At 70.3% G+C, this 57671-nt stretch carries 44 protein-coding genes and 2 pseudogenes; 19 read left to right on the top strand and 27 right to left on the bottom strand.

Annotation, left to right across the window (positions count from 1 at the left end):
* Window positions 1-60 precede the first annotated feature (60 nt).
* From ACZ7GZ_RS20190 to ACZ7GZ_RS20135, 12 genes are all read right to left on the bottom strand, one after another.
* A complete protein-coding gene (locus tag ACZ7GZ_RS20190) occupies window positions 61-1071 on the bottom strand; it encodes an isopenicillin N synthase family dioxygenase (protein WP_471025901.1) in 1011 nt (336 codons plus the stop codon).
* 72 nt (window positions 1072-1143) lie between these two features.
* A complete protein-coding gene (locus ACZ7GZ_RS20185) occupies window positions 1144-2421 on the bottom strand; it encodes an MFS transporter (RefSeq protein ID WP_471025898.1) in 1278 nt (425 codons plus the stop codon).
* 1 nt (window position 2422) lies between these two features.
* Window positions 2423-3703: an ATP-grasp domain-containing protein gene (locus ACZ7GZ_RS20180; protein WP_471025895.1), complete on the bottom strand. Its 1281-nt coding sequence runs from the start codon at window positions 3701-3703 to the stop codon at window positions 2423-2425.
* A 73-nt stretch (window positions 3704-3776) separates the two neighbouring features.
* Window positions 3777-4610, bottom strand: coding sequence for a 2,3,4,5-tetrahydropyridine-2,6-dicarboxylate N-succinyltransferase (locus ACZ7GZ_RS20175; protein WP_471025893.1), 834 nt, complete (start codon window positions 4608-4610; stop codon window positions 3777-3779).
* 68 nt (window positions 4611-4678) lie between these two features.
* Window positions 4679-5773 carry an aminotransferase class I/II-fold pyridoxal phosphate-dependent enzyme gene (locus ACZ7GZ_RS20170; protein WP_471025891.1) on the bottom strand — a complete coding sequence of 365 codons (1095 nt, stop codon included), beginning with the start codon at window positions 5771-5773 and terminating at the stop codon, window positions 4679-4681.
* A 35-nt stretch (window positions 5774-5808) separates the two neighbouring features.
* A complete protein-coding gene (gene lysA, locus ACZ7GZ_RS20165) occupies window positions 5809-7101 on the bottom strand; it encodes a diaminopimelate decarboxylase (protein ID WP_471025889.1) in 1293 nt (430 codons plus the stop codon).
* 23 nt (window positions 7102-7124) lie between these two features.
* Window positions 7125-7808, bottom strand: coding sequence for a class I SAM-dependent methyltransferase (locus ACZ7GZ_RS20160; protein WP_471025887.1), 684 nt, complete (start codon window positions 7806-7808; stop codon window positions 7125-7127).
* 69 nt (window positions 7809-7877) lie between these two features.
* Complete coding sequence (folE, locus tag ACZ7GZ_RS20155; protein ID WP_471025884.1) at window positions 7878-8483, bottom strand: GTP cyclohydrolase I; 606 nt, start codon at window positions 8481-8483, stop codon at window positions 7878-7880.
* A gap of 14 nt (window positions 8484-8497) precedes the next feature.
* Window positions 8498-9253 (bottom strand): 7-carboxy-7-deazaguanine synthase QueE, encoded by a 756-nt coding sequence (locus ACZ7GZ_RS20150; protein WP_471025882.1) that lies wholly within the window; start codon window positions 9251-9253, stop codon window positions 8498-8500.
* A complete protein-coding gene (locus ACZ7GZ_RS20145; RefSeq protein ID WP_471025879.1) occupies window positions 9250-9615 on the bottom strand; it encodes a 6-pyruvoyl trahydropterin synthase family protein in 366 nt (121 codons plus the stop codon). The genes ACZ7GZ_RS20150 and ACZ7GZ_RS20145 overlap by 4 nt, the downstream gene beginning before the upstream one ends.
* Window positions 9616-9619: 4 nt before the next feature.
* Window positions 9620-10288, bottom strand: coding sequence for a 7-cyano-7-deazaguanine synthase QueC (gene queC, locus ACZ7GZ_RS20140; protein WP_471025877.1), 669 nt, complete (start codon window positions 10286-10288; stop codon window positions 9620-9622).
* Between the two features lie 735 nt (window positions 10289-11023).
* The gene (locus ACZ7GZ_RS20135; protein WP_471025874.1) at window positions 11024-12295 is read right to left on the bottom strand and encodes a hypothetical protein; all 1272 of its coding nucleotides are present in this window, start codon (window positions 12293-12295) and stop codon (window positions 11024-11026) included.
* Window positions 12296-12737: 442 nt separating this feature from the next.
* Between ACZ7GZ_RS20135 and ACZ7GZ_RS20130 the strand changes: the two genes are divergently transcribed.
* Window positions 12738-13076 (top strand): hypothetical protein, encoded by a 339-nt coding sequence (locus ACZ7GZ_RS20130; protein WP_471025871.1) that lies wholly within the window; start codon window positions 12738-12740, stop codon window positions 13074-13076.
* Window positions 13077-13121: 45 nt separating this feature from the next.
* Window positions 13122-13496 carry a DUF2255 family protein gene (locus tag ACZ7GZ_RS20125; protein ID WP_471025870.1) on the top strand — a complete coding sequence of 125 codons (375 nt, stop codon included), beginning with the start codon at window positions 13122-13124 and terminating at the stop codon, window positions 13494-13496.
* Here ACZ7GZ_RS20125 and ACZ7GZ_RS20120 read toward each other — a convergent pair.
* A complete protein-coding gene (locus ACZ7GZ_RS20120) occupies window positions 13458-16121 on the bottom strand; it encodes an ATP-binding protein (protein WP_471025869.1) in 2664 nt (887 codons plus the stop codon). The two genes, ACZ7GZ_RS20125 and ACZ7GZ_RS20120, sit on opposite strands and share 39 nt — an antisense overlap.
* 137 nt (window positions 16122-16258) lie before the next feature.
* On the opposite strand from ACZ7GZ_RS20120, the gene ACZ7GZ_RS20115 reads away from it, so the two are divergent.
* The 3 genes from ACZ7GZ_RS20115 to ACZ7GZ_RS20105 all read left to right on the top strand — a co-directional run bounded on the left by ACZ7GZ_RS20115 (window position 16259) and on the right by ACZ7GZ_RS20105 (window position 19653).
* Entirely contained in the window at window positions 16259-17539 is a 1281-nt protein-coding gene (locus ACZ7GZ_RS20115) for an MFS transporter (protein ID WP_471025867.1), read from the top strand.
* Window positions 17536-18879, top strand: a complete 1344-nt coding sequence (locus ACZ7GZ_RS20110; RefSeq protein WP_471025866.1) for a carotenoid oxygenase family protein — start codon at window positions 17536-17538, stop codon at window positions 18877-18879. The genes ACZ7GZ_RS20115 and ACZ7GZ_RS20110 overlap by 4 nt, the downstream gene beginning before the upstream one ends.
* A 336-nt stretch (window positions 18880-19215) precedes the next feature.
* A complete protein-coding gene (locus tag ACZ7GZ_RS20105; RefSeq protein WP_471025863.1) occupies window positions 19216-19653 on the top strand; it encodes an ester cyclase in 438 nt (145 codons plus the stop codon).
* A 101-nt stretch (window positions 19654-19754) separates the two neighbouring features.
* Here ACZ7GZ_RS20105 and ACZ7GZ_RS20100 read toward each other — a convergent pair whose 3' ends face one another.
* On the bottom strand, window positions 19755-20420 hold the full coding sequence (locus ACZ7GZ_RS20100) for a hypothetical protein (protein WP_471025862.1): 666 nt from the start codon (window positions 20418-20420) through the stop codon (window positions 19755-19757).
* Between the two features lie 207 nt (window positions 20421-20627).
* On the opposite strand from ACZ7GZ_RS20100, the gene ACZ7GZ_RS20095 reads away from it, so the two are divergent.
* On the top strand, window positions 20628-21905 hold the full coding sequence (locus tag ACZ7GZ_RS20095; protein WP_471025860.1) for a hypothetical protein: 1278 nt from the start codon (window positions 20628-20630) through the stop codon (window positions 21903-21905).
* A 239-nt stretch (window positions 21906-22144) separates the two neighbouring features.
* Here ACZ7GZ_RS20095 and ACZ7GZ_RS20090 read toward each other — a convergent pair whose 3' ends face one another.
* Window positions 22145-22891, bottom strand: a complete 747-nt coding sequence (locus ACZ7GZ_RS20090) for a Type-2Aa cytolytic delta-endotoxin (RefSeq protein WP_471025858.1) — start codon at window positions 22889-22891, stop codon at window positions 22145-22147.
* Window positions 22892-23590: 699 nt separating this feature from the next.
* Between ACZ7GZ_RS20090 and ACZ7GZ_RS20085 the strand changes: the two genes are divergently transcribed.
* Together ACZ7GZ_RS20085 and ACZ7GZ_RS20080 are read left to right on the top strand one after the other, a co-directional pair.
* Window positions 23591-23734: a hypothetical protein gene (locus ACZ7GZ_RS20085; protein WP_471025856.1), complete on the top strand. Its 144-nt coding sequence runs from the start codon at window positions 23591-23593 to the stop codon at window positions 23732-23734.
* Window positions 23731-24276 carry a hypothetical protein gene (locus ACZ7GZ_RS20080; protein ID WP_471025853.1) on the top strand — a complete coding sequence of 182 codons (546 nt, stop codon included), beginning with the start codon at window positions 23731-23733 and terminating at the stop codon, window positions 24274-24276. Before ACZ7GZ_RS20085 ends, ACZ7GZ_RS20080 begins: the two co-directional genes overlap by 4 nt.
* 899 nt (window positions 24277-25175) lie before the next feature.
* Here ACZ7GZ_RS20080 and ACZ7GZ_RS20075 read toward each other — a convergent pair.
* A complete protein-coding gene (locus ACZ7GZ_RS20075) occupies window positions 25176-26390 on the bottom strand; it encodes a cytochrome P450 (protein ID WP_471025851.1) in 1215 nt (404 codons plus the stop codon).
* Window positions 26391-27244: 854 nt separating this feature from the next.
* Here ACZ7GZ_RS20075 and ACZ7GZ_RS20070 point away from each other — a divergent pair.
* Both ACZ7GZ_RS20070 and ACZ7GZ_RS20065 read left to right on the top strand, forming a co-directional pair.
* On the top strand, window positions 27245-28105 hold the full coding sequence (locus tag ACZ7GZ_RS20070; protein ID WP_471025848.1) for an SAM-dependent methyltransferase: 861 nt from the start codon (window positions 27245-27247) through the stop codon (window positions 28103-28105).
* 304 nt (window positions 28106-28409) lie between these two features.
* A pseudogene (locus ACZ7GZ_RS20065) lies at window positions 28410-28829 on the top strand (Rossmann-fold NAD(P)-binding domain-containing protein); the annotation flags it as partial.
* Here ACZ7GZ_RS20065 and ACZ7GZ_RS20060 read toward each other — a convergent pair.
* From ACZ7GZ_RS20060 to ACZ7GZ_RS20015, 10 genes and pseudogenes are all read right to left on the bottom strand, one after another.
* A complete protein-coding gene (locus ACZ7GZ_RS20060; protein WP_471025845.1) occupies window positions 28800-30020 on the bottom strand; it encodes a carboxylate-amine ligase in 1221 nt (406 codons plus the stop codon). The pseudogene ACZ7GZ_RS20065 and the gene ACZ7GZ_RS20060 sit on opposite strands and share 30 nt — an antisense overlap.
* Before the next feature lie 147 nt (window positions 30021-30167).
* A pseudogene (locus tag ACZ7GZ_RS20055) lies at window positions 30168-32010 on the bottom strand (carbamoyltransferase family protein).
* A 102-nt stretch (window positions 32011-32112) separates the two neighbouring features.
* Complete coding sequence (locus ACZ7GZ_RS20050; protein ID WP_471025842.1) at window positions 32113-34830, bottom strand: molybdopterin-dependent oxidoreductase; 2718 nt, start codon at window positions 34828-34830, stop codon at window positions 32113-32115.
* Window positions 34827-35654 carry an FAD binding domain-containing protein gene (locus tag ACZ7GZ_RS20045; protein WP_471025839.1) on the bottom strand — a complete coding sequence of 276 codons (828 nt, stop codon included), beginning with the start codon at window positions 35652-35654 and terminating at the stop codon, window positions 34827-34829. Before ACZ7GZ_RS20045 ends, ACZ7GZ_RS20050 begins: the two co-directional genes overlap by 4 nt.
* 792 nt (window positions 35655-36446) lie before the next feature.
* Complete coding sequence (locus ACZ7GZ_RS20040) at window positions 36447-36836, bottom strand: VOC family protein (protein ID WP_471025837.1); 390 nt, start codon at window positions 36834-36836, stop codon at window positions 36447-36449.
* A 32-nt stretch (window positions 36837-36868) separates the two neighbouring features.
* Complete coding sequence (locus ACZ7GZ_RS20035) at window positions 36869-37636, bottom strand: lanthionine synthetase LanC family protein (RefSeq protein ID WP_471025834.1); 768 nt, start codon at window positions 37634-37636, stop codon at window positions 36869-36871.
* Window positions 37637-37995: 359 nt separating this feature from the next.
* Entirely contained in the window at window positions 37996-38643 is a 648-nt protein-coding gene (locus ACZ7GZ_RS20030) for a hypothetical protein (RefSeq protein ID WP_471025832.1), read from the bottom strand.
* Window positions 38640-38954, bottom strand: coding sequence for a hypothetical protein (locus tag ACZ7GZ_RS20025; protein WP_471025830.1), 315 nt, complete (start codon window positions 38952-38954; stop codon window positions 38640-38642). The genes ACZ7GZ_RS20030 and ACZ7GZ_RS20025 overlap by 4 nt, the downstream gene beginning before the upstream one ends.
* Window positions 38951-42406, bottom strand: coding sequence for a CHAT domain-containing protein (locus ACZ7GZ_RS20020; protein WP_471025827.1), 3456 nt, complete (start codon window positions 42404-42406; stop codon window positions 38951-38953). Before ACZ7GZ_RS20020 ends, ACZ7GZ_RS20025 begins: the two co-directional genes overlap by 4 nt.
* Window positions 42407-42872: 466 nt before the next feature.
* Complete coding sequence (locus ACZ7GZ_RS20015; RefSeq protein ID WP_471025826.1) at window positions 42873-43232, bottom strand: transposase; 360 nt, start codon at window positions 43230-43232, stop codon at window positions 42873-42875.
* Between the two features lie 707 nt (window positions 43233-43939).
* On the opposite strand from ACZ7GZ_RS20015, the gene ACZ7GZ_RS20010 reads away from it, so the two are divergent.
* The 6 genes from ACZ7GZ_RS20010 (at window position 43940) to ACZ7GZ_RS19985 (ending at window position 50917) form a co-directional block, all read left to right on the top strand.
* Window positions 43940-45178: a hypothetical protein gene (locus tag ACZ7GZ_RS20010; protein ID WP_471025824.1), complete on the top strand. Its 1239-nt coding sequence runs from the start codon at window positions 43940-43942 to the stop codon at window positions 45176-45178.
* On the top strand, window positions 45165-47282 hold the full coding sequence (locus tag ACZ7GZ_RS20005) for a tetratricopeptide repeat protein (RefSeq protein WP_471025821.1): 2118 nt from the start codon (window positions 45165-45167) through the stop codon (window positions 47280-47282). Before ACZ7GZ_RS20010 ends, ACZ7GZ_RS20005 begins: the two co-directional genes overlap by 14 nt.
* Window positions 47279-47842, top strand: coding sequence for a flavin reductase family protein (locus ACZ7GZ_RS20000; protein WP_471025820.1), 564 nt, complete (start codon window positions 47279-47281; stop codon window positions 47840-47842). The genes ACZ7GZ_RS20005 and ACZ7GZ_RS20000 overlap by 4 nt, the downstream gene beginning before the upstream one ends.
* A gap of 288 nt (window positions 47843-48130) precedes the next feature.
* Window positions 48131-48898, top strand: coding sequence for an N-acyl homoserine lactonase family protein (locus ACZ7GZ_RS19995; RefSeq protein WP_471025818.1), 768 nt, complete (start codon window positions 48131-48133; stop codon window positions 48896-48898).
* Window positions 48899-49340: 442 nt separating this feature from the next.
* A complete protein-coding gene (locus tag ACZ7GZ_RS19990; RefSeq protein ID WP_471025815.1) occupies window positions 49341-50357 on the top strand; it encodes a zinc-dependent alcohol dehydrogenase family protein in 1017 nt (338 codons plus the stop codon).
* 149 nt (window positions 50358-50506) lie between these two features.
* On the top strand, window positions 50507-50917 hold the full coding sequence (locus tag ACZ7GZ_RS19985) for a (R)-mandelonitrile lyase (RefSeq protein ID WP_471025812.1): 411 nt from the start codon (window positions 50507-50509) through the stop codon (window positions 50915-50917).
* Between the two features lie 198 nt (window positions 50918-51115).
* Here ACZ7GZ_RS19985 and ACZ7GZ_RS19980 read toward each other — a convergent pair whose 3' ends face one another.
* Window positions 51116-52402: a PAS domain-containing protein gene (locus tag ACZ7GZ_RS19980; RefSeq protein WP_471025810.1), complete on the bottom strand. Its 1287-nt coding sequence runs from the start codon at window positions 52400-52402 to the stop codon at window positions 51116-51118.
* A 327-nt stretch (window positions 52403-52729) separates the two neighbouring features.
* Between ACZ7GZ_RS19980 and ACZ7GZ_RS19975 the strand changes: the two genes are divergently transcribed.
* The 3 genes from ACZ7GZ_RS19975 to ACZ7GZ_RS19965 are packed head-to-tail and all read left to right on the top strand — an operon-like array spanning window position 52730 to window position 57497.
* The gene (locus ACZ7GZ_RS19975) at window positions 52730-54103 is read left to right on the top strand and encodes an ATP-grasp domain-containing protein (RefSeq protein WP_471025808.1); all 1374 of its coding nucleotides are present in this window, start codon (window positions 52730-52732) and stop codon (window positions 54101-54103) included.
* Window positions 54100-56112 carry a PEP/pyruvate-binding domain-containing protein gene (locus ACZ7GZ_RS19970; protein WP_471025806.1) on the top strand — a complete coding sequence of 671 codons (2013 nt, stop codon included), beginning with the start codon at window positions 54100-54102 and terminating at the stop codon, window positions 56110-56112. The genes ACZ7GZ_RS19975 and ACZ7GZ_RS19970 overlap by 4 nt, the downstream gene beginning before the upstream one ends.
* Before the next feature lie 8 nt (window positions 56113-56120).
* Entirely contained in the window at window positions 56121-57497 is a 1377-nt protein-coding gene (locus ACZ7GZ_RS19965) for an MFS transporter (RefSeq protein ID WP_471025804.1), read from the top strand.
* The last annotated feature ends 174 nt before the right edge of the window (window positions 57498-57671 follow it).

The raw sequence follows: 57671 nt of genomic DNA, 5'->3' as shown, positions 1-57671 counted from the left end.
AGCGAGAAGTGTGTGCTGCTGGAACGTCCCGGCGCCGACCGGCCGGGGCGGTGGCTCCTGTTACCGGGCCGGGTCGCCCAGCAGTTCGGGGTGCTGCTCGGCGATCACGTCGGGAAAGGCCCGGAGCATGCCGCGCATGACGTTGTTGCCGTAGCTGTCGGACAGTGGGCTGTCCGGGTCCTGTACGACTCCGCCGGCCTCCCGGACCTCGCGCGTCGGCAGCGGCAGCATGGTCGCGTCCAGCCGGGGGTTGAAGAAGAACGGCGCCGAGTAACGGCGGACCCCGGGAGGCGGGCTGACCACACGGTGGGTGGTGGCCCGCAGGTATCCGCGGGTCGCGACCTCCAGCAGCTCCCCCAGGTTCACCACGAATGCCCCGGGAACCGGTGGCACGTCGAGGAATTCACCCTCGTTCACCGACACCTGCAGGCCGCCGAAGTCGTCCTGCAGGAGCAGGGTGAGCAGGCCGTAGTCCTTGTGCGTGCCGATGCCCTGGTCGTCCTGGGGCCGGCCGTCGGGGCGGCCCGGGTAGTGCAGCAGCTTGAAGTGGACCTGGGGATCGCACTTCACCACCGGGTCGAGGAAGTCCTCCGGCGCATCGAGGGCGGCAAGGATCAGTCGCAGCAGCCGGTGAGAGACGGTGGTGAGCTCGCTCATCCACCGGTTGATCGCCGGCTTCAGCTCCGGCATGCTCGCGGGCCACATGTTGGGGCCGGCCAGCCACAGGTACGGCGGGTCGTCGGGGCCGGGCACCGTGGCCTCGCGCTCGGGTCCGACGTCGAGCTGGCTGCGGCGGTCGGGCGCGCCCTTGGTGAGCTCGCGGCCCACCTCGGAGTAGCCGCGGAAGTGCGGGGACTTGAGAATGCTCAGCTCGGCGAGCTCGCTCTCCGGAAGCGAGAAGAAGGACCGGGCCAGGTCCAGGAGCTCGTCGGCGCCCTCGACTCCGTGGCCGACGAGCTGGAAGAAGCCGATGTCATGGACGGCCGCGCGCAGTTCTTCGAGGAAGGCGGCGCGGGCGGCCGGCCCGCGGTCGGCGTCTCGGAGATCGAGCACGGGAAAGGTTGTGGACATGTGTCTTCCCAACTGTTGTGACCTGTCGGTCCGAGTGATGCGTTGATGTGGATCCGCGGAGGTGACGCGGGTCTATCGACGAGCCGCGGTGCCGAATACGGACGCTCTGGGAAAGACCAGCGCCGCCGTCCCGGCCGCGGGTGCGGTGACGAGCAGGAAGAAAGAACTGTCGTGTCCGGCGGCCAGCGCGGCACTCGACGATGCCCCGACGGCGAACCCGACCTGGGTGATGCTGGTCATCCACCCCTGGGTCTCGTTCTCGCAGCCGGCCGGGGTGAGCGTGCCCACCGTGGTGAAGAGCGCGGTGAAGGTGGAGCCGATCGTGGCACCGGTCAGCGGACAGACGACCAGCACGAGGGCCGGCGGCGCGTGCATGGTGAGCGCGAGCACGCATCCCCCGACGACGAAGCCGGCCAGCAGGACGGCGGGTTGTACCCGGCGCCGGATCCCGGGCGTGGCAGCCGCCAGGCCCAGGGCTCCCACCATGCTGCCGACCGAGAGTCCTGCCAGGTACAGACCGCTGAACCCGATGGCGTCGTGTTCTTGTGCGTAGATGGGGAGCACCACTTCGGTCGCGGCCAGCGCCGCGCAGAACAGGACGTGAGAGGTGAAGACCCGCCGCAGCGTCACGGGGCGCAGTGGCCTCAGCCAGTCCCTGGCCGGGTTCCCTGCCGGTTGGAGGCCCGGCCGGCGCAGGCTGACCAGCAGCAGCACCGCGACGGCCATCAGCGGGCCGCTGAGGACCAGCGGCAGCATCGGCGACAGGGCCGTACTGAGCCAGGCGGCCAGGACGGGGCCGGTGATGAGTGTGAGGTCCATCAGCGCGGACTCCAGCGCGTTGGCCGGCCCCTGGTGCCGCTCCTCCACCGCCCCGCGCCAGTATGTCCGCAGCATGATGCTGACCGGGGGGAAGCACATGCCCATGACGGCGGCGGACGCGACGACCGTCGCGAACGGCAGCCTGACCGACACGGACACCAGCAGTCCTGCCAGGCCGCCTAGGTAGCAGACCAGGCAGGTGAGCAGGACCAGCTTCGCCGGGTAGCGGTCCGCGAGCCTGCCCCGCAGCGGGCTGGTCAGCGCGTTCGCGAGCAGCATCGTACTGATCGTCAGTCCGGCTGCGCCAATGGAGTACACGGGCGGCACCAACAGCAGGACGCTGATGGAGAACATGTTGATCGGGAACTTCGACAGCAACGAGGCAGCCGCAAGCCGCCGGGCCCCGGGCGCGGTCATGAGCGCGTGGTAGCCACCCAGCAGACCGGACGGGACAGGGGCGGCCGGGAGCGCGGCTTCCTCGGCCGCCGCGGCACCCCCGGCATCTGCGTGGCCTGCGGTGTCCTGCGGCATGTCAGGGCATCTCATTCTCACGGGCCGCCGTCACCGGAAGGTTCGCAGGAGGGTCAGGGACGATCTCCAGCGAGACGAGGGACCGGATCAAGGCCATGGTGCGGACGACTTCCTCTTCGTCCGCCCCGGACACGGTGGCGCCGAAGGGGATGTCGTCCTGTTGGCGGGTGACCGGGATGTGATCGCCGGGCTGGTACCCCACCAGGATGTCGCCGATGCCCGGATGCCCCTTCAGGGCGTCGATGCCGTGAATCGCCACCAGCGTGCCGGGCGCCCTTTCGTTGCGGATCGCCATGGCGCCGTACCGGGCCCGGAACTCCAGGGGTTCGTCCATGATCGCGGGGCGGTCGCCCAGATAGCAGGTGATGGCGTCCCGGTAGGCCCGTACTTTGCTGTACTGGGCCCACATGTGCACGGCGGGGCCGCCCGGAAGCCGTGAGCCGATCTCCATCAGGTACACGCCCTCCGGCGTGCACTTGACCTCGGTGTGACTGGGGCCGTGGACGATACCGAAGGCGTCGAGCACCTGCCGGACGTACGTCTCGACCCGCCGGTGGTCCGGATGGCTGTCGTCGATCTGCACGTTGTCCCAGATCGGGAAGTCGTAGTCCCGTCCGTCCGGCTGCCGGTACTCCCACATGTCGATGATGCGGTGCTCGCCGTGGCTGCTGAAGAAGTTGACCGAGAATTCCCGTCCGCGGACGTACTGTTCGACCAACCACTCGGTGATCGGCTGCCGGTACATGTCGTGCGTCTCCAGGACCGTCAGCGCGTCCAGCGCGGCGGCGTCCGAGAGTACGGTCACTCCCTGGGAACAGGACCCCATGGTCGGTTTGCTGATGACCGGAAAGCCGATGTCATGGCCGGCGGCTTTGATCTCCTCGAGCGTGTGCACAAGGCGGAACTCGGGTATGGACAGGCCCGCCTCCCGGGCCCGCACCCGCATCGCCGCCTTGTTGCGCCTGGCCCAGGCGAGAGAGGGGTCGTTGCCCGGCAGACCGAGGAGACGGGCGATCTGGTCGGCCCGGTGGATGCTCGCCTCCATCGCGGGGACGACGGCCCTGACGTCGATGCCCAGTTCGGTGACCTCGCGCACCACTTCGTGCGGATCCGCGAGGAGGAGTGAGAAGTCGTCGTCCTCGTCGTGGCCCGGGATGTCGGTGCTGAAGCCGAGGGTGTAGACGGAGGCGACAGCGAATCCCAGGTCGCGGGCGGCGGCTTTGTAGCCGGCGCCGTTGCGCACCGGATCCACCAGCAGGACTGCGGGTAGGTCTTTCCTCATGGCGATGCCTCCTGGAACGGAACACTGTGAGCAGTAGGGGGCGGCGGGCCCGGGGACGCCGCCGAAGCCGGGGTCAGGCGGCGCTGCCGTGCCGGCGGAAGAGGTCGTCGAGCAGCAGCTTGTCGTGGCGCTCGCCCTCCTGGAGATGCTTGATCACCAACAGGCAGGGGGCGCCGAACTGGCCGCCGGGCAGCTGACGGGTGTAGGTCGACCCCACGCACACCGACCAGGCGGGTGCTCGCCCGCGGGACAGTTCCTGCCCGGTCTCGGCGTCGAAGACCCGGGTGCTTGCCGTCAGCAGCACGCCTGCGCCGAGCTTCGCCCCCTCGCCGACGCGGGCGCCCTCGACGATCACGGAGCGGGAGCCGATGAACGCCTCGTCCTCCACCACGACCGGCACGGCACCGACCGGTTCCAGTACGCCGCCGATGCCGACGCCGCCTGCGAGATGGACGTTGCTCCCGATCTGCGCGCAAGAGCCCACGGTCGCCCAGGTGTCGACCAGCGTTCCCGGGCCGACGTAGGCCCCCACGTTGACGTAGCTGGGCATGAGCACGGAGCCCGGGGCGAGGTGGCTGCCGTACCGGGCTATCGCACCCGGCACGATCCGGACCCCGGGAAAGTCCTGCTTCAGGGGCAGGCGATCGACGTACCGGAACGGCCCCGCCTCGGACTGCTCCAGGGGCAGTACCCGGAACGCCAGCAGGATCGCCCTCCGGGCCCGCTCGTCCACCACGACCTCTCCCGTGGCCTTGCAGACGGCGGCGACCCGGGCGATGCCTCGGTCCAACTGCTCCATCGCCTCGGAAACGTGTCGCCGGGCCTCGTCATCGGTGGGAGAGAGGCCTGCGCGACGCTCCCAGAGTTCGTCGATCGTCCCGGAGATCGGGCTTGGGGTGAGGTCCACGGCGTGCTGCGTCCAATCATCGGGGCCGTACGGGTCTCGTAGGGTTCACATGGGGCTTGGCCCGCTATTCAGTTCGCGGCGGCCCGCGTGCTGAGGAGAAGTCGGTCGAGCAGCGCGAGCCGCGGTGCGAGGACGGCGCGGTCGTGCACGGCGGCGATCCTGACATGGCCTGCACCGGCCGGACCGTACGTCGCTCCCGGCGCCAGCACGATTCCGGCGCGGGCGGCGGCGGCACGGGCGAATGCCGTTCCGTCGCCGCTCGGTACGCGCGCCCAGACGAACAGTCCGCCTTCGGGTGCCGTGCAGGGGAGGCCGTTCGCGTTCAGCTCGGCGACCAGCTCGGCCACCCGCCCCGCGTTGCGTCTGCGCTGCGCGAGCGCGTGGTGATCGTCGGCGAAGAGCCGGGTTCCCGTCGCCTGCGAGGAATCCGACGCCATCAGTCCGGCAGCCCGCCGACGAGGGACCAGCTGGGCCACCAGTCGGGGGTCGCCGGCGTAGAAGCCCAGTCGCAGGCCTGGTCCGTTGGACCGCTTGGAGACGCTGTGTACGGCCAGCACGCCGTCCAGGCCGTGGGCCAGCACCGTGCGTGGCTCGTCGCACCAGGTCGCTTCCGCATAGGCTTCGTCCGATACCACGAGCACGCCGTGGGCCCGTCCCCAGGCGACGACGGGTGCCAGCGGCTCCACCACTCCGGTGGGATTGGCCGGACTGTTGATCCACAGGAACAGCGCTCGGGCCACCACCTTCGGGGGCAGCAGATCCAGCCGCATCCGGAACTCCGCGTCGACGGGGACGCGGTGGGGGCGCAGCCCGGCAAGGCGGATGCCCAGTTCGTAGGGCGGATAGCCGAGGGAAGGGAACAGCACCGTGTCCCGGCGAGAGCCCTCGCGTGTGGCAGCCGACGCCTCGCGCAGGAAGAGCGGCAGTGTCGAGATGAACTCCTTCGAGCCCGCGCAGGCAGCCACGGCGTCGACCGGCACCGTCACCCCGTACCTGCGCAGCAGATACCCCGCCGCCGCGGCCCGCAGTTCCTCGGTGCCCCTGCTGGGGGGATAGGCCGCGGGCCCGGCGGCGACCGCGCCGGTCTCGGTGACCGGTGCCGGATCGGCCGGCACGCCGAGCGACAGGTCCAGCGGCCGGTGGCCGCTCTCCGCAGCGAGCACCAGCAGGTCCTCGCGGCTCCGTCCTCCTCGGAGCGTCACGACACGCCGGCCGGGAGTTCTCCGGGTGCCATGCGCAGCGGCGGAAAGTCGAGCGTGGCGAAGTAGTCCCGCTCCTCCTCCGCCCGCCGGATCCGCTCGACACTGCCGTTCGAGCACAGCAACAGCTCCTGCGGGCGCAGCCGCCCGTTGTACGTGGAGCCCATGGACAGAGCGTGCGCGCCGGTGTCGTGGATCACTACCAAGTCGCCCTCGGAGAGGGCGGGCAGCTCCCGTCGTCTGGCGAACTTGTCGTTGTTCTCGCACAACGAGCCGACCACGTCCACGATCTCGAGGGGACGGTCGGCTCCCTCGGGCACCGTGATGTGGTGGTACGCGCCGTACATGGCAGGACGCATCAAGGCGCTCATGCCGGCGTCCACACCGACGTACTCGCGTGCCTTGCTCATCCGGTTCACCACCCGGGTGACCAGGACACCGTGCGGACCGGTGACGAAGCGGCCACTCTCGAACAGGATGCGGGGGCGTCGCACGCCGTGCTCCCGTTCCCAGCCCTGCAGCCGTTCCGTGAGGGAGCGGCCCAGTCCCGCAAGGTCGAAGCGCTGCTGGTCCGGCTCGTAGGGGATGCCCAGCCCGCCGCCGAGGTTGATGAACTCGACGGTGATTCCGAGCTCGGCACGCAGCCGCTCCGCCTGTTCCAGCAGCAGGTCGACCGTCCGCAGGAAGGGCTCCGTGGACATGAAGCCCGAGCCGAGCATCATGTGCAGGCCGAAGGAGGTCACGCCGCAGCGCTGCGCCCGGGCGCAGACGTCCACCAGATGGGTGACCGGAATGCCGAACTTGGCCGACTCCACGTTGCCGAGGTACGACTCGCCCGTGTCGGCGACGGCCTGGCTCGGCTGGACCCTGAAGCACAGGGTGTCGGGCACCTGGCCGAGGTCCACCAGCTTGCCGAAGACCGCGACGTCGTCGATGTTGATCAGCGCCCCCAGCTTCAGCGCCGCCAGGAGCTCGGCGCTGCTGGTGTTGTTCGAGGTGAAGCAGATGTCATGCCCCACCGCCCCCGCCTGGGCAGCAAGAGTCAGTTCGGGCACGGAGCTGCAGTCGAAGCCCAGCCCGCGGCCGGCCAGGATGTTCAGCATCCGTGGATTGGGCAGCCCTTTGACCGCGAAGTACTCCCGGTACGGAGTGCCGGTGAACGCCTCGTCGAAGGCCGTGCAGGTCTCGTGGATGCCCTGCTCGTCGTAGATGTGGAACGGGGTCCCGAAGCACCGCGCCGCCGCATCGAGCACTGGTTGAAGTCGCCGCTCGAAAGCCTGGCTTGCCGGCATGGTGGCCTTTCTCCTGTCGGTGGTCAGAACGCGACGTTCGCAGTGATCACGGCACGGCTGCGCTTGCCGGACAGCGGGCGCTCGTAGTCGAAGACCTGGACGTCGGCGTCGGAAAAGCCCGCGGCCAGCGCCTGGTCACGCATGTACTCGCCGGAGAGCCAGTAGAAACCGGGCACCCCGGGCGCGGCCTGAGCCGGTACGGCGTTCGTCGGGCTGTCGTTGGAGATGAGGAAGGTGCCGCGGCCACCGTGGTCGGCCAGCCAGGAGTGGATTCGCTCGAAGAAGGCCGACAGGCCCGCGTTTTCGGCGTAGAGGTGCCCCAGCAGCCCGTCTGCGTAGATGACCGGCCAGGCGCCGTCAGGCGACCATGTCATGACGTCCGCGCAGAGCCCGTCCATGCCCTTCGACACGGCGATGTCGACGGCCTCCTGCACGGCGTCGACGGCCAGGACCCGGTACCCGGCCTGCACGATGCCCTGCTCGACCGCGGCATTGCCGCTGCCAAGACTCAGCAGACGGTCTGTCCCGGCGTCCTTCATCGCGCGGACCAGCTTGTCGTGCATCCATGCGCGGTACCTGGTCGAGTAGGTCGACGGAGTGACGGAGTCCCCCCGGGCCTCGCCCCGTTCCCAGGTCTGAAGGAGGGTCTGCCCGCCGGCGCCGAGAGCGAGGTAGAACTCGCGCAGCCCGTTTATCTCTGTGTTCACTGATATCCCTTTCTTGGATCTTCCCGCTGTGCCCGCCGCCGGTCGTGAAACCGACGGCCGGCGGCACTGTCAGTGCGAGGCCGGGCCACCGGGATTCTGGGCGAGCATCAGCAGCTGCGTGCGCTCCGGGCCGTTCCCTTCGAAGGCGCCCCGGAAAGCGGCCGAGGTCATCAGGGCCGGCGTGCGAATACCGCGCATCGTCATGCAGAGGTGCTCACCGCGTCCGATGACGGCGACATCCTCGGAACCCGTTATCTGCGCGATCTCGTCGGCCACGTCCGACACCAGACGCTCCTGCACCTGGAGCCGATGCGCGTGCTTGTGCGCGATGCGGGCGAACTTGGAAAGGCCGAGCAGGTTCTTGTCGCTGCGGTAGGCAATCGTGAGGCTGCAGTTGAACGGGAGGAGATGGTGTTCACAGAGCGACCAGACCAGAATTCCGGAGACATAGACCAGCTGGTTGTCGCTGATGCTGTCGAAGAGGGTCTCGGTCTTTCCAGCCTCGTACCCGATGAACTCCCGCCACCACTTGGCATAGCGACGTGGTGTGTCGGCCAGTCCTTCGCGGTCCGGGTCCTCGCCGATCTCGATGAGCAGCTGACGGGCGAGTCCTTCGAGCGGGTCGGGAGTTCCCTCCGGGCGGTCGAACAGACGGGGGGCCTGCTCGGGCTCCATCGTCACGGCCATTGTCATACTCCTCGCTGGTCGCCCCAGGCGAGTACGTGCAGCCGGGTGGTCAGATTCCACCCTCGCCGCACCACCTCGTCCGCAAGCGCCTGTAGGTTGTCGGTAACGTCCTGCTGGACTTTTCCTTCTGGCATGATCCAGACCGGCTCGAGACCGATCCGTTCCTGAAGTCGGCCCACCTCGGCCAGATCGTCAGACGTCTTGCAGACGAACTTGAATGCCACGTCCGGAGTGTTCTGAAGCCTTTTCAGCGCCGTGGGCCTGATGCGGCGGTGCTCCGGATCACCGGAGTGGGCCAGCTTGGGTGAGACGTTGAAACGCACACCCAGACCGACCAGTTCGTCACAGGGGGCGATGGTGCCGTTCGTCTCGATCTCGATCGACACACCCCGGTCCCGCAACCCACGCACCACCGGAACGAGCCGGTTCTGCTGGTTCAGGGGTTCTCCGCCGCTGATGACGACCAGCGGTACCGTCATGGCGAGCAACTCAGCGAGCACGTCGTCGGCCAGGCGCAGCCGGAGTTCCTCGTGGGGATCGAAAGCCCGGCCGGTGTCGCTGATGCCCTGCCAGTCCCAGGTGTACGGCGTGTCGCACCACCTGCAGGACAGGTTGCAGCCGCCAAGGCGCAGGAAGGCGCACCGCCGTCCGGCCGACGGGCCCTCACCCTGCACGGTGGGGCCGAAGATCTCATTCACCACGAGCCGGGTCGTGGCGATGTCGTCCCGCAGTTCGGCGGTGTCCGTCGTGATCCTCACGGACGGTACTCCGCCCAGGTCTTCGGGGTTTCGGAGACCCGGACCGCGCTGATCTCGCTGAACCGCTCGGACCACACATCGAAGATCCACATCGCCAGGTTCTCTGCCGACGGATTCCTGTCACTGATCACGTCATTGAGGTGACGGTGGTCGAGCTCCGCGTCCAACCACTTCTTGAAGTCCGCGAGATCACCGTAGTCGCGCACGAAACCGGCCGGCGTGAGTTCGTCACGCGATTGCGCGGAGAGCTCCAACTGAACGGTGTAGTTGTGCCCGTGAAGGCGTGCGCACTGGTGGTCGTCGGGCAGGTGGTCAAGTCGGTGGCTCGCGGAGAACTGGAAGTCCTTGGTGATGCGCAGCATTCATTCAGTCCCTTGCATACTCGGTGGGATCCATCACTCCCGCTTTGGCGAAAGCGGTCCGACGGTCGTAGCAGGTGGCGCAGGTACCACACTGCTTCTCGCCGCCTCGGAAGCAGCTCCACGTCTCTTGCCAGCGAACCCCGAGGGACTCCCCGAGGCGGATGACGTCGGCCTTCTGCATATCGATCAGGGGAGCCACCACGGACAGGCCGGCCGGCGCGAATTCCGCGGTGGCCACTCGTTCCATGACGTTGAAGGCCACGAGGAACTCCCTGGTGCAGTCGCCGGTCTGGGCGTCACCGGCTATCGAGCCGATGGCGACCTGTTCCGCCTCCTCGACGACTGCCACCGCGAAGGCGATGGAGAGCAGAATGGCGTTTCGGTTGGGAACCACGAACTCACGACCGCGGACGGCGGGGTCGTAGTCCGGCACGTCGACCTTGTCGTCGGTCAGCGAATTCCCGGGCAGCAGACCACCCACCTGTCGGATGTCGATCACACGGAGCGTCGCCCCGAGTCCGTCCGCGATGATGCGGGCGGACTCGTGCTCGCGCCGGTGCCGCTGCCCGTAGTCGACAGCCAGCAGCCGGAGTTCGTGACCCTCCCGGCTGAGCTGGTGGGCCACCACGGTCGACTCCACTCCGCCGGAAAACAGCACAACCGTCTTGGGCATCACTTGTTCCTGAGGTCGCTTCGTCAACCGGGTGCTGGGTAGACCCGGTCATTGCTTCCAAGAGACTCGCACCGCTGGATATACGGCGGATCTGTCGATCGACCTACGCCCGTAGACGAGCCGTGACCAGCAGAAGGGATCGGCTCGGGGGGCTACCTGACGCGACGGCAGGGCCCCTGGGTTCCACCAGCCCCGTCCAAGCACCCCGCATCGTCGCTACCAGCCTCGTCGGCGCCACCGTCGAGTGGTGAAAGCGCAGCGGCAGCGGACTGTAGGCCGGTGCGAAGCACAAGTTCGTCTTCGTCGACCGCCTGCTGGCTGCATGGGTCGATCTGTGCCGCAGCCGGAGGCGATCTGCATCGCCTCCGGCTGCGGCCAGGAGGGCAGGGTGACAGTGCGGCCGGTGGCTCGCCCGCCGCCTCGGACGCCCGGATCACCGGCCCCGTCACCGCCGACGGAGCTCTCGCCCTCACCCTGGTGCGAGTCGACGCTCACCGGGCCCCTCACCGTCCGGCGCAACAGCGGCTACGTACGCATCGGCGGCGACCCGCCGACCTGTGCGGGCAACGTCATCAAAGGAGCGTTCACTCTCTACGCCCATACCGGCGGCACGTCGCGAGACACCGGGTGAGGCCACCAGGGGAGGACGCCTCACCCGCTATCACGCACCAACTCGTTCGGCAGGACCAGACCAGATGGCGTTGTGGACTGGCCGGTGGGCGTGCGGTCAGCGGGTCACAGCTGAGGTTGCTGCATCCGCTGCCAGCTGAAGGGGCCGTAGGTGGTGCCGGTGACCGGGTAGTTGGCGTCCGGATCGGCGGTCAGTTTCAGCCACTCCAGCGGGGTGGTGCTGCCGTGCACGACGATCCGGTGGAAGTTCGGGACGTTGTAGTACGGGTGCTCGTTCCACGCGTTGTTGTCCGGGTCGTGGGCGCACACGCTGGCGCCGGTGGCCGGATCCGTCTCGCCGGTGCACGTCGCCGTCGGCGACAGCGGGTTGTCCGAGCGGTACAGGTGCGAGTCACCGTTGAGCATCAGCACGGGGCGGCCGAACTCGGTCGTCCTCGCTGCGACCTGGTTGATGATCGGCTCGTAGTTCGTCAGGTGGTCCTTGGTCCTGCCGTCGACGTCCCACATGTCGGCCTGCACCGAGATCACCACGGCCTTGGCGTGTTCGGCCTGCGCGTCGGCGAAGGCGGCACCGAGCCAGCGGACGTCGGCGGCGGTACGGTTGGTGCGCTCGTCGGTCTGGGCCTGAGTCGCGGTCGGCGCCTTGTACCAGGGGTCGGCGTCGTTGTTCGAGCCGCCCGGCGCGTTGATCGTCACGAAGACGATGTCGTTCTGCTCCCACTTCACGTTCTCGACGTACTGCGCGTCGGCCGGGTGCCTCGGGTCGTAGGCAGTGGCCTGGGACACCACGTTCAGTGTCCCGCTGCCGAGGGTCTGGCCGGGCTGCGCGAAGAAGTCCTTCCGGACTTCGGCGAGGTTGTCGAGCGGGTTGCCGCAGTGGTAGCCGGCGCAGTCCGCCGGGTCGGTCGACAGGCCGTTCGTGCCGATGTAGTTGATTCCACCGGAGGCCGAGTCGTAGAAGCCTCCGCCTTGTCCGGGTGAGGTGAGGCTCGACGCCTTGTGGCAGTCGGCCCACTCGTTGTCGCCCGGCGTGTAGACGAGCGGCTTCGTGAAGCTCTGCCACACGGATGCGATCGAGGCGTCGTAGCCCTCGGTGCAGAACTCCTTCCCCGAGTGAATGTCGCCCACGTGGATGACATCGCCGATCGCCGGATCACCGTTGATGGTCCCGATGAACGCCGGGGTCTTCTGGAACTGCGACGTGTCGGCGCTCTGGCCCGCGGGTGCGTACGCGGACCGGCCGTACGGCGAGTCTCCGAACACGGCGAGCGTCAGCGGACTGCCGACCGCGGATGCCGTGGTGGTCGGCATCACGGAGCAGGCAAGGCCGACGGCCATGAGCGTGACGAGCTCGCGGCTTGGCATTCGTCTCGACATGCGTCCCTCTTTCAGGTCCGGTTGAGGGGGGCGCTCCAGTGAACTGGCTCACGGCTGGCGCACCGTGGTCTCCACGGCGGCCTGGAGATGACGAGCAGGCGAAATCGCCGCAGCGCCGGCAGCCGGGACCGCTCCCCGCGTGCCGCGATCGCCACCGGCGATACCGCCGGCTCGGCTGTACGGCTGTGACGGCCGGGTGGTGGCCATACGCATCGACGACGCCGGTGCACTTGCCGCACCAGACGGCGGCGAGTCCGTGACCACCCTGTGCCGCGCGTCGCGGCCCCTGCTCCGCGGTCGACGGCACCTTCGGTCGGGGGCATCGCCACCAACTACGGCGGCACCTGGCACCAGGTGAACCTGCCCGCCGCCTCCCCCGACCGCTACGTCTCCGGCCTGACCATCGACCCGTCCGACGCCTCCGGGCAAGACGGTCTACGCGGTGATCAACGGCTTCTCGCGGCACTGGAACGAGGGCCCCGGCGCCGGCTACGGCCACGTCTGGAAGACCACGGACGGCGGCACGACCTGGACGGACGTCAGCGGTGACCGCGCGGCCACGGACTCCTTCCCCGACGCCCCGGCCAACGCGGCGCTCGTCACCACGAACGGCACCCTCGTGGTCGCCACCGACACCACCGACCTGGGTGTGTTCACCCGCACCTCGGCGGGCCACTTCGCACACCGCCACACCCCGAACCTCCGGCTGTTCCCGCCACGGCACTCAGCTTCGTCGCGAGAGCACTGCTCCCGCGTCGGTGAAGCCCGCCCATCTAGGTGAAGACCACCGACGCGTACGTAGTGCCGCCAGGGTGAAAGTTGGTCCATGGACGCTTATACGGATCGCACGGAGATCGCTTTGTGGGTACGGCATGCGGACGGCCGGTGGTCACCCAGGACGGTCTGGGTGGTGGTGCTCAACGGCGAGGCGTATGTCCGCTCGGCTTTCGGCCGGCGCAGTGCCTGGTACCGCCGGGTCCTGCGGCATGCGGACACGGAGGTGGAGGTGGCCGGGGTCCGGGTGTCCGTCACCCTCCGGCCGGTGGATGACCCCGAGCTCGTCCGGCGCGTCTCCGGTGCCTACCGGGCCAAGTACGGGTTGAGCTGGCCCGGCCCCGTGGAGTCGATGAACGGGCCCGAGGCCGCGGCCACCACCATGCGGCTAACGAATGTCGGGCAGGTCTCGCAGTTGTCTGCGTGAGGTGAGCCCGAGCTTGCGGAAGATGTTGCGCAGATGCGCGTCGACCGTCCGAGGACTGAGGAAGAGCTTCGCCGCCACCTCCTTGGATGTGGCGCCGTCGGCGACCAGGCGTGCGATGTGCACCTCCTGCATCGTCAGCTGGTCCGACGCCTTCGATGTGCGGCTGCGGGCCTGCTCCCCCGTGGCGCGCAACTCGCCGGCGGCGCGCTCGGCGAACGCCTCCACGCCGAGGTCGGACAGCGACTCGTGCGCCGGCCGCAGTGCGGACCGGGCGTCACGCCGTCGGCCCTGGCGGCGCAGCCACTCCCCGTACAGCAACTGCGCCCGCGCGCGGTAGACGACCAGTGCGCCGTCGTCGAGCAGACCGATCGCCTCCTGGTAGGCGGACTCGTCCTGGGTCACCAGGGCTCGCGCATAGGCCTCGACCCCGAGGCCCCATGCCTGCCGGCCCGCCCGCGTGCGTTCTTGGAGGGAGGCGAGGGCCGCGGCGGCGACCTCGGTCTCGCCGCATCGCACGGCCGCCTCGACCAGCTCGGGCAGGGCAAGGCTCGACGTGCCGAGGGCGCCGTACTCGACCGCTTGCTTTGCCGCCTTCAGCGCGGCCGGGTAGTCGGCGAGGCCATTGCCGAGTACGGCCGTCGCCCACTGCACGCTGAGGCTCATCCGGTGGTCCACCGACGCGAACAGTTCGACGGCCTCCTCGCGCCGTCCGCGCAGCGCGGCCAGGTGGAGGCGCGGATAGACCAACGGCGCCGCGCCTGTGGCGTCGGCGATCGCCTCCTCCTCGGAGATCAGCTCCGTCGCGGCACCGAAGTCGCCGGTGTGCACGGTCACGGTGGCCTGCATGGCCAGTCCGATGGGCAGCGCGTGGAAAGAGCCCGACTCTCGGCCGGCCGCGACGGCACGGGTGGCGATGCCGTACATGGTGTCGCGGTTCCACAGCTCGGCGGCCACCATGAAGCCCAGTGACGGCCGCCTGGCCCACACCTCGTGGCCGGCGTCGCCGACGACCGGCCTCAGGATCTCCCCCGCGACCCGATGCCCGTCACCGACGAGGCTGGTGAGACCGGTCAGGACCGCCGCCGTGCCGGACACCGGCTCACCCGACGGCGGGGCCTTCCTGACGGCGTCCACCACGTGGTCGAGGCCGCCGAGCAGGACGCCCATCTCGATGGCCTCCAGATAGCACTCCCGTGACCAGGCGGGGTCGGTGGCCGCCAGCCGGGCGGCGGCACACAGGAGGTGCTCCGTGGGGGCTTCGTCTCCCCGGCGGCGGACGAACGACAGCCTGCCGCGCAGCAGGTCGGCCCTGGCGGCCTGGCTCGGATCGTCGGTCCGGACGGTGGTGAGCAGTTCGGCCGCCGTGTCGAAGTCGCCCACCGAGAGCTTGTTGTGGACCGCGGCGAGGACCCGCTCGGCGCGTTGGACGGGGCTGATCGTGAGCGCGGCCGAGCGTTCGAGGAAGGCCGCCGCCGCCGCGACACCGCCACGTTCCCGGGCGCGGGTGGCGGAGGCTTCGAGTTCGGCGGCGACCTGCTCGTCCGGGCCGGCACTGGCCTGGGCTCGATGCCAGGCCCGCCGGTCGGGGTCGGCGACCGGGTCGGTCGCGGCGGCCAGCGCCTCGTGTGCCCTGCGCCGCTCCTCCGGCGTCGCGGCGTGGTAGGCGGCCGAGCGGGCGAGGGGGTGGCTGAATCGGATCCGGGTGCCGAACTCGACCAGGGGGGCAGACTCCGCGGCGACAGCCGCGTCGATGCCCAGGAGTTCGGCCGCACGCCACAGCAGGCCGGGGTCGCCGATCGGGTCGGCGGCGGCGACGGTCACCAGCAGTCGGGCCGCCGGCGGCAGGAGTTCCAGCCGGGACCGGAAGCTCTGCTCGATCACGCCGGGTACCGAGTCGGGTTGGGCGAATCCGCCCGCCATCCCGCCGAGTCCGGCGGTCCTGGGAAGCTCCACCAGCGCGAGGGGGTTGCCACGCGCCTCGGCCAGGATGCGGTCGCGCACCCGCTCGTCCAGCGGGGCGCGGACCGCCGCGGCCAGCAGCGCGCGGGCATCCGATTCGCCAAGACCCTGAAGCCAGCGGCCGGGCAACTCGTCCAGCTCAGGCAGGCGGCTCGGCTCGCGCGCCGCGAACACGAGGGCGATCGGCTCGGCCGAGACCCGGCGGGCCAGGAACGCCAGCGCCTTGGCTGACGCCTGGTCCAGCCACTGTGCGTCGTCGACGACGCACAGGAGCGGACGTTCCCGCACTGTCTCCACCAGGAGGCCCAGCGACGCGACGCCGACCAGGAACGGATCGGGTCTGCCGGTGTCGAGGCCGAAAGCGATCTCCAGCGCCTTGCGGTGCGGCGCAGGAAGTGCCGTCAGCCGTTCGGCGACGGGGCCGAGCAACTGGTGCAGTGCGGCGAACGGCAGCTCCGTCTCGAACTCCGCACCGGACGCCTGCATGACAAGGAATCCGGTCGCGGCCTCGTCCAGGTGACGCAGCAGCGCGCTCTTGCCGATGCCCGGCTCACCGCGCAGGACCAGGGCGCCGCCCCGGCTCTCCCGTGCCGCCTGGAGTAGGGCGTCGAGCTGCCGTATCTCGTCTTGACGACCGATCAGCTCATCCGTGTGTGTCTCGGGCATGTTCGAAAACCTATGCGGTTGTGCGCCGCAGGGGAATCCAGAACAGAGCCCCGGTGGCCCGGAAGCCGTCCCGCAAGGAGTCGTATAGGCAATAACTACCGACGCGAGCGGCGGGTGCCCGCTGCGAGTGTCGAGCCATGACCCGCACCGCAGAGCAACCGACCGCCACCGGCTGGACATCGCTGGCGGTTCTGGCCACGGCCCAGTTCCTGGTCGTGCTGAGCACTTCGATCGTGAACGTCGCCCTCCCCCAGATCCGGGCCGGGCTCGATCTGTCGGACACGGGCCAGGCGTGGACGGTCAACGCCTACGTACTGGTCTTCGGCGCGTTGTTGCTGCCGGGTGGGCGCGCAGGCGACGTATACGGCCTTCGCCGCGTGTTTCTGCTCGGCGTCGGCCTGTTCGCACTCTCCTCCCTGGGCGCGGCGCTGGCGCCCACGGCGATCACGCTGATCGCCTGCAGGGCAGTGCAGGGAATCGGCGCCGCGCTGCTGGCGCCCACGGCGCTGGCCCTCGTGCTGACGATGTACCCCGACAGGGAGCGGCGTGGCACCGCCCTCGGAGTGTGGGGCGCGGTCTCCGGTGCCGGCGGGGCGGCGGGCGTGCTGCTGAGCGGGCTGCTCACCAGCCTGTACGGCTGGCGTGCGGTGTTCGTCGTGATGGTGCCCTTCGCCTTGGCCGTCCTGGTGGCCACCCGGCTGCTTGTCGGGGCCGACCGGCCGCGCGGCGGAAGCCTGGACGCGCCGGGGGCGGTGACGGTGACGGCGGGGCTGGTCGCACTCACCTACGGCCTGTCGGGCCCTTGGCCACTGGCGGTAATCGGTCTGGCGCTGCTCGGCCTGTTCGTGGTGCTCCAGCGCCGTGCCGCCGACCCGCTGCTGCCGACGCGCATGAGCGTGGTGGCGGTGCCCAACGTGCTGATGGCCCTGCTGGGCGCGGTCTGGCTCGGCCTGTTCTACTTCCTGCCCCTCTACCAGCAACGCACCCTTGGCTACTCGCCCTTGGAGGCCGGGCTGACCCAGCTTCCCCTCGCCCTCGTGATCACCCTCTCGTCGTGGGCCACCGGCAAAGCCTCCGGCCGACATGTGCTCCCCGTGGGCCTGCTGGTCCTCGCGGCCGGACTGGCCTGGCTGTCCCGAACCCCGGCCGACGGCACCTTCCCTGTGGACCTGCTCGGCCCGACGCTCCTCATCGGCATCGGGCTGGGGGTGGCCTTCGTCCGGCTCACCGCGATGTCCTCCACGGGCGTCCCGGCCGCCGACAACGGCCTGGCCGGCGGGCTGGTCAACGCCACCCGGCAGATCGGCGGAGCCATCGGCCTGTCCTTCCTGGCCCTGCTCCCCTCCTCCGGCGCGGCCTTCCTGGCCTGCGCCGCCCTGACCTTGCTCATCTCGGCTCTCTCGACGCGAAAGGCATGACCATGACCCTGGACAAGCCGTACATCAGTGGCCACTTCTCCCCCGTCACCGACGAGATCACCGGCCGCGACCTGAAAGTGCGCGGCACCCTCCCGCCCGAGCTGAACGGCCGCTACTTCCGCAACGGTCACAATCCCAAGCCGGGCATCACCCCCACCCACTGGTTCCGCGGCGAGGGCATGGTCCACGGCGTGCGCCTCAAGGAGGGCCGGGCCGAGTGGTACCGCAACCGCTGGGTGCGCACCCCCTACCTGGACGGCGTGCCCTTCACCGGAACCGAACTCGAAGTCAGCGCCGCCGCCACCAACATCATCTTCCATGGAGGCCGCTACCTGGCCCTACAGGAGGCCAACCTGCCCTGGGAGGTCAGCGCCGACCTCGACACGATCGGCGTCTACGACTTCGGCGGCAAGCTCGCCAGCGCGATGACCGCTCACCCCAAAGAGGACCCGGAGACCGGCGAGCTGCACTTCTTCAGCTACAGTCCCTTCCCGCCGTATCTGACCTACTACGTGGCCGACGCCTCCGGCGACATCGTCAGGGCGGACGTCGTCGACGGCTCCGGCCCCTCGCTCATGCACGACTTCGCCATCACCCGCGAGCACGTCGTTTTCATCAACTCGCCGGTGGTCTTCGACCACGCCGAGCAGTCCGGCATCCCCTACCGCTGGCACGACGACGTCCCGCTGCGCATCGGCGTGATGCCGCGCGCCGGGGGCAGGACCACCTGGTTCGAAGTGGCCGACCAGGCAGCACTGTTGCACGTCGCCAACGCCTACACCGACGCGCAGGGCCGGATCGTCCTCGAAGCACCGTGCTTCGACCGTTCCGCCTGGGAGAGTTCGTGGAAGTGGTGGGTCGGCGCTCCCGGCTACGGCACCAGCCCGGACGCCGGCTCGACCTTCTACCGGTGGATCATGGACCCGGCCACGGGCAAGGTCACCCCTGAGTCCCTCAACGACCTGGCCACCGAGTTCCCGTCGATCAACGACGCCCACACCGGTTCGGCCTACCGCTACAGCTACGCCATCGCCTTCCCCGGCGCCGGCCTGTCGGGCTACCACACCGTCAAGTTCGACACACAGTCCGGCCAGCAGAAGCTGCTCGCGCACGGCGAGGGCCGGATGCCCGGCGAGGCCGTCTTCGCGCCCGCCGAGGGCGGGACCGCCGAGGACGACGGCTACCTGCTCACCATCGTCAGCGACCTCAAGGCCGACGCCTCGGAGCTGCTCGTCCTGGACGCGAGCGACCTGAGCACCGTGGCCGCCGTCGAACTCCCCCGCAGGGTGCCCGCCGGCATTCACGGCCACTGGATCCCCGACTCCGAACTGCCTGCCTGACCCGACCAAGCCGCCCGGGCCGCCGCTGATCCCCCACAGCGACGGCCCGGGCTCCCACCCACCGCAGCAGCCGAGTCGGCGGCAACTCCGCCAGGAGCCCCGAAGACGGACCGCGCCCGTCGCTGATCCACCCCGGCGGGTACGACTCGGTGCTGGAAGAGGGACCTGCCCCTACCGGCACATCCTGCTCACCGACGCCGAGGGCGCGGGCGAACACTGCCACGAGGGCGCACCTGAAGCCGCAGCCAGTCGCGGCACCCCGCAGCCCGTGGCGAACGGCAGGGACCGCGCGCCGCATGTCCTGCAAGAAGCCCATCACCACGAAGGAGAACTGCCATGTCCGCTTCCGCCAACGCCCTGCTCGCCGAGCCGTGGAAGGACCTGTGGAACAACGACCTGTCCCAGACCGACAAGATCATCGCCCCTGACTTCGTCGCGCACGCTGCCCCCATCACCGGGTCCGGCGACGACACCGTGCACGGCCGCGAGGGCCTGAACGGCTGGGTGACCGGCATCCACACCCTCCTGCGCGACCTCAGCTTCGAGATCACGGTCGGCCCGATCGTCACTGACGACTTCCTGGTGGTCCGCTGGGCAGCCGAAGGCACCTACGCCGGAGGATTCCCGGGCGCGTCCGACGACGCCGTGGGCAACCGCGTCCACTTCACCGGCACCGACACCCTGCTGGTCAAGGACGGTATGCTCGCCGAGTACTGGGCCAACGCCGACAGCCTGCTGTTCGTGCAGCAACTCGGTGTCCGCGAACTGTCGTGAACAGCGCGCAGCCCGTCTGCCTCATCCATCCGCGCCGCACTGTCACCAGTGCGGCGCGGGCCGGGGCCGGGGCCGGCCCCCTCTTCGGCTTACGAACGCCCTCAACGCACTGCGTCCAGCACTCCTGCCGACGCGGGAGGCCGTACGTCGAACGGCTCGTCAAACGCGCTGAACGACGTGGTGGTGACGTTACCGCCGCCCCTGTAGACGGTCCTCAGCAGGTACGGCTTACCCTCGGTGGCCACGTAAAAGGTGTACGTTCCTTCTTTGTCTGCCTTTTCCGTGATGTGCAGCGCGACCGCCTCCCGGCCGCCGATGCGAGTGGTCTCGCCCTTCTTCGCCGTGCCGAACGCGGCGAACGTCCAGGTGCACGTCGTCAGTCCGTCGCCCGGCTGCGCCTCGTCGGCGGGCTCCTTCACCCACTGCTTCAGCCGTAGGCCGTCGATCTTCCTGCCGCTCCATTTCTCGAGGTATGTCCCGTCCGGGCGGACGTAGTCCGTCTCACCGATCCGGACCTGTTCGAGGCTGCCGTTCCCGGCCCAGGTGGTCTTCGCCTTGCATCGGTTCTTCAGATCGGTGCTGAGTCGGGTCGTCACCGTGCCGTGGGCCGTGGTGTTGGTGGTCTCCACGGTCACGGAACGCAGTGCGCGCATAGTGCCGTTGGCCTCGTCGAGCAGGTCGGCCGCGGACTTCGTCGCACCGCCGTCACCGTCCGCGCACCCGGTGAGTGCGGCCCCGCTCAGCAGACACACCAGTGCCATAGTCATGTGAATCGCTCGCACGGGCCCCCACACTCCGCATCCGTACACCGAATGATCACGCTCATGATCGGCGGCGGGAGCCTACCAGCCCCGGCCGGGACGGCAGACGGCCGCGCCGGCTGATGAGGGCGCACCCGACGGGAACCCGTCCGCAACAACCTGAGGCAAGCCGGGGTTGTGCTGCTCGATCAAGTGCGCATAGTTTCCCGCCTCATGAGTACGACACGGAGAACGATCCTCAAGGGGTTGACCGCCGCCCCGTTCGTCGCAGCCGCCGGCAGCCTTCTGACGGCCACCGCAGCCGAGGCGGCCACCATCGACGCGGGACAGTTCAGTCTCACCAGCCGATCCTCCAACGGCTACGGCGAGTTCGCCGATCTGGCCGCCGGTCTGGCGACCAGGCTGACCAAGGTGGACGCGACGGCCGTCATCGCCGACACCAACCGCAGTGCCACCCACCTCACGAGCGCCCCCAGCACCGTCGAGGCGTTCGCGACCGGATTCGCCTGGGACAGCGCAGACCAGGCGGTCGACTACTGGATCCCACAAGGCGTCACGACCAGCGCCGACGCCTACGGCAACGGGGTCTACCCGGCAGGCGGCAGCAACAGGGTCGTCCTGGTCTCCTGGTACTTCGAGACAGACCCGGACGGCGACGGCGTCGATGAGTACGCGCTCGACAAGGGCCTGAGGCTGACGTTCGTCGACTACACCACCGCCACCACACCGACGTACCGGCACGTCCTTCTGGTCGAGCCGGTCATGACCGGCACCGGGGAGTACTCCTTCAACCCCATCCACAAGCACGCCGGCGGCATCATGTGGTACGGCAACCTGCTCTATGTCGTCGACACCTACAAGGGGTTGAGGGTGTTCGACCTGAACACCCTCTTCAAGGTCGCCACCGCCCAAACGGACGTGTGCGGCCTGCATACCGACGGGTCCTACTACGGCTACGGGTACCAGTACGTCCTGCCGCAGAGCCACGCCTACGACAACGCGGGGACGTACCTGCGCTACACCACGGTCGGGCTCGACCGGGCCAGCACTCCCGACAGCCTGGTGGTGAGCGAGTACTCCCTGTCCGGGACCGTCGACTACACAGACGGCGCCTTCAACGGCACGGGCCCCGGTACGACCATACCCAAGGTGGTCCGCTGGAACCTCGACTACACCGACCGGCAGGTCGCCTCTCTCACCGCGTCCGAAGCCGTCACCGTCGCCCAGCAGAAGATTCAAGGAGTGGTGTCGCGCAACAGCAAGCACTACCTCGCGACGAGCGCAGGTCCGTCCACGAAGGGTTCGCTGCGCACCTTCAGCTCCGGCGACTCGACCGCGACCACCGTCTGTGACCTGGCCATCGGCTGCGAGGATCTCAGCTACCACAGCAGTGGCGCATCCGGCTGGGCCTACAGTGAGTCCGTCATCTGGAACCTCAGCGAGTACGTCGGCAAGCGGTACGTCTACGCGGTCCACGCGGACGGTTCGTAGCCGCGGCTTGGGTCACGGCCTGAACCCATCACTGTCGCCATCCGGACGCGAAGCAAACGGATCACGCTGAGCGGAGCCGCGATCAGCTGCTCGATTGGCCGCCTGCCGCCTGCAGGCGGCTGAGGAAGTCGGCAGGGCCCCGCAAGGCGGTTGTCACCGCCGTACAGCAGTGCGGCATTTCCCGGCCCGGGACGGCGGGCCGTGACTGGTCGGGGAAGCGGCGGGCGATGCCCGGCGGATCAGGCCACGTTCGTGAGTTTCTGGCGCACGACGATCGCGTTGAGCCGGACCGCGAACGGTGCGGTGTCGGTGAGGCCCAGGGCCCCCACACGGGACTTGCCAAGACCGACGGTGACGTCGGCGCAGAAGGCGACGGCGTACAGGTACTCGCCGGCTTCCTCGTCTTGGAGGGCGAAGAACAGATCGCGGTAGTAGCTCGTGTGGTCCGGCCCCTCCTCGTAGTAAGCCAGTCCCGCCTCGCCTTCCTGCGCCGCGAGATCGGTGAAGGCGTTTACGAGGTCGCGCTCGACGGTGTCCCAGAACGACGCCTGCGCCGCCTCGGGTGGGAGCGCCTGGCGGACCGCCTCCTTGAGGGAGAGCGCCATCACCAGGATCGGCGCCTCCTCCTTGAGCCCCCAACCACGGACCACCTTGACGATGTCGCTGTCGGGAAGCACGGCCGCGGCGTCGCGAATGTGACCGAAGTCGTAGTTGACGGTGGCGGGCGCGATCGCCTCCTGGAAGGCACGCCCAAGGGCGTCCGCTTGGGCACGATGAGCCTCTCCCACCTCGGTGACTGTCCTGAAACAGGCTGCCAACTTCGCCTCCTTAAACATTTTGTTGCACTGGTGAGGCGTCAGTATGCCGCAGCGGCGCGCCACCGTGACCCGCAGGGCGCCGGTTCGGGAGTACCGGCGCACGGTTCGACGACCGTCGCCGCGCCGGCTCGGTGAGCACTGGTCGTGGCTGTCGCCGAGGCCAACCACTTCGCCCGGGAGTGCAGCGTCGCCTTCCGCGCGATCTGCGACTTCGAGGTCTCCCCATGCACCGGCGTACCGTGCCGTATGCCCCAGAGGACGAGTCGGAGGGGACGGTGGTTGTCGCGTGTGTGTACTCCTCGCCGCGTTCGGCGAGCCGGGCGAGCGCCGAGTGCGGGTGGCGGACGACGTACCAGGCCAGGTCGGACTGGTGCAGACCGTCGACCGACAGCAGCAGGACGTGCCGGGCGGCCGGGGGTCCGGGCGTGCGCGCCGAGGCGGGCTCGATGGCCGTGGTGCGGGAGGGGGGCGGCATACGGTCTGTGCGGGGTCATCCGAAAGGCGGAACGTGTACGGGAGCAGACGCCCGCGCCGTGTCCTGACCAAGAGACCCACCCGGACAAGCAAAGCCGCGTTCCAGGGCGCCGCAGCCTTGCGAAGTCGCCTTCGCCGTGCCACCAACAGTGTCCGAGCTAGAACATGCTGGCGTGGATGAGCGCGACAGGACGCAGGACGCTTGCCGGTCTTACGGAAGCCGAACGAACGGATCACCGGGATACGCAGCCGGTCCTTCCGCCCCTCGTCCATCCGGCCGGCAGGAGTCTGCCGCAGCCGTTCGGCCATCGCCTGGTACGGGTGGCGGCGTTCCGAACGACCTACCGCGGGCCTGGTCGCACCGGAGTGGGTCACCGTCACTGCGCGCGCTGCGTGGCCTCGCCCGCAGCGGCCCGCGGCACCGTCGTCGCCCGACGCGGTGCCGCCGACGCGCTGGTCCGGGTGGTGGAACTCGCCCGGGACTCGAACGCGCCGGGCATGCGGGTGCCCCTTCGCTGGGTGAAGCTGAAGGCGTGAGTACCAGTAGCGAGGGCCCGGTAAGTGCTGAACAGATCCACGCAGCACTGGCCGCTCTGGCGGCTGAGCCGGCGGCAGACTCGGAGAAACGGCCCGGGGGACCGCAGGAAGAGGACCGTCTGCAGCTGCTCGGCAGGCTGCTGGCGAAGACGGAGCTCGAGATCACCGCCGCAACCCATCTGACCGAGGAAAGGGAGATCGAGGACGTCCTGGAGACGTTGCTCGGCTGGGGGGAACAGGTGGGAGCGGATCCCGGTCTGGCGGTCAACATCCTGACGAACCGGCTGCAGCGCACCGCGGTGCAGGTCTCCGAACCCGAGGGGGAAGAACTGCCACCGGGCCGGGAGGCCGCCTTCGCGGCCGTCATGACAGCGGTGTACGTGCTCGGGGCCCAGCTGCACGCGGAGCGCGGCGACACGGAAGGAACCCGAAACGCTCTGAGCGGCGCGGAAGAAGCCCTCATCGACATCCTGCAAGGCATGCATGACCTGCGCGTCGCCATCGGCGACGCCCCCGGCCCGGACGACGAAGCCGGCACCTGACCCGCTCGGCGCCCGCCCAGTGTCCCGTGCCGAGTACACCACTTCCGTGGACGCAACCGATCGGTTCACTGGGGCGGGTCCAGACGTTCAACGCCCGCTCCCTTCGCAGGCGACTCGCCCTTCCGCCGATGCGAGGTGTGGGTGACGGCCCCGCATTCAGGGTTGCGACACGGCCCCCGCCGCCACACCGGCACCCAGACACCCAGGGTTTTGTGCCGCCGCACGACCACCTTCAGGGACCGTCCGCAGTCGGGACAGACGTGTCGTCCACCACCGTCCATTCCTCCAGATTAGGACCGTGGGAGCATCCGCGCTTTCACTGCTGTGCCGGCACGAACGTGCCCTTGCTGAGGCGACCGCACCGAAGGTGCTGGCAAACCACTGCGAGCCCCGCTCCCGCCCTCCCCGCTGGTGCACCGCGGCGAGCGCGACGAGGACGGAAGGCCGACGGCGATCGGGACCAGCGGGAGCAGGGTGCGGCGCCATCGGCCGGGGACCCTGTCGATGACGGGGCGGGCACGTCGCCGCTCCCCTGGTGGTGAGGTGGACGAGCCGCCGCTCGATGCCCTGCCGGCCGGCGTAGGTGTCCTCGCCGTGGAAGTCACCGCGGTCGCCCGTGAAGCCGCCGGTCATGGGGGAATCGAGCCGGCCCGTCCGGCTGTCGGAGCAGTGGCTCGACCAGCGTTCCGTCTCCCGGTCGGACAGGCGCGAGTCACGCCCTGGCGGCCGGGGTCGCCGGGCACATCGGGGCCGGCACGCTGCTTCAGCGGTACGTCGCCGCGTGGGCGCTGCAGGGGGTGCGGGGGCAGGTGGCGCTCTCGGATGCCCAGGCGGTCGGGCGCCGAGTCACCCATGCGGAGTACTGCTGGGCGGGCCGGGGTAGCCGGCCCGCCCGGGATTCACCAGGTGACCGGCAGGCGCAGCGGGAAGCGGCGGATGGTCTCGGTGTCCCATTGGAGGTCTTCGGGGGCGACGTCGAGGCGCAGGTGGGGGAAGCGGGTCAGCAAGCCGGTGACCGCGCTCTCCAGCTCCGCCCGCGCGAGCGGCGCGGCGAGGCAGTGGTGCCCTCCCCAACCGAAGGTCATGTTCGGGTGTACCGGCCGTTCGAGGTCGAGCGTGTGCGGGTCGGAGTACACCGACGGGTCGCGGTTGGCGGCCAGGTAGGACACGTGCACGTAGTCGCCGGCGCTCATGGCGGTGCCCTCGACCTCCACGTCCTCCAGCACGATCCGTGGAATGCCCACGCCCTTGCGGAAGGGGATGAACCGCAGGAGCTCCTCCAGCGCGCCGGGGAACCGGTCGGGGTCGCGCAAGAGCGCGGCCCGTTCCTCGGGCCGGATCAGCAACTGGTAGGCGATGTTGCTGATCTGGCAGGTTGCCGTGTCGTTGCCGCTGAGGATGAGGGTCACGGCCAGGACCGCCAACTCGTCGTCGCTCAGGGGCTCGACACCGGACGGCATGGAGGCATTGGCCATCGCGCTGAGCAGATCCTCGCCTGGGGAGCCCCGTCGGGCCGGGACCATGTCGGCGAAGTACGCACGCAGACAGGCCTTGGCGTCGGCCGCGTCCTGACGAGCGTCTGGAGAGGTGGCCAGCAGCCGCATGGTCCACGCACGCAGTTGCTCGCGGTCGGCCTCAGGGACGGCGAGCAGCTCGCAGATCGTCACGTGAGGGAGCGGGATCGACAGATGGGCGACCAGGTCCACGGGGGGCCCCGCCTCGGCCATGGCTGCGAGCAGCCCGGCCACCACCCGGTCCACGGCCGGCCGCATGTCTGCCACCCGCTCCCGTGTGAACGCCTGGGCCGCCACGTGCCGCAGCCGGGTGGCGTGCGGCGGGTCCGTCACGTTGATCGATTCCGGTGACACGATGGGCTCGGGCGTCATCCTCGGATAGTCACGTCCGATGATCGCCGCCCGGCTGAATCGCGGATCGCACGTCACCTGACGGACTCCGTCGAAGCTGGTCACCAGCCACGCCTCGGCCTCGCCGTAGGGCAATCGGATCCGACTGACCGGACCGCGCTGCGCCAACAAGGCCAGCGAGGGGTCGAACTCCAACGCGTGGGCGAAGTCGAAGGGACAGTCGAGTACGGCCGGGTCTTGGAACGGCATACAGCCTCCTTCGTGCGCCGCCAGGCGCATCACTTCCGAGGGTTTCAGTCCTTCCCCTGCCGGCCGTTCAGCGTGGTTGCGGCGGCCGCATGGGGCTGAAGGCGTTGTTCGAGCAGCCGTGGAAGCCGGGCTTGACGGGCAGACGTCACCCGGACTCCGACGACCCGATGTCCATGCCGAAGACGCCGACGATCCGATCCCCGCCGTCCCCGGCCGGCCTCGTGTGGGAGCCGTGTCAGGGCTCTCCCGGCTGAAGGTCTACCGGTTGGTGAGAACCGGGGGTCCGTCCGCGCTCCTTCGCGGTGATGCAAGGGGGCGCTTGGCCGGTCAGTTCTCTTGCGTACGTGATGTCCGCATGGCCGGTTACGGTCTCTTCGAGCCCGTCCCCATCCGGGATGCGACCTCGTCCCGGACACCAGCGTCGGAGAGGAAGGCCTGAACAAGGTCACCGCCCCCAATATGCGATAGATCGACCTTCCTCGCAGAACAGGCGCTTCAGGCAACGAACTCGCCATGGCCAAGCTCTACTGGATCACAGCTCCTCGCCCGGGCCGGTCAACGTGTCTGTTCCGGGGTCTGCTCGAGGGCGCCGTCGGACAGGCCAAGCCGCGGCGTCCCGCGGGCTGACGGGCAGCGTGCCCTGGGGGACGAGGGCCGTGCCCCGCGGCGTTCAAGCCGCCGGGTCCACTGCGTCGGGGCGGGTGAACAGACACGGTGCCATGTGGCCTCTCCTTCGCACGGCTCGTCGATCAGGCGGCCGGCCGGCGGACGACCTGCCCGACCCCAGCGCGGACAGTCACCCTTGATCACAAGTGGGGCGAATCGCCCTTGTCGATGGAGGGAATGCAGCCGTCATGAGCGATCACACGAGGGATGACAGCAGCGCACCGGACCTTGAGGAATCGACCCGCGGCTACTACGAGACCAGCGATGTCGACGCCTTCTACGACGCTGTCTGGGGTGGTGAGGACATCCACATCGGCGTATACGCCCACACGCACGAGGCGATCGCCAGCGCCTCGCACCGCACCGTGCAGCACGCCGCAGACCGGGTCGCGGACGTGCTCGGCCCGGATGCCACCGTGCTCGACCTCGGTTCGGGGTACGGCGGTTCAGCCCGTGCGCTCGCCGAACGCTTCGGCTGCCGGGTGGTGGCCCTGGACCTCAGCGAGGAGCACAACCGGCGCCACCGTGCGGCCAACACCCGACGCGGCCTGGACGGCCTGATCGAGGTTGTCACCGGCTCCCTCAACCACCTCCCCTGCGAGGCGGAGCGCTTCGACGTGGTCTGGTCCCTGGAGGTCCTGTGCCATGCGACCGACCGGAAAGGGGCGCTGCGCGAGGCGGTGCGCGTGCTCAAACCGGGCGGAGCACTGGTCTTCTCGGACATCATGGCGGCCGAGGACACTCCAGCCGAGGCCGTACGGCCCGCGCTGTCCCGTCTCGGCGTGCAGAGCCTGGCAACCCCGTCTTTCTACCTGCAAAGCCTGTCCGGACTCGGCCTGGAAGCCGACTTCGAGGACCGCACCGCGGACCTCACCATCCACTACGCACGCCTCGAGGAGGAGGTGCGCCGCCGCACGCCCGAACTGCGCAGCGTCATCAGCCCGGCCTACCTCGACGACCTGCTGGCCAACCTGCCCCTGTGGACCGACATCACCCGCCGCCGACTGCTGCGCTGGGGCCTCTTCCACGCCCGTCGCGCCACGGCCTGAACCCGCCCCCGACACGGATCGGCAGCTGCGCCGGCGGCGCTCCGACTCGAATGGGCGGCGGCCTGACGGCCCAGAGCGGGAGCGACGGGTACTCCGTACGGGTGAGCCGTGCGGTGGTTCCTCCAGCGCCTGGACGCCTCACGGTGGGTGGCTACGAGGGCGGGTGGCGGCGGGGCGCCGCCACCCGAGGCCGCGCGTCCGGCCGTGACTGGCAAAGTCCCCCACGATCTACTGCGGGTGAAAGACCTGCACCGACAAACCCTGGCGGACCGTCGGCGCCGCGCAGGCGTCTACGCACGAGCACGCCGAACGGACCCGGCGCCCGACCGCCCACCGGATCGATGACGCCCTGCTCGCCCGTGCTCTCCGCGAGGCGGTAGCCAGGCACTGTCCGCCCGCCGTCCGCGGGCAGGGGATCGCCCCAGAGGTGCTCGACGCCCCCCGGCCCCTGGTGTGGCGCCAGGCGGCGAACCGGCTGCCCACGGCCCAGGTGGCCCAGGCGGTCCGTACACCCTCGTCACCACCGCCCGCGGGCGCACCGCCTGACCGCCGAGGCGGCCTCAGTCGCCGCGCGCACGCAGAGCATGAGCGTCCACGTCATCCCCCTCGGAGGGACCGAGGCCGGTGGAGCGCGCTGGTGCCGCGCAGCGCCGGTGCCGCATCAGGGAACCCTTGGTTCGCACCGGTATCCGGATCATTCGGGGACATCGAGGCCAGACGCTGAGGGGTGGGGGCGACCAGGAGCAACGGCGGCCATCTCGATCAGGTAGTCGACGACGTCGATGTGACTGCCCCGCCGCCGAAAGGCCGCTCTTTGGCGGTCGGCGCCGTTCCCCTCGTCGCGGAGGCGCATGTGTGCGGCATGCAGAAGCGAGGGGTCATCTGAGGCTGCCACGGCCGGCAGCGCGGTGTCCCAGAGACGGCCGAGGTGTACGGCAGCGGATTCGAGCCGGCCGGTGTCCAGATTGATGCTCTTTCCGCTCAGCCCGTCCCGGGCGGCGCGCCAGCACGCGGCGCGCAGCATCTCCGGCTGCGGGCACGGGGCGGCCTGGGAGTTGTGGACGGCAGCCATGGCGGTGACGGCGAGGCCTTTGACCGTGCCGGCGAGCAGCAGCGTGTCGTCCACGGTGAGGGCGGCGTCCGCGATACGGATCTCGAGGGTGGGCACGTGGTGGGAGGGGCGGATGTCCCAGTAGAGGCCACCGCGGTCCAGGAGGGTCTCACTCGTGACGAGGCGATCGAGGAGGTCTTCGAAGTGGGTGCGGGACTCGAAGTAGGGGGGCGGCCCCGCTACCGGCCACCGGCCCCACGTCATGGTGCGCCAGCTGGCGTAGCCGGTGTCCATGCCGTCCCAGTAGGGGGAGTTGGCGGTCATGGCCAGGAGAGCGGGGAGCCAAGGGCGCAGGTGGTTGCTCAACTGCAGCGCCGTGGCCACGTCGGGGACGCCGACGTGGACGTGACAGGCGCAGACACTCTGCTCGTGGTCCAGGGCGCCAAACCTGGCCAAGCTTTCGGCGTAGCGGACCCCGGGGGTTAAAGGCGGTGGATTGAGCTGCCCCAAAATGGGCGTGCCGCTGGAGATGACGCGCAGCCCCAGCCGGGCTGCGGCACACGCGACGGCGTTACGGGTCGCACGCAGCTGCTCCCCCAGGTCCGTGAGGGCGGTGTGCGGATCCGTGCGGACCTCGACCTGATAGAGAGTGAACTCGGTGGTGACCCGGTCGCCGAGATCCCCGGCTGCCTGGGCCACCACCTTGTCTGCTTGCGGGCTCAACTGCCGCGATACCGGGTCCACCAGCAGGTACTCCTCCTCCACCCCCACGGTGACCTCGGTCGGGCCGGTCGCAGGCCGCCGAGGGCCTGCGCTGTCTGCCGACGGCTGTGCGCCGGCAACTGTCCCCTTCTCTCTCTGCATGGCAACCAGTCTGTCCCTCGGAGTCGTCCAGCTGGAGTGCGCCGCAACGCCAAAGAAACGCACGCGCCAGACAGGACACAGCTGCTGCTTCCGGCTTGGCTCGGTCGGATCAGTCGTCAGCCGGAGCCTCCTCGACGCTGTCGGTCCTCACTCGGCGCCGCTCGGTCTCGTGGGAGACGGGGTCGTACTGACCCAGTACGTGTCGGCCTTCTGGTCCCACTTTCGGGCGAGCGGATCGCGTACGAGCCGGCTCAGCAGGCCGATCGGCGTGATCAGCAGAAAGTACGTGATGGCGAGGAGTGCCTTGCGCATCTGCTCCCCTGAGGCCACGATCGGCTCGCCGCGCACATTGAACGAGGTGTTCACCAGGACCGGGCAGCCGGTCCGCTCCTTGAAAGCCGTGAGCAGCCGGTAGTACGGGGCGTTGTTCTCCTCGGTGACGGTCTGCACCCGGGCCGAGTGGTCGACGTGGGTGACCGCGGGGATGGTGGAGCGGTGCACCTTGAGCTGGTCGAGTCCGGTGACGCTCCCGGAGTCCGGAGCCTCAAGGCGCTGGGCCGGGGAGACATCCGTGACCACCAGCATGTACGGGCTCTCCTGGTGGAGTTCGAAATAGTCCTTGGCGTCCTCGGCGAGCACCGAGGGTGCGAACGGACGGAAGGACTCCCGGAACTTGATCCTGAGGTTCATAGCGGACTGCATGGCCGGATCCCGCGGGTCTCCGATGATCGACCGTGCTCCGAGCGCCCGGGGCCCGAACTCCATCCGCCCCTGGAACCAGCCGACGATCTTGCCGTCGGCGAGCCCTTCGGCGACCTGCCGGCAGAGCTCGTCCGGATCCAGACGGGTGTACGGGAGCTGCCGGCCGTCCAGGTAAGTGGCGATCTCCTCATCGCTGAACCGCGGTCCGAGCAGTGAACCGGACATGCCGTCGCGGCCCGTGCCCACGTGTGCCCGGGGCGCGCCGAGGTCCGCGGCAACGGCGAGGGCCGCGCCGAGCGAGCCTCCGGTCGCCCGCGGCGGGCTGAATCCAGACCTCGTCGAAGATCTGCTCGTTGATGACCTTTCCGTTGGCGACGCAGTTGAGGGCCACGCCGCCGGCCAGGACGAGGTGCCGCTCACCGGTGAGCTCGCGGGCGTGCCGGGCCAGCAGCACGACCACTTCCTCGGTGACCTGCTGCACCGAGGCCGCCAGGTCGAACTCCCGCTCGGTGAGCGGCCCCTCCGGTGTGCGCCGCGGCCCGCCGAACAGCTGCTCGAAGCCGCGGCCGGTCATGACCTGACCGCGCAGATACTCGAAGTAGCGCGTGTCGAGCCGGAAGGAGCCGTCCGGCTTGATGTCGATCAGCTTCTCTCTGATCACCTGCGCGTAGCGGGGCTTTCCGTAGGGGGCCAGACCCATGAGCTTGTACTCGCCGGAGTCCACCTTGAAGCCGCAGAAGTACGTGAACGCCGAGTACAGCAGACCGAGCGAGTGCGGGAAACGGATCTCGGCCACCGGCCGCAGTTCCGTTTGCCTGCCGTGCCACAGCGTGGTGGTGGCCCATTCGCCCACACCGTCGATGCACAGTACGGCAGCCGATTCGTACGGACTGGGGTAGAAGGCGGACGCCGCGTGGGACTCATGGTGTTGGCGGACACGCAGTTCGGGGACGGTACCCAGGTTGAGAGCGGCCAGCTCCTGCCTGACGACATCCGCGGTGCGCCGCTTCCACGACAGCCAGGCCGGCAAAGTGCCCTGGAAAGAGGCGAATCCGGTCGGCGCGGCACCGGCGAAAGTCGCCATGACACGACGGAACTTCAGCGCGGGATCCTCGTAGTATGCAACCGCGGACACATCGTTCAACGAGGCGCCCGCCTCCCGCAGGCAGTATTCGATGGCCTGCGCCGGGAAGCCGGGATCATGGCGGACACGGCTGAACCGCTCCTCCTGCGCGGCGGCCACGCCTGCAGGTGCGCCACCGCGTCGAACCGGTACACGACGACCCAGTCGGGTTGCAGCGGTGTCGGCGGGGAGATCTCGGTGCCGGTGCCTTCCGGCCGGTGATCGCCGTCGCCGCGGCGGCTCCGTTCTTCTGGTGTTCATGGTGGCTCAACCTGTCGCCACCGACTGCTCCGCAGGGAGTCGGCCGTAGATGCGTTCCGGCGTCAGCGGCAGCGCGCGGTAGCGGACACCCGTGGCGTCATGGACCGCGTTCGCGAGCGCGGGGGCCACCGGGTTGATGCAGCACTCCGCCATGCCCTTCGCCCGCAGGGGCCCGACCGAATCCGCCGAACCCACCAGGAGGACCTCGGTACGGGGAATGTCGGCGTAGGTGGGGATGCGGTAGTTCCGGAGGTTCGGGTTGACCATGACGCCACTGTCGTCGAGGTGATGGTTCTCGGTCAGCGCGAAGCCGATTCCCTGGGCGACACCGCCCTCCACCTGTCCCCGGACCTGCGCCGGGTTGATGATCACCCCGGCGTCCGCCGCCTGAACGCTGTACAGGATCCGTATCTCGCCCGTCACGCGGTGCACGGCGACCCGGAACCCGTGCGTGTTGGAGGTGACGCTCCGGGGTGAGCCGTACGCCTTGCGCGCGGCGGTGAACCGGATACCACGCGCCCGGGCCAGCGCGACGAGTTCGGCCAGCGACACCCGCCGGTCTCCGCAGACGACACCGTCGTCGTCCATCGTGCACATCACGACGTGGACGCCCGTGTGCGCCGCGGCGAACTCCAGGATGCGGTCGCGCACGGCATTGGCCGCCCGCAGGACCGCGTTACCCGCCACGAACAGGCCCGCGCTCGCGAAGGCTCCGGTGTCGAACCCCGTGCGGTCGGTGTCGGACTGCACCAGACGGATCCGCGACGGCGTCGTGCCGAGCTGGTTGGCCGCGATCTGGACATGGGCCGTGGAGGTTCCCTCGCCGAACTCGACTGTCCCGACCGCCAGTTCGTAGAGGAGGTCGTCGCCCAGCGTGACCCATGCCTCGGAGAGGTGTTCGGTCGGGGGCGCGGTCTCGTGCAACGAGCTGGCCACGCCGCTGCCGACGAGCCACTCGGGGCCAGGGGGCGGCTGGCCGGCTGTACGGGCCAGGGCGTCGCCCACCAGGTCGATGCACTCGGCGAGTCCGTCCTCCGTGAAGACCACGTCGTCGGGGCCGTCGTGCAGGGCGACCAGGGGCTCGCCCGGCCGCACGATGTTGCGTCGGCGCAGTTCGAGCGGGTCGATGTGCAGGGCGCGGGCCAGTTCGTCCATGGCCGACTCCACGGCGAACGCGGGCTGCGTCATCCCGTAACCGCGCAGTGCCCCACTCGGCACGGTGTTCGTGTAGACGGAGTACGCGTCGTACTTCTTGTTGGCGCAGCGGTAGATCATGACGGCGGCTCCGCCCGCGTACACCGTTTCGCCACCGTGGTTGCCGTAGGCGCCCGTGTTGGACACGTTGCGTACCTGGAGGGCGGTGAGCGTGCCGTCGGCCTTCGCGCCGAGCTTGACCGTCAGGGTCATCGGATGCCGCGGCGAGGCCGTGGTGAACTCCTCCTCCCGGGTGTACTCGAGACAGGTGGGCCGCCCGGTGTCCAGGGTGGCGAGCGCGACCAGGTCCTCCGCGATCACCTCCTGCTTGCCGCCGAATCCGCCACCGACTCGCTTGCAGAACACCCTCAGCAGGTCCGGACGCAGCGCGAACAGGTACTCCAGCTTGGCCTTCGCGATCGACGGTGACTGCGAACTCGTGCGGACGTTCAGCCGGCCGTCCTCCATCCAGGCGATCGAGCCGTGGGTCTCCAGATGCGCGTGCTGCACCCGCGGTGAGGAGTACGTGCCTTCGTGGATCACGTCGGCCGCGGCGAATCCCGCGTCGACGTCGCCGATGTGCGAGTGGAGTTCGAGCAGGATGTTGTGGACGGGATCGCGGACGAACGGATCCTCCGCGCCATGCAGTTGGGGTGCGCCCTCGGCCATCGCCTCCTCGGGGTCGAACACCGCCGGCAGCACGTCGTACTCGACGACGAGCCGCCGGCAGCCCTCCTCCGCAGCTCCGACCGTGTCGGCGAGGACCGCGGCGACGCGCTGGCCGGCGAAGCGGACCGTGTCGTCGAGGATGTAGGTGTCGTCCGGGTCGACCCGGTGGTCGGTGTGGATCGCCGTGGTGAAGCGTTTACGCGGTACGTCTTCCCAGGTGTAGACCCGGTGTACACCTGGCACCGCGAGTGCGGCCGTCCTGTCGACCGAGACGATCCGGGCGTGCGCGTGGGGTGAGTGGAGCACCTTGAGGTGCAGCATGCCCTCGATATGTGTGTCCATGGTGAACTCGGCGTGACCCGTCACCACGTCGTGGCCCGCGGGTGCGGCGACGCTCGTCCCCACGGCCTTGCCCGGTACCGCCGTCTCGACCGCGCTGACGCCCTTCACGGCGTCCTCGATCGCCCGGTAGCCGGTGCAGCGGCACAGGTTGCCCTGCAGCGCCCGGGGCAGATCCGCCTTCTGGTCCTCGGTGAAGGTCGCCGACGTCATGATCATCCCTGCGGTGCAGAAACCGCACTGGAACCCCGGGGCGTCCTCGAACTGCCGCTGCACGGGATGCGGGGCGCCGGGCCGTCCGAGGCCCTCGATCGTGGTCACCTCACGGCCGTCCGCGCGGAATGCGGGGGTGATGCAGCTGTGGACGGGTGTCCCGTCCAGCCACACCGTGCAGGCGCCGCAGTCGCCCGCGTCGCACCCCTTCTTGACGCCGAAGTGGCCCAGGTCGCGCAGGAAGGTGCGCAGGCACTGGCCCGGGGCGGGTTCCCGGTCGAACTTCCGGCCGTTCACGCTGTAGGTCATGGCAGGTCCCCAGCCATGAGTTCGCGGCGAATCTCTTCGGCGAAGTGGTGGGTCAGATGGCGGCGGTGGTCGGGGGTCCCGTTGGGATCGGCGAACCAGACGTCGGCCGGCACGGCGTCGATGCTCTGCCGCAGGGTTCGGGCATCGGGCAGGGAGTCGAAGGCGATGCGGACCGGCCGGGTGGTCCCGGCGGTGACGGTGAGCAGCAGGTCACTCGCTCCCAGCCGTTGGGTGCCGACCAGGAACACCGTCGAACGCCCGAGCCGGGTCAGCGTGAAGCGACGGTGCGCGGTGCGTTTGCGCAGCGCGTGCGCCGGAATCGTGATGCGCCGCAGGATTTCCCCGGGGGTGAGAACGTTGCGGTGGTCGCCCGTGACGAAATCGAGGGCGTCGACGAAGCGCACGGAGCCGTCGGGCGCCCATAGTTCGTACCGCGCCTCCAGCGCGACCGTCAACGTGATCATCGGGCCGGCGGGCAAGGAGGTACAGATGTTTCCGCCGACGGTCGCGGCGTTCCAGACCTTGAACGAGGACAGGAATGCCTCACAGCTTTTCCGGAAGAGAATTCCGGCGGTCCACTCCTCCGGGCACGGGAAGGCGTACAGGTCGCGAATGGTGCAGGTGGCGCTGATCTCCAGGCCCTCGTCCGTCGGGACAACAGGCTCCCATCGCAACGCCGTCAGGTCGATCAGCCTTCGCAGGTCCGGCTGCTCCGTGGAGTAGAGCCATGTGCCGCCTGCGAGCCAGGCGTCGCCCTCGTGCCAGTCCATACCTGGCCGCTCGGAGGGTCGCCGGACTACTTCGGTGATGGTGTTGAGGTCCATGAGAACCGACCTACGGGAGAACGGACCTACGGAAGACAACTGTCCCGTGCGACTCGTGGAGTTGATTTCCCGCTGAGCGAGGAAATGTGGCCGCCAGGCCGCACTGTTCGGGGTCACCGCGTCGGGAGGGACCGGCGGGCACAGACGCCTTTCGCACAGCGTATCGCAGCATGTGGATGAGGCCGGGGAGAGGTCCACCGAGGGTAGCTGAAGCACCTCGGACGGTTACGCCGATGTTTCATCGGGCGGCCCACAACAAGATCTGGTTCACGGTACGGGGGCATCCCCGGGCGGAGGGGCCCGGGGCCGAGCAGGTACGCAGGATCCGGGACGCGGTCGAGGCGGACGGCGAAGATCCCTGACAGCTGGGCCTTCGCGACCAAGGAGGAACCGGCCGCGCCATGTGAGGGAGGCGAGGTGCGGGTGACCACGGAAGGAAGCCGCCCGCTCTCGAGCACCTGCCGCGGCAGTGCCGGTCCGAAATGGTCGCCGATGACCTGAAGTGCCTCGCGCTTGGCTTCGAGGGGCGGACTGGGTCAGCCGTGTTGCCATCGGCGAGTAGGCCGTGATCTTCGTACACAGGTCAAGCAGGTCGACGTTGTCCCGGCACGAGGACGAGTTGCTGCTTGAACGGCCCGGAGCTCCCAGAAGGTCTCACCTCCTGTCTGACGGCCCATGAAGGGGGCAAGCCTGAACTCGCCTGCTTGAGGAGGGACTGGCGTGCGCTCTCACTGACTGCCGGAGCGTTCTTGTTCGGCTCGGGCAGCTTGATGTCGGGTCGAAGCTTGGCCATCAGCCGAGGTAGTTCGCGCGCCCCTCGTCGTCGAGTTCGAAGGGCCCCTCAGGGATGATGCAGAACTCGTTGCCCTCCGGGTCCGCCATCACCAGGAACCCGCCGTCGGCGTACTGCTCCAGCCTGCGCCCGCCGAGCATCTCGACCCGTTGCTGCTCGGCGGCGGGGTCGGGAGAGGTGATGTCGAAGTGCATCCGGTTCTTGCTCGACTTGGGCTCGGCGGTGTGCTGAAACCCCAGCCCCAGGCCGTTCTCCCGCCGCAGCCACACGTACGGGCCCATACGGGCCACGACCGGCCTACCGAGCAGTTCCGACCAGAACACAGCGAGCCGCTCGGGGTCCGTGGCATCGACGATCAGGGCATTGATCTGCATAGGTGAGTCCGCCATGCCCCCATCCTCTCAAGACGGCCCACAGCCGCTCAGCAGTGGCTGTGACCAGCGGAAACCAAGCCTCGGCGGCGGGCGACCGGAGGATCGCAGTCCAGGTTGTCGGCCCGCTCGGTGTACAGCGCTGTTCCGGCTACTCCAGGAGCAGGGGATTGGGCAGGTCCGCCGCAGGATGCATGCGCAGCACTGTGTGCAGGACTCCGGCGAGGCCGGACATGAGGCTGGGTGGGAACGCCTCGCGGGCCAGGCCGCCGACGGGGCCGCTGTTCGAGACCGGTGAGGATCTCCGCGTCGAGGTCCAGCGGGTCGCCGAAGCCCAGGGAGGTGAGGAACTCCCAGAGGCCGAGGTCGCCGTGGCAGAGGGTGTGGCACCAGCCGAAGCCCTCGGCGGCGCGGGCGTGTGCGGCGCGGTGGGCCACGTCGAGGGGGGCGGGACCGCCGGTGCGCCGGTGCAGGTCGGGCATGCCGATGCCGATCCCCGCGCTGCCGTGGCACCAGCTGGTGAAGAAGTCCTCCTCGGCGCCGATCCGGACGTCGAGCCAGTTGCCCGGTTCGGGCTGCCAGAGGGATTCCTGGAAGGCGAAGGCCTGCTGGGCGAGGTGCCGCCAGCCGCGGCGTTCGGCCACGGAGCCGGCGCCGCTGAGGGCGAGCCGGGCCAGCACCCAGCCGATGCCCGTGGCGCCGTGGGCGAAGCCACCGATGCCCTCGGGGTTGAGCCGGGTCGTCCAGCGGGCGCCGCTCACGTCGAGCGTGGCCAGCCCGGTCAGCCGACGCCGATGCGCGCGGCGGCGCCGAGCCACCGGCCCTGCCCGGTCGCGGTGGCCAGGCCGAGCAGGGGACGATCGCGCCGGCAGCCCCGTTGAGGAGGTCCACCTCGATGTCCTCCTCGACCAACGAAGCGCCCTAGGCGAGCAGTTGGGGCCGCTCGGTGGCCGCTCCAGCAGCCGGTCGTCACCGAGCACCCGGGCAGCGCCAGCCATGTCCACACCTGGGAGGCAGCACCGCTGAACGCCCCGGCCGACGGCGTCGGCGTGAGGTCCTCGGTGCCGAGCAGCACGCGCAGGGCGCCCTCCGGCAAGTGCGGGCTCCAGCGCGCGGCGCGGTGAGGTTGTCGGACATGGCGGAAAGAGGTCTCGACGTTCGTGGGGTGCACGCCCGTCTACCCGGAGGCGGGCGCGGGGCAGGAGTCCACCGGAGTAAGGGAGTCGGCCCGGGACAGGTCCACGGTCACGGCGACACCGTCCACCTTCAGCACGACCGTTCCCCGGCCGGCCGAGACGACCTCTCCGCACAGGGACGTCGCACCCTGCCTGACCACAAGTCCCGGAGGATCTTTCGGCGGGGCGTACCAGGTCATTCCGACCGCGGTGACCAGCAGTGCCGTACACAGGCAGGTCAGGACGGTCCCCGTGCGCAGGAAGCGAGCGCTGGACAGTGCCTCGTCGTGGTCCTCGACCTGCAGCGGCCGCCCGGTCGCGTCGTCGGCCTCGGACAGCCAGCGGGCGTACGGACGACCGTGCGCCGCGCGCAACAGGCACAGGGCGCCCGCTCCACCCACCGCCAGGGCGGCCAGGAGCAGCAGTCCGACCGCGGTGGACCAGCCGGGGGCGATCTGTCCGACGTCGCTGCGGCCCTTGATCAGGCTGAACCCCACGAGTCCGGCCAGGACCGCACCGAGCCCGTTGCGCCAGGCCACGGCGACCTCACGCACCCGGTCCAGCTCCCGCTCCAGGGCCCGCCGCACCGACCTGGCCCGGCGCAGTTGGGCGGCGGTCGGCGGGGGGCCGGGCAGCAGACCGCCGCTCATCCGCCCCCTCCGGCCGGTAGCCTCAGGCTCCAGAACGCACCGCAGCCGGGCCTGCCGTCCGGGGAACCGTCGTACACCACCTCGGCCGTGCAGAACATCACGACCGGGCGGCCGGGTGCGGAAACCGCCCCCGTGCCGTCCCGGAACAGCTCCTTCACCAGCGTGAACTCCATCTCCTGACCGCACCGCGGGCAAGGCCCGGACAGCACCAGCGCGGAGCCGAAGTCCTCCAGGGTGAAGGTGGCCGCGGCCCGCTGCGCGAACCGCGGGTCGGTGCCCTGCTGATAGGGCAGGGACGACGCTGTGCTCATCGGTGCTCTCCCGTGGGGTCCCGTCGGGGGTGTCCGTCTGATGGGCCGGTGCCGGGATGGCCCGTGTAGGTGAACGCCCCCCAGTCGGAGAGCGATCCGAAAGGGCGGGCGGGAGCCTGCGGAGGCGGGGGGAGCGGTGCCTCCGTGACGACCGGGCCGCGCAGCACGCGCAGTCGCTTGGCCAGCACGCCGTGCGGCAGGTCGCGTAGCCCTGTCTGGGCGGCGCGCAGCGCCTCCGCCGGCGCCGCCCCTTCGGCCCAGCGGCCGACGAAGTCGGTCATCACCAGGCAGGCGGCGAGGTCGTTGACCGGCCAGGACGCCGACACCACCCCCCGCGCACCGGCCCCGATGAGGGTGCCCGGCAGGCCGACCACCTCGTCGGGCAGCTCCCGGCCGGCCACGGAGGTGGCGCATGCGGAGAGGATCACCAGGTCCAGTCCGCCGCGCAGGTCCAGCAGATCCCGTACGGCGAGGCGCGCGCCGCCGCCGAGGACGAGCGCGGAGGAGAGGGGCTCGGCGGGGTCCGTCTCGGCGTGACAGGCGAAGTGGGCGACACCACCGCCCTGTTGCAGCCAGTCCAGCACCCGCTCGGGTGTGGCCTCCTCGTCCACCAGCACCAGGGACTCGGCGAACCGGCCGGCGGTCGCCCGTACCTCCCGCTCGGCGAAGGGGAGTTCACGCAGGCCACTGCCGCGTCCCACCGCCACTCCGAGGTACCGGGGCGCCCTTGCGGGTTCGCCGGTGGGCAGCACGCGCAGGCAGGGAGCGAAGCCGACGGCGTGGCCGTCGAGCAGGAACCGGGCCGGCCGGCCGGCGCCGGGTGCGGCGTACGCCGTCTGCCAGGGCAGGTGCACCAGCTCCCCCACGGGGATCAGGGTGAACGGCGCGCCCTGCGCGGGCACCACCTGGGCCAGGACGTTCTCCCAGGCCCACCGGGCGAACCGGTCGAGCCGCTCGCTGTCGCGCCACGTCCCGTCCTGCCAGGGGGCGAGTGCCCTCGCGCCCAGACCGTCCAGGGGCGTGGCCCGTACGGCCGACTCCGCGACGGTGAAGGCCACGCCTGTTTCAGAGCCCGGGACCAGGTAGATGACGGTGCCGCTGCCGTTGAGCGCATCCGTGCCGGTCGTACCGTCGGCCGCTGTTTCGCCCAGCCGCAGGCGTTCGGCCAGCAGCAGCGCGCGGGTGCGTTCCAGCCGGGTGACCGCGCCCACCGGGTCGCCGGACCGCCAGGCCGCCATGGCTACCGCCGCGGGGAGCCCGCGTGAGGTGCGCAGCCAGGTCTCCTTGGCCGCGCGCTGTCCCTGCTCGGCCACGAGCCGTCCCACCGCCTGCTCGGCGAGGTCGAAGGCGGCCACGGCCTGCGGATGCCGATCCAGCCGGGCCTGCCACAGGCCCCACTCCATCGCGCCTTCCGCCGCGGCGGCCGGATACCGGTCACGGGCCGCCTCGTAGCCCTGCCGGTACAGTTCCTCGGCCTCCCGCAGCAGCTCCGGATCGACGCTCAGCGCATGGCGCAGTCGGCACAGCCCGGCCAGTACGAACACGGCCGACACCCAGGTCCGCGACGCCGGATGGGCCTCGGTGCGGGCCGCCTCGGCCTGGCCCGCCGCCTCCTCTGCCAGCGCCGCCGAACCGGTGCGTTCCGCCTGCGCGCCCAGCGCGAGTGCCAGTCCGATGCGGGCGTTCACGGGCGAGCCCGCCTCCGGGCCGCCCTCGGCGATGGCCTCCCGTTGGGCGGCCACCGCGCGGACCAGTTCCCGCGGATCGTCGGTGGCCTCGTAGCGCGCCTGGTGGGCATGGCCGAGGTTGTTCAGGACGGCTCGGCGTTCGGCCGGGTCCGCCGGCCGCGCGGCGGCGGCCAGCAGCCGCTCCACCGCCTCGTCCAGATCGGTGGCCGTGCCGCGCCGCTCGTAGCGCTGGTGCAGGGCCACGGCCAGCCCGCTGTGCGCGGTGACGGTGTGCGGCGAGCCCGGGCGCCTGCGGTCCACGGCCTCCTGCCACAGTTCGATGGCTTCGTCCAGGTCGCCCATCGAGCCGCGGGCGAGGAACCGCTCGTACAGACCGGCCGCGAGATTTCCCGCCGTCCGGGGCCGGTCGGGGAGCCCGCCCGGATCGGCCAGCGCCCGCCGCAGCAGGTCCACGCCCCGGTCCAGGGCATGCGGGTCGGAGGTGAGGCCCGCGAACCGGACCAGCGCGCTGCCCCAGGCGTCGCGGAAGGAGGCCACCAGCAATCCGCCCCCGGGCGGCAGATACGGTGCCGCCGTCTCCAGCCTCCTGCAGGCTTCCTCCAGTTCCACCGCGCCGCCGCCTGCGCCCTGTGCCTGACGGGCGATCCGCGCCTCGGCCGCGGCGGCGGTGGCCGCGGCGTACAGCGGCGATCGGGCCCGCGTGGTGGCGGCCGCATCCTCGGCCAACTCCACGGCCCGGTCGAGCAGTTCCGCTCCGTCGGCCGAATCGGCAGCGGTCTCCCGGAGTACGACCGCGAGATTGAGCTGTGCTCCGGCGCGCGCGGCGGAAAAACCCGGTGGCAGCCCGGCCAAGGCCCGTTCGAGTGCCGTGCGGGCCCGTGCCCGGTCCTCGCGGGTGCCCAGCAGGCGGTAACGCTCGAAGTGGGCGATGCCCAGGTTCACCGCGCGTGCCGCCGGATTCTCCGCCTGGGCGACCGGCGCCGAGGGATCGAGCAGCCGGATCACCTCGTCGAAGTCCTCCTCCGACTTCAGCCACACGGCCCGTACGAGCAGGGTACGGGCGAGCCCCTTCTCCGGTGCGGCACGGAAGCCGGGGTCGTCCCCGGCGAGGTCCAGCGCCTGGCGGGCACGGTCAAGGGCGTTCGTCAGAAGGCGTTCGTCGTGGTCGAGTTCGGCCTGTTCACGTAAGCATTCGCCCAGCACGTCGAAGGCGGAGATCCACGTGTGGAGTTCCTCAGGGTCTCCGTCACCGGTCGAGGGCGGCGGTTCGCCCGCGGTGTCGATTTCCCGCTCCAGCAGAGCCCGGGCCGCCGTCAGGTCGGCCGGATCCCCGCCCGCCGCGAACCGGTCGGCCAGACACCGCCCCAGGTGCGCCGCGGCCATGAGACGCGGCCAGGTACCTTCGTCGGCCACGGCCAGTACCGCCCGGAACAGGGCGATCGCCTGTCGGGCGTCGTCGAAGTCCCCGCGTTCCGTGAACCGGGAGTGGAGGGCGACACCGAGGCGGAACTCCGCATCGGGCCGGTCGTCGCTGTCGCCGTCGAGCTCCGTCAGGGCGGCGTGGAAATGGTGCACGGTGCCGTCCAGATCGCCCAGCCGCTCGCAGACCGCGCCCGCCATGGCGTACCACAACTGCCGTTCCCGGGACGCGAGATCCTCGGGCGGGCCGGTCGCGGCCCGGTCTCGCACGGGCCCCAGCACCCGGTCGGCGAGTTCCGGGGGCGGAACCCGCAGTTCCATCAACTCCGCCAGCGACAAGCGCACTTCGCCCCCTGTGACGTCCGCACCCGGACCACGTCCGTGCCGAGATCCTACGGCGCGTGGTGGGTCCGTATCGGCCGATGAGGAAAGCGGACTCCCCATCGCCGCTCTCGGTCCTGGCCCGACGACGAGCGGCCATGACTACGCCGGCGCCTCCGGCGACAGGAGCACCGGAACGGCCGACGGGACCCTGTAGGACGTGCGGTTGTCCGCTGGGCCGGGCCCGATCCCCCTGCGGTCTCGAGCGGGTCGGTGATCGTCAGCCGGGTGTCGCGTCCGGGCGGCACGTCACCGCCGGCACGAACCCACCGGCTCACACCCTCAACGCCCGCTCCGCCACCACGTTCGGTGACGGAGCGGGCGTTGCCTTGGCGTCCGAGAGGAGCGGCCGTGCGCCGATGTGTGTGCACGGTCAGGACACACCAGATACCGACGTAACCGGCATAACGGTCATCTCACGTGGTGGACATCAGCAAGGGTCCGAAGGGGTGCGTGCCGCCGCCCTCTTGCGGGCCGTGGTGACGACGTCGTTGATCCACAGCTCGTCGGCGTGCCCGGTGGCGGCCTCCTCCAGACGGCCCCAGAGAGACACGCGAGTCCAGGTGATGAAGCGGCGGTGCGCGGTGGCGGGCGAGACCCCGAACCACGGCGGTAACTGCCGCCACGTACAACCCGAGGTGAGGACGTAGACCACCGCGGTGAAGGTCTGTCTCTCGTTCAGCGGCGCCGTGCCGCCGCCCTGCCGGCGTCCCGTGAAGCTCGGCAGCAGTGGCTCGACCAGGCTCCACATCCCGTCCGGCACCAGCCGTCGGGCCAGCTCGTATTTCATCGTGCCCCCCATTCCGCGCCCGGCTTTCCCCATTCCGCGCGCCCTACCTAAAGCAATATCGCCCGGGGCCACGTGAGACAAGGATTCACGCGACCACCACGACGGCAAGCGAGTTCGACGCGCCGACTATGGCCTTCCCGGGCACGCTTGTCCACCACTGCCGACACCCATAACTGAACGTTTGATTCCCCTTGATGAGCAGGGCGGAGACCCCTTCGGCGACGGCCACAGCGACCCCGTCCAGGCCGTTGACATGCCCGTCCCGCAGGATGTAAATCTGTCGAGCATCGAATCGGGGGCGCGAATCCTGATGCGGTGAACAAGGTCGTTCCGCGAAGCCTTCCTAAAGAAAGGCAGACGTCTTCCCGGCCCATCTTCCAGGCCATTCATCCATTGCGCGAGCGAATTACTGCACGGAATTCACGCGTTAATCGTGGTCGTGGTGCTTCTTCTCGCCCACTCCCAAGAGCACCCGAGACATCGGGTACGCCGTCCGGATCCCCGGCGGCGCTGTGCACCACTTCGCAGAGAAGGAGATCCCCATGAAGAAGATCGCCGTGCGTAAGGCCGGGACCGTCCGCCTGACGTCCGCCGCCGCGTCCGCGTACTGCTGCGGCACCAACAACGCCTGATCCCAGGCAGGTGCGCGCCGGGCCATGCCGCCCGGCGCGCACCGCACACCGGTCGCCAGACAGTGAGGTGAGGCAGTGACGACACCGCCGTCCAGGAATTTCGACGAACCCGTACGGCTGCATCCGCTCACCTATCTCGAGGAGGGCGACGAAGTCACCGTCGGCCGCGCCGACATCGATTCCTACGGCCTCTTTCCGCCCGACGGTGCCGCACTGCTGCGCCGTCTGGAGGGCGGCACACCGCCGAACGCCGCGGCGCGGTGGTACACCGAGCAGTACGGCGAACAGGTGGACATGGCGGAGTTCCTCGACGTCCTCGACGAACTCGAACTCGTCGTCCAGGACGGAGAGGAAGTGGCCGCGCCATCCGGCCCGGTGCGCTGGCAACGGCTCGGCCGCGCCGTCTTCTCCCCGGTCGCCTGGGGCGTCTACGGCCTGATCGTGCTCGCCGCGCTCGTGGTCATGATCAGACAGCCCCACTTGGCGCCGCACTACCAGAACCTGTTCTTCACCCGACGGTCTCTGGTGCTGCTCACCCTCGGCATCGTCCTCGGCCAGGTGCCGTGGATCCTGCTGCACGAGGCCGCCCACGCCCTCGCGGGGCGGCGCCTGGGCCTGAACTCGACCCTGTCGATCAGCCGGCGGTTCTACTACGTGGTCTTCGTGACCGCCCTGGACGGACTGGTCGCCGTACCCCGGCGCAAGCGCTACCTGCCGATGCTCGCCGGCATGATCACCGACGTCCTGGTCATCAGCGGCCTGACCCTCGTGGCCGCGGCCCTGCAGGGCGCCGACGGTGCCACGGCCGTCGTCCGGCGGCTGCTGCTGTCGATGGCCTTCGCGGTCGTACTCCGGCTGGTGTGGCAGTTCTACTTCTTCCTGCGCACCGACCTGTACTACCTGGCCATCACCGTCCTCGGCTGCAACGACCTGCAGACCACCGCACGCCAGATGCTGCGCAACCGCCTCATGCGGCTGCTGAACAGGCCCGGGCGCATGGTGGACGAGAGCAGATGGGGCGACCGCGACCGGCAGATCGCCCGCTGGTACTCGTGGCTGATGGTGGCCGGCTACGTCTTCCTCACCGTCACACTGCTCACCGCCGCGGTCCCCACCGGAATACGCCTCACCGAGGTCGCCGTGCACAAGCTCGGCAGCGATCTCTCACCGGCCAACGCAGCGGACGTGCTGACGTTCCTCGTCATCAACTTCTGGGAGCCGGTCTTCGCCGCCTACCTGGCGCTGCGTGCATGGCGGCGCCGCACCCGCACCCCCGCCACCACCGCAAAGGAGACCGCACATGCAGCAGGCTGACTCCGCGCCACCCGCCCACCTCGGGCTGCGGGGCGGAACACGGCGCGACAGGGCCGCGGCCCTCGACGGCCTTGCGCTGCCACCCCTGCTCCTGCCTCCGGTCGACGCCCACCGCCGGCTGCGCGGCCCCTACACGGCGGCCGGCACCATCGCCCGGGCCCTGGTCCCCCGCGTACTCGACGCCGACCCCGAACTCGTACGCCGGCATGACATCGAACTGCTCTCGGTGGCACCCGAGTTGGCGGTCATCGTGCCCAACTCGCGCGAGACGCTGACCTCCATGGCACTGCCCGCCGAACGCACCCGCTTCTACGCACGGCTGCGCACCCGGCGGATCGCCAACGGGCTGGTGGAATTCGTCCGCGACGCGCTGCCCGCACTCGGCCACGACGGGCCGCGGCGCCTGGTGGTGGAGAACGCCGAGCACGCCGAGACCACGGACGAGGAGTTCCTCGCCGCCCTGGTGCGCCGCGTCGGTCCCGGCACGCTGACCGTCGTCCTGTGCGGCGCGCACGCCCCGGACCCCGACGGCGTCCTGGCCCCCGCACTCGACCGCCACACCACTGCCGTGCCCGTGACACCGACCGAAGCCGCCCCGGCAAACGGTATGGACGAGCCCGCATGGCACTGGGTAGCCTCCGACGGGCTGCTCGACGGCCCCGACGGCACGGCCGCCCGCACCGCCTACGAGGCCCTGCCCGCCGCCCAGCGTGCCGCCCTCCACGACCGCCGGGCCGCGCAACTGCGCCAGGCCGAGGAGCTCTCGCTCACCCTCGGCGCGCTGCCGTACCACCTCGAACGCGGCAGCGACCCGGTGAGCGAAGCCGTGCCCGTCCTGTGGGCCGCGTCGGACCACTGCCTCGTCAACGGTTTCTACACCGCCGTCGTCGACTACGGCCGGCGTGGCCAGCACCTGGTCGACGGCCGGGAGAACACCGCGCAGTGGTGGAAGTTCGGCGTGCAGCTCGGCCTCGCCCTGTCCATGCTCGGCCGGACGAAGGAGGCCGAGGCCGTCTACGACGAGGCGCGTCTGCTGTCGACCGACCCGGCGGTGCACATGGCGTGCGCCTACTCCACCGCCATGCTGTACACACGCCACAACGATCCCGCCGACCGGGACGAGAAGAAGGCCAAGTCCCTCCTCAACGGCGCGATCGCCACAGCCTCGTTGCTGCACGACAGAGTGGAGCAAGCCTTTCAGAGCGCCTTCTACAAGAACGGGCGGGCCCTGGTGGAGGTCAATCTCGGAGACCCCGAGGAGGCGCTGCGCCTGGTCACCGAGTGCATCGACGACCTGGACCGGCGGCTGACCCCGGACGAACACCGTCTGCACCGCTCGGTGCTCAAGAACAACCGGGCCCGGGTGTACGCGGGCCTGGGGCGGCTGGACGAGGCACTCGCCGACTACGCCGTCGTCATCGACCAGGACCCCAACCACGCCGAGCACTACCTGGAACGCGGCAACCTGCTGCGCAGGCTCGGCCGCGGCGACGAGGCCCTCGCCGACTACTCGCGCGCACTGAGCCTGTCGCCGCCCTTCCCTGAGATCTACTACAACCGCGGCGACCTGCGGTTGAGCGAGGGCGACGCGGCCGGGGCGCTGGCCGACTTCAGCTACGTGATCGAGCAGGATCCCGAGTTCGTGGACGCGTACGTCAACCGCGCGGGTATCCACCTCGAGGCCGGCGACCTGGCCGCCGCGCTCGAGGATGCCCGGGCCGGGCTGCGGCTCGACCCCGCCAACGCCTATCTGCACACCGCCGTCGGACAGGCTCATGCGGAGAGCGGCGAACCGGCCGAGGCGGAAGCCGCGTACGACCGGGCGGTGGAGGCCGACGCGACCCTGGTCGGCGCTCTGTCCGGACGCGCGGGGGTGCGCTACGAGGCCGGGCGCCTGCAGGACGCCTTGGACGACCTGTGCCGGGCGGTGGAACTCGACCCCAAGGACGCCGCGTTGCGCTACAACCGCGCCTTCCTCTACCAGGAGAGCGGCAGGCGGCAGGAGGCTCTGGAGGACTTGGAGCTGGCCGTCGTACTCGACCCGGAGGACGCGGAGATCGCCGAGGCGCTGGCCGCGTTGCGCGGACGGCTGGACGCCGCGTGAAGGTGTCCGCCGACGCCGCGGTGACGGCCGAGGACCCGGCGGGGCCGGCTGAGCCGCGGTGTGCCGCGCCGGCCGGCCCGGGCTCGCGTGCGCTGCGCGATGTCCTCGGCCGATACGCGACCGGAGTCACCGTGGTCACCTGTGCGGGCCCGAGGCGTGCCCCGGTCGGTGTGACGGTCAACTCCTTCACCTCCGTGTCGCTCGACCCGCCCCTGATCCTGTGGTGTCTCGGGTTGTCCTCGCGCAGCCGGCCCGCGTTCACGGATGCGGAGTACTTCGCCGTCAACGTGCTCGCGGCCGATCAGCGTGAACTGGCATCCCGTTTCGCCGGCCCCGGGGAGCGGTTCCACGGACTCGCCACGGAGCCCGGACCGCACGGCGAGCCACTGATACCGGGGGCGGCGGCGACACTGTGCTGCCGCCGCGTCCGCCTCGTACCGGCCGGTGACCACATGGTGGTACTGGGCGCCGTGCGGCACCACGCACATACGACGCACCGGGTCCTCCTCTTCGCGGACGGCGCCTATCACGAGGGCCCGCCGGGGAATGTCGCACGATGACGCTGAGCAGCCGGGCCGCGCGGTGCACGCAGAACATCGCCTTCACGACGACGCCTCCCCGCTCCCCCGCTCGCATTGCAGGGCAGTCTGCTGCCGTACCGGGCCTGCGCCAGCCTTCCGGGGAGGTGCCCCCCGCTCCATGCCGGCCGATCCGGGCGCGAGTTGTTCGAGGCTGCGGACGAGAAGCGGCTGACCAAGACCTTCACGGACCCGAGGCTCTGCGCGGCCATTGGTTCTGCTCTCGGCAGACCGGCCGACCGGAACACCAGAATCCGCCAGGCTGGCCGCATGGGGAAGAACATGGCGGTGCGTCGGCTCGATTTTGGGTACTTCATCCGGCCCGCGTCGGAGACCGGCGGCCCGCAGCCGCGGGTCGAACCTGTGCTTGCCTACCTGGTGCAACACGATCAGGGCCTGATCCTCTTCGACACCGGCATCGGCAAGGCGGACCCGGAGACCGAAGCCCATTACCGTCCCCGACGCCGGGACCTGCCGGAGGCTCTGTCCGCGGCCGGAGTCGCCCTTGACGACATTTCCCTCGTCGCGAACTGCCACCTCCGCTTCGACCACTGCGACGGGAACCCTCTCCTGGGCGGAAAGCCCATCCTGGTCCAGGACGTCGAGCTGACCACTGCCCGCAACGGCGGCTACACCTTCGACGAACTGATTGATTTCCCCGCCGCGTCCTATGAGGAACTCGCCGGCGAGGCCGAGGTCTGGCCGGGAGTCTGGATCATTCCGACACCAGGGCATACCCAAGGGCATCAGTCGCTGGTCCTTCGGCAAGGAGACGGCACGGTGGTCCTCGCCGGCCAGGCGCACGACTTCGCCTCCCATTTCGCATCCGACCAGTTGGCCCGCCAAGCGGAACTTCACGGCGTGGAGCAGCCCCTTCCCACCTATCCGCACTGGCTGGAGCGACTCGCCGACTTCGACCCGCGACGCGTTCTCTTCGCTCACGACTGCTCGGTCTGGGAACCGCCGCAGAGCACCTTTTCGACATTTGGCGGCCCTGTGGGTTCTGGCTCGACTTGTGCGGGCGATCACTGTGCGTGATCGATAGTCCGGTCCGCGGTCGACGAGCAGTGCACCCGGCCGGTGCGAGTCGGTCTCTTCGGAGGGCGAGCCGGGTTCGGTGGTGTAGATGGTGAGGGTGAGGCCGGGTTCGGCGGCCATCCCGTCACGGTTGTCCACCCCTCGACCGTACGGCGTGTACGCCGCGGCAGGGATGTACTGGCAGCACACCTTTCACCGGTGACTCGCTGCCCGCGCGGAAACCCGGTTACCTGGAGGCATGGCATTTCGGAGCTGCGGCGCAACGGCGCGCAGGCCGGAGATGCTCGTCCGGGACGCGCGCCAGGAAGGCGGCGTCGCCCTCGTGCGCCCGGTACGCGGCCATACGTCCCGGTACGTACGCAACCCCACACACGGGTACACGTGGCCCAGGCCCCACGGGCCGCACCAGCGGCCCGCCCCTCAGCACGTAAGGACTTCCCCCATGCGCGGAGCAGTGATCCACGCCCCCGGCGACGTGCGCTTCGAGACGCTCGGCGACCCGAGGATCCTCGAGCCGACCGACGCGATCATCCGTACGGCCGTCACCTGTGTGTGCGGCTCCGACCTCTGGCCCTACCGCGGCCTGGATTCGACCGGCGAGGCCCATCCGATGGGCCATGAGTACGTCGGCTTCGTGGAGGAGGTCGGCAGCGAGGTCACCGCGGTCAAGCCGGGCCAGTTCGTCGTCGGCTCGTTCGCCACCTCGGACAACACCTGCGCCAACTGCCGCAACGGCTGGCAGTCCAACTGCCTCAACCGTGAGTTCATGAGCACCTGCCAGGCCGAGTACGTGCGCATTCCCAACGCCCAGGGCACCCTGGTCGCCACCGACGAGGTGCCGGGCGAGGAGTTCTGGCCCGGCCTGCTGGCCGTCTCCGACGTGATGGGCACCGGCTGGTACGCGGCGCTGGCCGCCGAGGTCGCACCGGGCTCCACCGCCGTGGTGGTCGGCGACGGAGCGGTCGGCCTGTGCGGGGTGATCGCGGCGAAGGAACTCGGCGCGGAGCGGATCATCGCGATGAGCCGCCACGCGAGCCGTCAGAAGCTCGCCCGGGAGTTCGGCGCGACCGAGATCGTCACCGAGCGTGGCGAGGAGGGCGTCGCCCGGATCAAGGACCTCACCGGCGGGATCGGCGCCGACGCGGTACTCGAGTGCGTCGGTACCGCCCAGGCCATGCAGCAGGCCCTGCACGCGGCGCGGCCGGGCGGCAACGTCGGCTTCGTCGGTGTCCCCCACGAGGTGCAGATCGACGGCCAGGAGCTCTTCTTCTCCCACGTCGGTCTGCGGGGCGGCCCCGCTCCGGTGCGCCGCTACCTGCCCGACCTGATCGACCGGGTCCAGTCGGGCCGCATCAACCCGGGCAGGGTCTTCGACCTCACCCTGCCGCTGGAGCAGGTCGCCGAGGGCTACCAGGCCATGGACGAGCGCCGCGCCATCAAGGCACTCCTCACGCCCTGATCCATGCCGCGCCCCCGGGCCGGGCGCTCGTGTGTGCGGGGAGTGGCGTGTCCGGCGCCGTCCCGGACATGCCCTCGCTCTCGCGTTCCCGCAGGCGAGCGGCCCGACCGTGCCTGCCGACCCGCACCACTCACAGAGAAGGTACGACCTTGCAGATCACCCGAAGCTCGATCGACACCCTCAAGGGCCCCGCCGACTGGTTCACCGGCGATGTCTACATCGACGCCGTGGCCGCCGCACCCGCGCCGTCCCGGGTCAGCGCCAACCTCGTGCACTTCATGCCCGGCGCACGCACCCACTGGCACCGCCACCCGCTGAGCCAGACCGTCTTCGTCACCGAGGGGGTCGGTCTGTGCCAGCGCCGGGGCGGGCCGATCGAGGTCATCCGTCCCGGCGACCGCGTCCTGTTCGAGGCCGGCGAGGAGCACTGGCATGGCGCCGCGCCGAACCGGCTGATGGTCCACCTGGCCATCAACGAGAGCGACGCCGACCACGACGTGGTGCACTGGCTGACGCCCGTCACCGACGAGGAGTACGCCGCCGCCCCGGCCGTCGACTGACACCTGTCTTCCTCATCGAGATCCAGTACGCCGGCATCTGCCACTGCGACATCCACACCGTCAACGGCGACTGGGGCCCCAGCCGATCCGGCGAAGGACTGTGCGGATCGACTGCCGTGTCGCCTCCGGCCTCGACCTCGAGGAGAAGGCGCCGGCATCGACGGATCGGCTCCCTCCGTTGCTTCCCGAGCGGAGCGTTCAGACCGGGCTTGCGGGGTTCGCCGCCGTCGAGGACCGGGGCGGCCAGGTCTGTGACGAGAGGATGCCGAGCACGTAGGCTCGGGCGACCAGCGCCGGGCGGGTGGCGGCGTCGAGCAGGGCGCGCAGGCGGCTCAGGTGGTAGTCCAGCGTCTGCCGGGACAGGCGCAGCGCCCCTGCTATGTCCGCGTTGCTGTGCCCGGCCGCCAGCAGGGCGAGTATGCGGACCTGGGCGGCCGTCAGGTCCGGTCGGGCCTGATGGCGCAAGCCGAGGTGAGTGCCGACGGCCCATACGCCGGACACACCGGGGGTCGTACCGCACACGGTGCTCAGATGGATTCGGGCCCGGCGCCGCCAGCCGTCCCGGTCGACGAGTACGGCACAGGTGCGGGCGCTTCGGCGCCGGCCGCTGATCAGGTCGTCCCAGATCCGGCGCAGGGCGCCGCGTTCGGGGGTCCTGGCGAGCAAGGTGTCGGCCGGCAGGCCTATCAGGTCGGAGAGCCGGATGCGCAGGACGTCGGCGACCGCGGTGCCGGCCTCGCTGACGCGGCCGTCCGGGGTCAGGCGGACGCAGAGCAGTCCGCTGTGGTCGCGCAGGGCCTGTAAGTCGGCCTCGGCCTGGTGCCGTTGGTCCAGCACCTGGGCGTAGTCGGTGACGTCGACGTAGATGCCCGCGACACAGCGGGCCGCGCCCCAGCGGACGGGGAAGCGGTAGCCCGCCGCGCGGCCGGAGCAGCCGTCGACGCGCCGGTAGGTGAGGGTGTGCCGCACCGGCCGGCCCCGCGTCAGGACCTCCTGGTCGAGGGCGAGGAACCGGGTGATGTCACCGGCTTCGTCGACGTCGGCGAGGTGACGGCCGATCACGGCGTCGCGTGTGGTGCCGTACAGGTGGGCATAGGCGTGGTTGGCCCACAGGTAACGGCCTGTGGCGTCGCGCACGAATGCCGCGGCCGGGGCGAGGTCGGCGAACGTGGCGTACGGGTCGTCGTCCGGCCGGTCGACCACCTCGATCGCCACTCCCCTGCTGCCGTGCCGTCCCGGCCCGCCGCCGAGTTCCGGCCAGTGGACGTGGAAGGTTCTGCCCTCGAAACACGCGTGGTACGGGCCGCAGCCGGACGCGCTGGACGGGCCGCCGCCGTCCGCGTGGAGGGCCTCGAGGAAACGGCGGGTGGCGCGCCGGTCGTCGAACGCGGCGCCTCCGCTGTCGACCACGCTCAGGCCGCTGTCGGCTTCCCACCAGGACACCGCGAGGGGCGCGAGTAACGCCTTGAAATCAGCTTCGTCCACGTCCAACTCCTTCAACCCTGCACCACATCACTTTGGGTGATACCTCATGCGTATCCCGTAGGGGATGGGGCATGCGAGCGGGGCAGACGCTCCGTGCCGTGGCGTCGGCGGCGTTAGCACACGACCACACCTTCACCTGGCGCGGATCGGCGGCAGCAGTAAGGCATTTGCCTGAGTGCTTCGGGAATCCCGGCACCTCTGACGCGGGCGGGTGCTGGTTCGCTTGAAGGGGACGGCGTGACAGTGGCCGGCGTACCGACGCAGCCGCGGACCACACACCGGCGCGGCCCGGTGGCCGCCCGACGACATCAAAGGAGTTGGAGTTCCGTGAGCAAGGTGCTGTACGTGCATGCCAAGGGCGGCCCTCCGGTGGGCCATGCCCTGACGCGGGTGGCCGCGAGGTCCGCGGTGCACCTACTGGCCCTCAGCGAACTGCCCGCCCCCGTGGCCGATGACGCGGCGCGGCGGTGCGCGTCGGTCGTCACACCGCTCGACGCCCGCGGTGGCGACCTGGTCGAGCTCATCACCGCCCGAGCCCGCGAGGTGGGGGCGGACGCCGTTCTCACCTTCTCGGAGTACGCGGTGGTCGCGGTCGCCGAGGCGTCCCGGCGGCTCGGGCTGAAGGGTGCCGGGCCCGCCGCCGCCCTCGCACGGGACAAGCGCCTGATGCGCGCCGCGTGGAAGCGCCGCGGCATACCGCAGCCGCGGTTCCGCGCCGTCACCAGCGCGGCCGAGCTGCGGCGCGCAACCGCCACGTTGTCATGTCCACTCTTATTAAAGGCGGCATGGAGCGCCGGTTCCACCGCACACCAGATCATCGAGCGGCCCGCCGACGCGCTGGACGCCTGGCAGCGGTCGCGCGCGGTGATGGCCGAGTCCGCGCTGCTCGGATTCGCGGAACTGCACGTTCCCGGCGCCTCGGAGGACTTCATCGTCGAGGAGATCGTCAGCGGATGTGCCGAGGAGTGGTTCGACGGCCCCGGCTGGGGTGACTACGTCAGCGTCGAGGGCGTGGTCGTCGACGGAGAGTTCCGTCCCGTCTGCCTGAGCGGGCGGATGCCGACGGTGGCGCCCTTCACCGAGCGTGCCGGTATCACCCCGGCCGCCGTGGGAAGCGAGGCCCAGCACACCATCGTGGACCTCGCCCGGCGCGCCGTGGACGCCCTGGGGCTGGAGAACTGCGGCACCCACACAGAGATCAAGCTCGGCAGGGATGGCCGTATGTGGGTCATCGAGACGGCCGCGCGGTTCGGCGGGGCGATGACGGTGCCGCAGATCGAGGAGGTCTTCGGCCTGGACCTGGTCGGTATGTTCACCGACCAGCTGCTCGGCGGCTCACCCGCCTGGCCCGCGAGGGCGTTGACGCCCGACGATGCCACGGGCGCGGCCGGTTCGCTGGTGGTCCTCGCCGTGCAGGGTGACGGCACCCCCTGGCCCCGCCGCCATCGATGGAACTCCTCGGCGGTCGTCCGTTCGGCGCCGGTCAGCGCCGGCAGCACGCTGTCCGTCGTCCACGAGAGCTCTCTGCCGGACGGGGCCCCCGTGCCGGTGTACGAGCCTGCCGCCGGGGCCAACACCATGGCGGGCCTGTGCCTGTTGTCGGCGGACCGGCCGCAGTCCGTCGTCCGTGACTTCACCGCCCTGGTCGACGCGCTGCCGCGCATCCTGCCCGCGGACGTCACCGAGGGGGCCCGGCCATGACCCACGCACCGCACAGGGCCAACGTCCCCGACACCGCGGGCGATCGTACCGTCGTCGGCGCCAACCTCTCGCTGCCGTTGTTCCGCGCGCTGTCCGGCGTGCTCGCCGGACACCCGTACCTGAAGATCGTGGTGGACAGGTCCGAGGACACCTGGCACCTGCTCGACACCCGGGTGCACCCCTTCCATGTCGACTACATCGCCACGCGCATCCTCGGCATGGGGATGGACGAACTCGACACGGGCCTGGACGAGTTCAACGCATCCGTGTACATGGCGCCCGACCGCCGCTTCCTGCTCGGGGTGTTGTCCCTGCACAGCGACGAGGACCCCGAGGGCTCCGAGCGGCCCTTCCTGGTCCTGGAGACGACCGAGGCGGACACCATGCACGCCGCGCTGCTGGAGGAGTTCTACCAGTATGTGCGTACGAGGGTGGACGGGCGCCTCCCCCTGCTGCTGAAACCGGCGAACCACGGACAGGAGCACGAACTGACCTCGGTCAGTGAGGCCCGCGTACCGCGCATCCTCAGCCAGGAGCTGTTCGGCAACCGGACCCGGACCTGCCTCAACCCGGGCGTGGCCGAAGGCCGGCTGCGCTACTTCCGTCATCTGGCGGAGTACCGCAGCGCCGCCCCACAGCTCGGCTGGGCGGACATCGTCGCGATGGCCTGCCTGCCCGATGACGTGCCCCGGGTGGCGGGGTTCGTCAACACGGAGCCCACGACGCCGCTTTCGCACACCAACGTCCTGGCGGCGGGCTGGGGCATCCCGAACGCCATCGTCCGCGACCTGGACGCTCTGGTGCGGCGAGACGGACTGGACGGCGCCTGGGTCCGCTACCGGGTGTCCGAGGACGCCGTCACCCTGGAGCGGCTGTCCGACGCCCCGGTCCTTCAGAGGCCGGTCTGGCACCAGCAGCGCATCCGCATCGACGCACCCCTGCTGGACGAGGCACCGGTCATGGCTCTGCACCGGCTGCGGCGCACCGACCGCGACAGCTACGGCACCAAGGCCGCCAACCTCGGCGAACTGCACCATGTCCTGGACAGCCGCACGGCGGACCTGACCGCGTTCTACGCACGCCCGCGCCCGCCGCGGCCCGACCTGCTCACCCATCTGGCCCTGCGGCTCGGCGAGCCGGAAGCGCCTGTGGAACGGCTGCAGGCCGCGGCGGCCGAACGCGTGGCGGCCACCATCCGGGCACCCGAGGGGGTGGCGCTCCCGTTCCGCCTGCACCATCTCTTCCTGACCTCGTCGTCCGCCCTGCAACAGGGCATCGGCAAGCTGAAGATGGCACTCGAACTCGAAGCGCTCGACGTGATCGACTCCCTCTGTCTGGACCTGCAGCGCCTGATGCACAGCACGCCGATCCCCGACGAGGTGGCGCGGGCCGTCACCGGCGCGGTGCCGGGTCTGCTGGCCGACGGACGTCGTCTCGTGGTGCGCTCGTCCTCCAACGCCGAGGACCTGCCGGGTTTCTCGGCGGCCGGGATCTACGACTCGGTGACCACCGTGCGCGGCGAGGAGCAGTTGCTGGACGCGGTACGGCAGGTGTGGACGTCGTTGCTGTCGCCACGGAGCGTACGTCTGCGGCACGAGGCCGGCATCGTGCTGGACGACACCTACATGGGAGTGATCATCCAGCAGTATGTGCCCGCCGGCCTCGGGGGTGTGCTGGTGACCTGCAACCCGACCCGGCGTGAGGACTTCCGCAACGTGTACGTCAACTGCACGGCCGGTTCGCCGGAGCGGGTGGTCGACGGCAAGGTCCTGCCCCACCAGTACCTGTACAACACGGTCGAGGGCGGCGGTCGCACCGTGGACGTCGGCTCGTCGGGTGAGGACCTCCCGTCGGACACGCGCACGTCACTGGGCGAACTGGCCTTGGTGGGGCGTCTGCTCCAGTCCCACTTCAGCGAAGGCGACCCCGACGGCGCGCTGGACATCGAGTGGCTCATGACCCGTGAGGGGGCGTTCCATCTGGTCCAGGTCCGCCCGTACGCCCGGTGAGGCGATCCATGACCTCTGTGCGGCGCCGCTCCGCGGATCCGGCCATGACCCCGGCCGCCCGCCGCATCATCCGCCTCAACAACGGATTCCAGCTGTTGTTCAACCTGTTGTGGTGGATGCCCGTGTTCTACGCCTACCAGCGTGCCGCGGGCCTGTCGGACGGCCAGATCTTCGGCATCCAGAGCATCTACTACGTCGCCTTCTGCCTGTTCGAGATACCCACGGGAGTCGTCGCCGACCGCGTCGGTGCCCGCAACTGCCTGCGCGCGGGCGCGGTGGTCATGACGGCGGCGAACGTGGTGCCGGTGCTGGCGCCCTCGTACCCGGGCTTCCTCGTGCACTTCCTCGCGATCGCCGCCGGGCGCTCCCTGACCTCGGGCGCGGCGAGCGCCTGCCTGTACGACGGCCTGCGCGCCGAGGGAGCGGACGCCCACTACCTCAGGGCGGAGGGCACGGCGCGTGCCCTCGGGCTCGCCGCAAAGGTCGTGTGCTGGCCGTTCGTCGGACCGCTGATGTCTCTGGCCCACCAGTCGCCGTACGTGCTCAGCGCGGCGAGCGCGGCGGGCTCTCTCGGCTGCGCCCTCGCCCTGCCCCGGATCGCCGCCGGTGACACGGGCGCGGGGGCAAGCACCCGCGGCCGGCGGAGGGGGACTCTGCTGCGGGACACGGGCGCCGCCCTGCGCACCGTGCGGTCGTCACCGTGGCTGGCCCTGCTCATGGTGCAGGGCGTGGCGGTCTTCACGCTGTCGCGGATCTGCCAGGTCAATCTGTTCCAGCCGGTGCTGCTGGAGCACGGCATCGCCGAGAGCAGCCACGGCAGTGTCCTCGCGGCGATGACGGTCGCCGAGGCAGTGGCCTCCGCCCGGCCCCAGTGGCTGAGCCGGCGGCTGTCGGCCGCGGCCTGGGTGTCCCTGCTGAGCGTCGCGCTCGCCGCCGTACTCGCCGGCACCACTGTCGGCGGTCCCTGGGCCGTGGTCGGGCTGCTGTGCGCGTTCGCTGCGATCACCGGGTTCGGCTATCCGGTGCAGCGCAAGCTCATCAACGACGCCATCCCGAAGGAGGCCCCGCGTGCCACGCTGCTGTCGGTGGAGAGCATCGTGGACCGCGGCGTGTGTGCGGTGGCCGCGGTGGCCGCGGGCGCGTATCTGGCGGCGGGCCGGCTCGACGCGCTTCTGTGGCAGTCCGCCGCGGTCACCTGTGTGCTGATGCCGGTGCTTCATCTGGCTCTGCGCCGGGCGCGTCCGGCGTCGGCCGTGCGTGGGACGCGTGGAGCACACGGTGCCGACGCGGCCGGGGCCGAGGCGGCCTCCGCCACGGCAGTCGCACAGCCGGTGGAGGAGCCCGTTGCGCTGCCGGTCGACGAGGGCGTGGCCCCGCACCCCTGATCCGGCCCGAGGCGACCGACCGCACCTGGGAGCACATCCCAGCGGGCCACTGGGTGCGGGTACCGGCGGTGACGTCGAGGGCCGGGGGGGGGGGGGGGGGGGGGGGGGGGGGGGGGGGGGGGTGGGGTGGGGGGGGGGGGGGGGGGGGGGTGGGGGGGGGGGGGCGCCTTCCCG

Source organism: Streptomyces sp. NPDC037288, assembly GCF_055603265.1.
The sequence above is the reverse complement of the archived record's forward strand: the minus strand, read 5'-3'. Positions and strand labels throughout refer to the sequence as shown.

Coding starts and splice junctions, on each gene's coding strand:
- ACZ7GZ_RS19970 (WP_471025806.1), top strand. CDS start 54,100: ATGACCCACGCACCGCACAGGGCCAACGTCCCCGACACCGCGGGCGAT.
- ACZ7GZ_RS20095 (WP_471025860.1), top strand. CDS start 20,628: ATGAGTACGACACGGAGAACGATCCTCAAGGGGTTGACCGCCGCCCCG.
- ACZ7GZ_RS19995 (WP_471025818.1), top strand. CDS start 48,131: ATGGGGAAGAACATGGCGGTGCGTCGGCTCGATTTTGGGTACTTCATC.
- ACZ7GZ_RS20075 (WP_471025851.1), bottom strand. CDS start 26,390: ATGCCGTTCCAAGACCCGGCCGTACTCGACTGTCCCTTCGACTTCGCC.
- ACZ7GZ_RS20185 (WP_471025898.1), bottom strand. CDS start 2,421: ATGCCGCAGGACACCGCAGGCCACGCAGATGCCGGGGGTGCCGCGGCG.
- ACZ7GZ_RS20030 (WP_471025832.1), bottom strand. CDS start 38,643: ATGAGCGGCGGTCTGCTGCCCGGCCCCCCGCCGACCGCCGCCCAACTG.
- folE (WP_471025884.1), bottom strand. CDS start 8,483: ATGGAGCCCGAGCAGGCCCCCCGTCTGTTCGACCGCCCGGAGGGAACT.
- ACZ7GZ_RS20180 (WP_471025895.1), bottom strand. CDS start 3,703: ATGAGGAAAGACCTACCCGCAGTCCTGCTGGTGGATCCGGTGCGCAAC.
- ACZ7GZ_RS19990 (WP_471025815.1), top strand. CDS start 49,341: ATGCGCGGAGCAGTGATCCACGCCCCCGGCGACGTGCGCTTCGAGACG.
- ACZ7GZ_RS20060 (WP_471025845.1), bottom strand. CDS start 30,020: ATGCAGAGAGAGAAGGGGACAGTTGCCGGCGCACAGCCGTCGGCAGAC.
- ACZ7GZ_RS20070 (WP_471025848.1), top strand. CDS start 27,245: ATGAGCGATCACACGAGGGATGACAGCAGCGCACCGGACCTTGAGGAA.
- ACZ7GZ_RS20115 (WP_471025867.1), top strand. CDS start 16,259: ATGACCCGCACCGCAGAGCAACCGACCGCCACCGGCTGGACATCGCTG.
- ACZ7GZ_RS20025 (WP_471025830.1), bottom strand. CDS start 38,954: ATGAGCACAGCGTCGTCCCTGCCCTATCAGCAGGGCACCGACCCGCGG.
- ACZ7GZ_RS20015 (WP_471025826.1), bottom strand. CDS start 43,232: ATGAAATACGAGCTGGCCCGACGGCTGGTGCCGGACGGGATGTGGAGC.
- ACZ7GZ_RS20120 (WP_471025869.1), bottom strand. CDS start 16,121: ATGCCCGAGACACACACGGATGAGCTGATCGGTCGTCAAGACGAGATA.
- ACZ7GZ_RS20190 (WP_471025901.1), bottom strand. CDS start 1,071: ATGTCCACAACCTTTCCCGTGCTCGATCTCCGAGACGCCGACCGCGGG.
- ACZ7GZ_RS20050 (WP_471025842.1), bottom strand. CDS start 34,830: ATGACCTACAGCGTGAACGGCCGGAAGTTCGACCGGGAACCCGCCCCG.
- ACZ7GZ_RS19965 (WP_471025804.1), top strand. CDS start 56,121: ATGACCTCTGTGCGGCGCCGCTCCGCGGATCCGGCCATGACCCCGGCC.
- ACZ7GZ_RS20105 (WP_471025863.1), top strand. CDS start 19,216: ATGTCCGCTTCCGCCAACGCCCTGCTCGCCGAGCCGTGGAAGGACCTG.
- ACZ7GZ_RS20125 (WP_471025870.1), top strand. CDS start 13,122: ATGGACGCTTATACGGATCGCACGGAGATCGCTTTGTGGGTACGGCAT.
- ACZ7GZ_RS20100 (WP_471025862.1), bottom strand. CDS start 20,420: ATGACTATGGCACTGGTGTGTCTGCTGAGCGGGGCCGCACTCACCGGG.
- lysA (WP_471025889.1), bottom strand. CDS start 7,101: ATGCCGGCAAGCCAGGCTTTCGAGCGGCGACTTCAACCAGTGCTCGAT.
- ACZ7GZ_RS20145 (WP_471025879.1), bottom strand. CDS start 9,615: ATGCTGCGCATCACCAAGGACTTCCAGTTCTCCGCGAGCCACCGACTT.
- ACZ7GZ_RS20110 (WP_471025866.1), top strand. CDS start 17,536: ATGACCATGACCCTGGACAAGCCGTACATCAGTGGCCACTTCTCCCCC.
- ACZ7GZ_RS20040 (WP_471025837.1), bottom strand. CDS start 36,836: ATGGCGGACTCACCTATGCAGATCAATGCCCTGATCGTCGATGCCACG.
- ACZ7GZ_RS20135 (WP_471025874.1), bottom strand. CDS start 12,295: ATGTCGAGACGAATGCCAAGCCGCGAGCTCGTCACGCTCATGGCCGTC.
- ACZ7GZ_RS20045 (WP_471025839.1), bottom strand. CDS start 35,654: ATGGACCTCAACACCATCACCGAAGTAGTCCGGCGACCCTCCGAGCGG.
- ACZ7GZ_RS20005 (WP_471025821.1), top strand. CDS start 45,165: ATGCAGCAGGCTGACTCCGCGCCACCCGCCCACCTCGGGCTGCGGGGC.
- queC (WP_471025877.1), bottom strand. CDS start 10,288: ATGCCCAAGACGGTTGTGCTGTTTTCCGGCGGAGTGGAGTCGACCGTG.